59 protein-coding genes (2 of these 59 only partly in view) are annotated in these 54,582 nt (G+C 67.5%); 49 read left to right on the forward strand and 10 right to left on the reverse strand.

Annotated elements, in window-relative coordinates; genetic code table 11:
- Together lolD and EV691_RS11415 are read left to right on the forward strand one after the other, a co-directional pair.
- Positions 1 to 178, forward strand: partial view of a lipoprotein-releasing ABC transporter ATP-binding protein LolD gene (lolD, locus tag EV691_RS11410; protein WP_377802233.1) — the 3' end only. Its footprint begins 506 nt before the window's first position; the window shows 178 of its 684 coding nt (coding positions 507-684); its start codon lies beyond the left edge, outside the window; the stop codon is at positions 176 to 178.
- A gap of 2 nt (positions 179 to 180) precedes the next feature.
- Positions 181 to 1,425, forward strand: coding sequence for a lipoprotein-releasing ABC transporter permease subunit (locus EV691_RS11415; RefSeq protein ID WP_131297020.1), 1,245 nt, complete (start codon positions 181 to 183; stop codon positions 1,423 to 1,425).
- A 23-nt stretch (positions 1,426 to 1,448) separates the two neighbouring features.
- On the opposite strand, the gene EV691_RS11420 is transcribed toward EV691_RS11415, so the two are convergent.
- On the reverse strand, positions 1,449 to 1,976 hold the full coding sequence (locus EV691_RS11420) for a DUF2062 domain-containing protein (RefSeq protein WP_131297023.1): 528 nt from the start codon (positions 1,974 to 1,976) through the stop codon (positions 1,449 to 1,451).
- Positions 1,977 to 2,116: 140 nt separating this feature from the next.
- Between EV691_RS11420 and EV691_RS11425 the strand changes: the two genes are divergently transcribed.
- The 8 genes from EV691_RS11425 (at position 2,117) to murB (ending at position 8,945) form a co-directional block, all read left to right on the forward strand.
- Positions 2,117 to 4,327, forward strand: a complete 2,211-nt coding sequence (locus EV691_RS11425; RefSeq protein ID WP_131297191.1) for a DNA internalization-related competence protein ComEC/Rec2 — start codon at positions 2,117 to 2,119, stop codon at positions 4,325 to 4,327.
- Positions 4,328 to 4,399: 72 nt separating this feature from the next.
- A complete protein-coding gene (locus tag EV691_RS11430; RefSeq protein ID WP_089167532.1) occupies positions 4,400 to 5,032 on the forward strand; it encodes a MotA/TolQ/ExbB proton channel family protein in 633 nt (210 codons plus the stop codon).
- Positions 5,029 to 5,457: an ExbD/TolR family protein gene (locus EV691_RS11435; protein WP_089167533.1), complete on the forward strand. Its 429-nt coding sequence runs from the start codon at positions 5,029 to 5,031 to the stop codon at positions 5,455 to 5,457. The genes EV691_RS11430 and EV691_RS11435 overlap by 4 nt, the downstream gene beginning before the upstream one ends.
- A complete protein-coding gene (lpxK, locus tag EV691_RS11440) occupies positions 5,457 to 6,458 on the forward strand; it encodes a tetraacyldisaccharide 4'-kinase (RefSeq protein ID WP_131297026.1) in 1,002 nt (333 codons plus the stop codon). Before EV691_RS11435 ends, lpxK begins: the two co-directional genes overlap by 1 nt.
- A 60-nt stretch (positions 6,459 to 6,518) precedes the next feature.
- A complete protein-coding gene (locus EV691_RS11445) occupies positions 6,519 to 6,704 on the forward strand; it encodes a Trm112 family protein (RefSeq protein ID WP_089167535.1) in 186 nt (61 codons plus the stop codon).
- Positions 6,701 to 7,465 (forward strand): 3-deoxy-manno-octulosonate cytidylyltransferase, encoded by a 765-nt coding sequence (kdsB, locus tag EV691_RS11450; RefSeq protein WP_131297029.1) that lies wholly within the window; start codon positions 6,701 to 6,703, stop codon positions 7,463 to 7,465. Before EV691_RS11445 ends, kdsB begins: the two co-directional genes overlap by 4 nt.
- On the forward strand, positions 7,465 to 7,929 hold the full coding sequence (locus EV691_RS11455; protein ID WP_039805415.1) for a low molecular weight protein-tyrosine-phosphatase: 465 nt from the start codon (positions 7,465 to 7,467) through the stop codon (positions 7,927 to 7,929). Before kdsB ends, EV691_RS11455 begins: the two co-directional genes overlap by 1 nt.
- On the forward strand, positions 7,926 to 8,945 hold the full coding sequence (murB, locus tag EV691_RS11460; protein WP_131297034.1) for a UDP-N-acetylmuramate dehydrogenase: 1,020 nt from the start codon (positions 7,926 to 7,928) through the stop codon (positions 8,943 to 8,945). The genes EV691_RS11455 and murB overlap by 4 nt, the downstream gene beginning before the upstream one ends.
- A gap of 102 nt (positions 8,946 to 9,047) precedes the next feature.
- Here the strand turns inward: murB and rne are convergent, their stop codons facing one another.
- Positions 9,048 to 12,512 carry a ribonuclease E gene (gene rne, locus EV691_RS11465; RefSeq protein ID WP_131297039.1) on the reverse strand — a complete coding sequence of 1,155 codons (3,465 nt, stop codon included), beginning with the start codon at positions 12,510 to 12,512 and terminating at the stop codon, positions 9,048 to 9,050.
- Between the two features lie 566 nt (positions 12,513 to 13,078).
- Here rne and rluC point away from each other — a divergent pair.
- Genes rluC through EV691_RS11485 form a run of 3 tightly spaced genes read left to right on the forward strand, consistent with a single transcriptional unit; the run spans position 13,079 to position 15,685 of the window.
- Positions 13,079 to 14,032, forward strand: a complete 954-nt coding sequence (gene rluC, locus EV691_RS11475) for a 23S rRNA pseudouridine(955/2504/2580) synthase RluC (protein WP_131255076.1) — start codon at positions 13,079 to 13,081, stop codon at positions 14,030 to 14,032.
- Entirely contained in the window at positions 14,025 to 14,708 is a 684-nt protein-coding gene (locus EV691_RS11480) for an HAD-IA family hydrolase (protein WP_207390120.1), read from the forward strand. The genes rluC and EV691_RS11480 overlap by 8 nt, the downstream gene beginning before the upstream one ends.
- A gap of 2 nt (positions 14,709 to 14,710) precedes the next feature.
- On the forward strand, positions 14,711 to 15,685 hold the full coding sequence (locus tag EV691_RS11485) for a S49 family peptidase (protein ID WP_131297041.1): 975 nt from the start codon (positions 14,711 to 14,713) through the stop codon (positions 15,683 to 15,685).
- A gap of 43 nt (positions 15,686 to 15,728) precedes the next feature.
- On the opposite strand, the gene EV691_RS11490 is transcribed toward EV691_RS11485, so the two are convergent.
- Entirely contained in the window at positions 15,729 to 16,307 is a 579-nt protein-coding gene (locus tag EV691_RS11490) for a Maf family protein (RefSeq protein WP_131297044.1), read from the reverse strand.
- A gap of 105 nt (positions 16,308 to 16,412) precedes the next feature.
- On the opposite strand from EV691_RS11490, the gene EV691_RS11495 reads away from it, so the two are divergent.
- From EV691_RS11495 to EV691_RS11555, 13 genes are all read left to right on the forward strand, one after another.
- Positions 16,413 to 16,940, forward strand: coding sequence for a YceD family protein (locus tag EV691_RS11495; protein ID WP_131297049.1), 528 nt, complete (start codon positions 16,413 to 16,415; stop codon positions 16,938 to 16,940).
- Positions 16,941 to 16,953: 13 nt separating this feature from the next.
- Complete coding sequence (gene rpmF, locus EV691_RS11500) at positions 16,954 to 17,136, forward strand: 50S ribosomal protein L32 (protein ID WP_041106089.1); 183 nt, start codon at positions 16,954 to 16,956, stop codon at positions 17,134 to 17,136.
- A 3-nt stretch (positions 17,137 to 17,139) separates the two neighbouring features.
- Positions 17,140 to 18,156 carry a phosphate acyltransferase PlsX gene (gene plsX, locus EV691_RS11505; protein ID WP_131297052.1) on the forward strand — a complete coding sequence of 339 codons (1,017 nt, stop codon included), beginning with the start codon at positions 17,140 to 17,142 and terminating at the stop codon, positions 18,154 to 18,156.
- A gap of 95 nt (positions 18,157 to 18,251) precedes the next feature.
- Positions 18,252 to 19,190 carry an ACP S-malonyltransferase gene (fabD, locus tag EV691_RS11510; RefSeq protein ID WP_131297057.1) on the forward strand — a complete coding sequence of 313 codons (939 nt, stop codon included), beginning with the start codon at positions 18,252 to 18,254 and terminating at the stop codon, positions 19,188 to 19,190.
- Positions 19,191 to 19,204: 14 nt separating this feature from the next.
- Positions 19,205 to 19,948, forward strand: coding sequence for a 3-oxoacyl-ACP reductase FabG (gene fabG / locus EV691_RS11515; protein ID WP_131297061.1), 744 nt, complete (start codon positions 19,205 to 19,207; stop codon positions 19,946 to 19,948).
- Between the two features lie 187 nt (positions 19,949 to 20,135).
- Positions 20,136 to 20,372, forward strand: a complete 237-nt coding sequence (acpP, locus tag EV691_RS11520) for an acyl carrier protein (RefSeq protein WP_003283670.1) — start codon at positions 20,136 to 20,138, stop codon at positions 20,370 to 20,372.
- Positions 20,373 to 20,583: 211 nt separating this feature from the next.
- Positions 20,584 to 21,828 carry a beta-ketoacyl-ACP synthase II gene (fabF, locus tag EV691_RS11525; RefSeq protein ID WP_131297063.1) on the forward strand — a complete coding sequence of 415 codons (1,245 nt, stop codon included), beginning with the start codon at positions 20,584 to 20,586 and terminating at the stop codon, positions 21,826 to 21,828.
- Positions 21,828 to 22,643, forward strand: coding sequence for an aminodeoxychorismate lyase (pabC, locus tag EV691_RS11530; RefSeq protein WP_131297066.1), 816 nt, complete (start codon positions 21,828 to 21,830; stop codon positions 22,641 to 22,643). The genes fabF and pabC overlap by 1 nt, the downstream gene beginning before the upstream one ends.
- A 6-nt stretch (positions 22,644 to 22,649) precedes the next feature.
- Positions 22,650 to 23,726 (forward strand): endolytic transglycosylase MltG, encoded by a 1,077-nt coding sequence (gene mltG / locus EV691_RS11535; protein WP_131297193.1) that lies wholly within the window; start codon positions 22,650 to 22,652, stop codon positions 23,724 to 23,726.
- Positions 23,723 to 24,355, forward strand: a complete 633-nt coding sequence (gene tmk / locus EV691_RS11540) for a dTMP kinase (RefSeq protein ID WP_131297068.1) — start codon at positions 23,723 to 23,725, stop codon at positions 24,353 to 24,355. Before mltG ends, tmk begins: the two co-directional genes overlap by 4 nt.
- The gene (locus EV691_RS11545; protein WP_131297071.1) at positions 24,348 to 25,334 is read left to right on the forward strand and encodes a DNA polymerase III subunit delta'; all 987 of its coding nucleotides are present in this window, start codon (positions 24,348 to 24,350) and stop codon (positions 25,332 to 25,334) included. The genes tmk and EV691_RS11545 overlap by 8 nt, the downstream gene beginning before the upstream one ends.
- A gap of 34 nt (positions 25,335 to 25,368) precedes the next feature.
- Positions 25,369 to 25,725, forward strand: a complete 357-nt coding sequence (locus EV691_RS11550; protein WP_131297074.1) for a PilZ domain-containing protein — start codon at positions 25,369 to 25,371, stop codon at positions 25,723 to 25,725.
- Positions 25,726 to 25,730: 5 nt separating this feature from the next.
- On the forward strand, positions 25,731 to 26,516 hold the full coding sequence (locus EV691_RS11555) for a TatD family hydrolase (RefSeq protein ID WP_089167551.1): 786 nt from the start codon (positions 25,731 to 25,733) through the stop codon (positions 26,514 to 26,516).
- 222 nt (positions 26,517 to 26,738) lie between these two features.
- On the opposite strand, the gene EV691_RS11560 is transcribed toward EV691_RS11555, so the two are convergent.
- A complete protein-coding gene (locus tag EV691_RS11560) occupies positions 26,739 to 27,872 on the reverse strand; it encodes an aminotransferase class V-fold PLP-dependent enzyme (RefSeq protein ID WP_131297077.1) in 1,134 nt (377 codons plus the stop codon).
- Between the two features lie 85 nt (positions 27,873 to 27,957).
- Here EV691_RS11560 and EV691_RS11565 point away from each other — a divergent pair, with 85 nt between their 5' ends.
- The 5 genes from EV691_RS11565 (at position 27,958) to EV691_RS11585 (ending at position 32,619) form a co-directional block, all read left to right on the forward strand.
- The gene (locus EV691_RS11565) at positions 27,958 to 28,524 is read left to right on the forward strand and encodes a DUF1285 domain-containing protein (RefSeq protein WP_131297080.1); all 567 of its coding nucleotides are present in this window, start codon (positions 27,958 to 27,960) and stop codon (positions 28,522 to 28,524) included.
- A 388-nt stretch (positions 28,525 to 28,912) separates the two neighbouring features.
- On the forward strand, positions 28,913 to 29,851 hold the full coding sequence (locus tag EV691_RS11570) for a 3-carboxyethylcatechol 2,3-dioxygenase (protein WP_131297083.1): 939 nt from the start codon (positions 28,913 to 28,915) through the stop codon (positions 29,849 to 29,851).
- Positions 29,852 to 29,908: 57 nt separating this feature from the next.
- The gene (locus EV691_RS11575; RefSeq protein ID WP_131297086.1) at positions 29,909 to 31,102 is read left to right on the forward strand and encodes an acyl-CoA dehydrogenase family protein; all 1,194 of its coding nucleotides are present in this window, start codon (positions 29,909 to 29,911) and stop codon (positions 31,100 to 31,102) included.
- Positions 31,103 to 31,175: 73 nt separating this feature from the next.
- Entirely contained in the window at positions 31,176 to 31,727 is a 552-nt protein-coding gene (locus EV691_RS11580) for a flavin reductase family protein (RefSeq protein WP_131297090.1), read from the forward strand.
- A gap of 22 nt (positions 31,728 to 31,749) precedes the next feature.
- Positions 31,750 to 32,619, forward strand: coding sequence for an alpha/beta fold hydrolase (locus tag EV691_RS11585; RefSeq protein ID WP_131297093.1), 870 nt, complete (start codon positions 31,750 to 31,752; stop codon positions 32,617 to 32,619).
- A 67-nt stretch (positions 32,620 to 32,686) separates the two neighbouring features.
- Here the strand turns inward: EV691_RS11585 and EV691_RS11590 are convergent, their stop codons facing one another.
- Positions 32,687 to 33,508, reverse strand: coding sequence for a DNA-binding transcriptional regulator (locus EV691_RS11590; RefSeq protein ID WP_131297097.1), 822 nt, complete (start codon positions 33,506 to 33,508; stop codon positions 32,687 to 32,689).
- Positions 33,509 to 33,722: 214 nt separating this feature from the next.
- On the opposite strand from EV691_RS11590, the gene mhpD reads away from it, so the two are divergent.
- From mhpD to EV691_RS11615, 5 genes are all read left to right on the forward strand, one after another.
- Complete coding sequence (mhpD, locus tag EV691_RS11595) at positions 33,723 to 34,517, forward strand: 2-keto-4-pentenoate hydratase (RefSeq protein WP_131297101.1); 795 nt, start codon at positions 33,723 to 33,725, stop codon at positions 34,515 to 34,517.
- 37 nt (positions 34,518 to 34,554) lie between these two features.
- Positions 34,555 to 35,505 carry an acetaldehyde dehydrogenase (acetylating) gene (locus EV691_RS11600; protein ID WP_131297104.1) on the forward strand — a complete coding sequence of 317 codons (951 nt, stop codon included), beginning with the start codon at positions 34,555 to 34,557 and terminating at the stop codon, positions 35,503 to 35,505.
- An 11-nt stretch (positions 35,506 to 35,516) separates the two neighbouring features.
- Positions 35,517 to 36,536, forward strand: a complete 1,020-nt coding sequence (dmpG, locus tag EV691_RS11605) for a 4-hydroxy-2-oxovalerate aldolase (protein WP_131297109.1) — start codon at positions 35,517 to 35,519, stop codon at positions 36,534 to 36,536.
- An 84-nt stretch (positions 36,537 to 36,620) separates the two neighbouring features.
- On the forward strand, positions 36,621 to 37,868 hold the full coding sequence (mhpT, locus tag EV691_RS11610) for a 3-(3-hydroxy-phenyl)propionate transporter MhpT (RefSeq protein WP_131297111.1): 1,248 nt from the start codon (positions 36,621 to 36,623) through the stop codon (positions 37,866 to 37,868).
- A gap of 110 nt (positions 37,869 to 37,978) precedes the next feature.
- On the forward strand, positions 37,979 to 39,253 hold the full coding sequence (locus EV691_RS11615; protein ID WP_131297114.1) for an OprD family porin: 1,275 nt from the start codon (positions 37,979 to 37,981) through the stop codon (positions 39,251 to 39,253).
- A 45-nt stretch (positions 39,254 to 39,298) separates the two neighbouring features.
- On the opposite strand, the gene EV691_RS11620 is transcribed toward EV691_RS11615, so the two are convergent.
- Positions 39,299 to 40,954: an electron transfer flavoprotein-ubiquinone oxidoreductase gene (locus tag EV691_RS11620; RefSeq protein WP_131297116.1), complete on the reverse strand. Its 1,656-nt coding sequence runs from the start codon at positions 40,952 to 40,954 to the stop codon at positions 39,299 to 39,301.
- A 288-nt stretch (positions 40,955 to 41,242) separates the two neighbouring features.
- On the opposite strand from EV691_RS11620, the gene EV691_RS11630 reads away from it, so the two are divergent.
- The 5 genes from EV691_RS11630 to EV691_RS11650 all read left to right on the forward strand — a co-directional run bounded on the left by EV691_RS11630 (position 41,243) and on the right by EV691_RS11650 (position 45,004).
- The gene (locus tag EV691_RS11630) at positions 41,243 to 41,992 is read left to right on the forward strand and encodes an electron transfer flavoprotein subunit beta/FixA family protein (RefSeq protein WP_131297124.1); all 750 of its coding nucleotides are present in this window, start codon (positions 41,243 to 41,245) and stop codon (positions 41,990 to 41,992) included.
- Between the two features lies 1 nt (position 41,993).
- Positions 41,994 to 42,923, forward strand: coding sequence for an electron transfer flavoprotein subunit alpha/FixB family protein (locus tag EV691_RS11635; RefSeq protein WP_131297127.1), 930 nt, complete (start codon positions 41,994 to 41,996; stop codon positions 42,921 to 42,923).
- A 92-nt stretch (positions 42,924 to 43,015) separates the two neighbouring features.
- Positions 43,016 to 43,831: a substrate-binding periplasmic protein gene (locus tag EV691_RS11640; RefSeq protein ID WP_131297130.1), complete on the forward strand. Its 816-nt coding sequence runs from the start codon at positions 43,016 to 43,018 to the stop codon at positions 43,829 to 43,831.
- Positions 43,832 to 43,841: 10 nt separating this feature from the next.
- On the forward strand, positions 43,842 to 44,192 hold the full coding sequence (locus tag EV691_RS11645) for a DUF4398 domain-containing protein (RefSeq protein WP_131297132.1): 351 nt from the start codon (positions 43,842 to 43,844) through the stop codon (positions 44,190 to 44,192).
- A complete protein-coding gene (locus EV691_RS11650) occupies positions 44,192 to 45,004 on the forward strand; it encodes an OmpA family protein (RefSeq protein WP_131297134.1) in 813 nt (270 codons plus the stop codon). Before EV691_RS11645 ends, EV691_RS11650 begins: the two co-directional genes overlap by 1 nt.
- A 37-nt stretch (positions 45,005 to 45,041) precedes the next feature.
- On the opposite strand, the gene EV691_RS11655 is transcribed toward EV691_RS11650, so the two are convergent.
- Complete coding sequence (locus EV691_RS11655) at positions 45,042 to 45,215, reverse strand: DUF2897 family protein (RefSeq protein WP_082045468.1); 174 nt, start codon at positions 45,213 to 45,215, stop codon at positions 45,042 to 45,044.
- Positions 45,216 to 45,366: 151 nt separating this feature from the next.
- Between EV691_RS11655 and EV691_RS11660 the strand changes: the two genes are divergently transcribed.
- From EV691_RS11660 to pyrF, 4 genes are all read left to right on the forward strand, one after another.
- Complete coding sequence (locus EV691_RS11660; RefSeq protein WP_131297136.1) at positions 45,367 to 46,668, forward strand: sensor histidine kinase; 1,302 nt, start codon at positions 45,367 to 45,369, stop codon at positions 46,666 to 46,668.
- Position 46,669: 1 nt separating this feature from the next.
- Positions 46,670 to 47,584, forward strand: coding sequence for a response regulator (locus EV691_RS11665; RefSeq protein ID WP_131297138.1), 915 nt, complete (start codon positions 46,670 to 46,672; stop codon positions 47,582 to 47,584).
- A gap of 63 nt (positions 47,585 to 47,647) precedes the next feature.
- Complete coding sequence (locus tag EV691_RS11670; protein WP_131297140.1) at positions 47,648 to 48,388, forward strand: ZIP family metal transporter; 741 nt, start codon at positions 47,648 to 47,650, stop codon at positions 48,386 to 48,388.
- A 47-nt stretch (positions 48,389 to 48,435) separates the two neighbouring features.
- Positions 48,436 to 49,131 (forward strand): orotidine-5'-phosphate decarboxylase, encoded by a 696-nt coding sequence (gene pyrF / locus EV691_RS11675; RefSeq protein ID WP_131297142.1) that lies wholly within the window; start codon positions 48,436 to 48,438, stop codon positions 49,129 to 49,131.
- A 6-nt stretch (positions 49,132 to 49,137) separates the two neighbouring features.
- Here pyrF and EV691_RS11680 read toward each other — a convergent pair whose 3' ends face one another.
- Entirely contained in the window at positions 49,138 to 50,331 is a 1,194-nt protein-coding gene (locus EV691_RS11680) for a benzoate/H(+) symporter BenE family transporter (RefSeq protein ID WP_131297144.1), read from the reverse strand.
- A gap of 98 nt (positions 50,332 to 50,429) precedes the next feature.
- Between EV691_RS11680 and EV691_RS11685 the strand changes: the two genes are divergently transcribed.
- The 4 genes from EV691_RS11685 (at position 50,430) to efp (ending at position 53,550) form a co-directional block, all read left to right on the forward strand.
- A complete protein-coding gene (locus EV691_RS11685; RefSeq protein ID WP_377802234.1) occupies positions 50,430 to 51,077 on the forward strand; it encodes a hypothetical protein in 648 nt (215 codons plus the stop codon).
- Between the two features lie 112 nt (positions 51,078 to 51,189).
- Positions 51,190 to 51,663 carry a bacteriohemerythrin gene (locus EV691_RS11690; protein WP_039808003.1) on the forward strand — a complete coding sequence of 158 codons (474 nt, stop codon included), beginning with the start codon at positions 51,190 to 51,192 and terminating at the stop codon, positions 51,661 to 51,663.
- Positions 51,664 to 51,806: 143 nt separating this feature from the next.
- A complete protein-coding gene (earP, locus tag EV691_RS11695) occupies positions 51,807 to 52,940 on the forward strand; it encodes an elongation factor P maturation arginine rhamnosyltransferase EarP (RefSeq protein WP_131297146.1) in 1,134 nt (377 codons plus the stop codon).
- Positions 52,941 to 52,983: 43 nt separating this feature from the next.
- On the forward strand, positions 52,984 to 53,550 hold the full coding sequence (efp, locus tag EV691_RS11700) for an elongation factor P (RefSeq protein ID WP_039805301.1): 567 nt from the start codon (positions 52,984 to 52,986) through the stop codon (positions 53,548 to 53,550).
- Positions 53,551 to 53,622: 72 nt separating this feature from the next.
- Here efp and EV691_RS11705 read toward each other — a convergent pair whose 3' ends face one another.
- Complete coding sequence (locus EV691_RS11705; RefSeq protein ID WP_089167575.1) at positions 53,623 to 54,051, reverse strand: organic hydroperoxide resistance protein; 429 nt, start codon at positions 54,049 to 54,051, stop codon at positions 53,623 to 53,625.
- 145 nt (positions 54,052 to 54,196) lie between these two features.
- On the reverse strand, positions 54,197 to 54,582 hold the 3' portion of the coding sequence (locus EV691_RS11710) for a MarR family winged helix-turn-helix transcriptional regulator (protein ID WP_207390122.1). It continues 64 nt past the right edge of the window; the window shows 386 of its 450 coding nt (coding positions 65-450); the start codon falls outside the window, past its right edge; it ends in the stop codon at positions 54,197 to 54,199.

Genomic DNA, 54,582 nt, shown 5'->3' on the forward strand with positions numbered 1-54,582 from the left:
GCTCGACGAGCCGACCGGCAACCTCGACCAGCACACCGCCCAGAGCATTCAGGAGCTGATGCTGGAGCTCAGCACCTCCCTGCGCACGGCCTTCCTGGTGGTGACCCATGATCCCCAGCTGGCCCGGCAGATGGACCGGGTTCTGCGTCTCGAAGACGGTCGACTGGTCGCGGAGTGAGCATGTTTCGTCCCCTGGCGGTTTTCATCGGTGCCCGCTATACCCGGGCCAAGCGGCGCAACCACTACATCTCCTTCATTTCGTTGACCTCGATGATCGGCCTTGCCCTCGGCGTTCTGGCGATGATCGTGGTGCTGTCGGTGATGAACGGCTTCCAGAAGGAGATGAGCGCGCGGGTCCTCGGTATGGTGCCGCATGCCGCGATTGCCGGTGTGCAGCCACTGGACGACTGGCGCAGCCTGGCCAGGATGGCTCTGGACCATCCGCAGGTGCAGTCTGCGGCGCCGCTCACCGAGCTGGAAGGCATGCTGTCCTACAAGGGCGCGATGCAGCCGATCCAGGTTCAGGGCATCGATCCGCACGAGGAGCCGAAGGTCTCCATCGTCGCCGGACACATGGAGCAGGGTCGTCTGGCGGATCTGCTACCCGGCGAGTTCGGCGTGGTCATCGGCGAGATCACCGCGCGGCGCTTCGGTCTGCAGGTCGGTGACAAGCTGACCCTGATCGTTCCCGAGCTGAGCGATACCACGGGTGGCATCACCCCGCGCATGCAGCGTCTCACCGTGGTCGGGCTGTTCAAGGTCGGCGCCGAGCTGGACGGCTCGCTGGGGCTGATCCATGTCGCCGATGCGGCGCAGCTGATGCGCTGGCAACCCGGCCAGGTGCAGAGCGTGCGCCTGGCGCTGAAGGATCTGTATCAGGCGCCGCAGGTGGCGGCGGGGATCGTCGGCGAACTCGGCGCAGCCTATCGCGCCGTCGACTGGACGCAGACCCAGGGCAGCCTGTTCAGCGCCATGCAGATGGAAAAGACCATGATCGGCCTGTTGCTGCTGCTGATCGTCGCGGTGGCGGCGTTCAACATCGTCGCCACGCTGATCATGGTGGTCGCCGACAAGGGCGCGGATATCGCCATCCTGCGCACCCTGGGCGCCACGCCGGGACAGATCATGGCGATCTTCATGGTTCAGGGCTCGGTGATCGGCGCGCTGGGCACCCTGGCCGGGGGCGTGCTGGGGGTGGTCGCGGCCTTGAACGTCAGCGAGCTGATCGCCTGGCTGGAGTCGGTCAGCGGCCGGCAGATTCTCAGTTCGGACATCTATTTCGTCAGCTATCTGCCGTCCGATCTGCAGATGCTGGATGTGGCGCTGGTCTGTACGGCGGCCTTCATCCTGAGCTTTCTCGCCACCCTCTATCCGTCCTGGCGTGCCGCCCGCATCCAGCCTGCCGAGGCACTGCGCTACGAGTGAAGGGCCGGCGCCGCACGGCCGTTTCAGCGTTGCGGATTGTGCCGTCTTTCCTGGCGTTTCCGCCAATTATGGCGGACCCACCAGCGCCAGAACAGCATGGTCGCGAAGTAGCCGGTGATGCCAAACACGATCCCGGTAATGAGCGAGCCGACCAGAATCGGCTCCCACAGGGTGGCTATCCGTTCGCTGATCCAGGCCATGCTCAGCTCGCTGGGCAGGGCCAGCGGCGGGGTGTCCAGGACCCAGCTGCCGACCTTGTAGGTGCAGTAGAACACCGGTGGCATGGTGATGGGGTTGGTCAGCCAGACCAGGCCGATGGAGATCGGCAGGTTGGCCCGCAGCGGGATGGCCAGGCCGGCGGCGAGGAGCATCTGCATCGGGATCGGGATGAAGGCGCTGAACAGTCCGACGAGCATGGCTCGTGATACCGAGTGGCGGTTCAGGTGCCAGAGGTTGGCGTCATGGATCAAGGTGCCCAAAAAGCGCAGGGACTTGTGTTCCCTGATGCTATCCGGATGCGGCATGTAGCGCTTAAAGATGCGACGGGGCATGGCGACACTCGGCAGTTCGAAGCGCCAGTATTATGCACAGATTGATGACGGCCTGCTGCTGGTATTGTGACAGCCAATTCCGCCGATCATCCCGATGAAATGCACGAACTGCGGAGTCGTTTCGAATGTTGCGCACAGGGATGTTGGCGCTCGCGGCAGGCCTGCTCGTCCTGCGTTTTCTCCCGGCCCTGCCGCCCTGGTGGCTGTGGTCGCTGCTGCTGCTGGGCGGGTGCGGCTGCCTGGCGTTGCGTCGCTATCGGCCGGCGCTGTTTCTGCTCGGCCTGGGCTGGGCCTGCCTGTCGGCGCACTGGGCGCTGGAGGGGCGTCTGCCCGCCGAACTCGACGGCCGCACCCTGTGGCTGGAAGGGCAGGTGGTCGGCCTGCCGGAGCGGGTCGACGGCACGTTGCGCTTCCAGTTGGAGGGTGCACTGTCCCGGCGTGCCGAATTGCCCCGGCGCCTGCGCCTGGCCTGGCATGCCGGGCCGGAGGTCCGCGCCGGCGAGCGCTGGCGCCTGGCGGTTGCCCTCAAGCGCCCGCGCGGCCTGGTCAATCCGCAGGGCTTGGATGCCGAGGCCTGGCTGCTGGCCCGGCGCATCGGTGCCACTGGCACGGTGAAGGCCGGGGAGCGTCTTGGATCACCAGGCACGGCCGACGGCTGGCGCGACGGCCTGCGCCAGCGCCTGCAGCAGGTCGATGCCCATGGCCGTGAAGGCGCCATTGCCGCACTGGTGATGGGCGATGCCTCGGGGCTGAGCGCGGCGGACTGGCACCTTCTGCAGGACACCGGCACCGTGCATCTGATGGTGATCTCCGGTCAGCATGTCGCCCTGCTCGCCGGCCTGGTCTACGGACTGGTCGCCCTGCTGGCGCGTCACGGCCTGTGGCCGCGGCGCCTGTCCTGGTTGCCCTGGGCGTGCGCGCTGGCCCTGGTCGCGGCCTTGGGTTACGGCTGGCTGGCCGGTTTCGGGGTGCCGGTGCAGCGGGCCTGCGTCATGATCGCCGTGGTACTGCTCTGGCGCCTGCGCTTTCGCCACCTGGGGTTCTGGCTGCCCCTGCTGCTGGCGCTGGTCGGGGTGCTGCTGCTCGAGCCGCTGGCCAGCCTGCAGCCGGGGTTCTGGCTGTCGTTCGGCGCGGTGGCGATTCTCGCCCTGGCCTTTGGCGGTCGGCTGGGCGCCTGGTCGTGGCGACAGACCCTGTGGCGGGCCCAGTGGGCCAGCGCGCTGGGGCTGTTGCCGCTGCTGCTGGTCCTGGGGTTGCCGATCAGTCTCAGCGGCCCGCTGGCCAATCTGATCGCGGTGCCATGGGTCAGCCTTGCGGTGGTGCCGCTGGCGCTGCTCGGAACCCTGTTGCTACCCCTGCCGGTGCTGGGCGAGGGCCTGCTCTGGTTGGCCGGCGCCTTGCTGGCGGCGCTGTTCTGGCTGCTCGGCGAGATCGCCGGCGCCGTGCCGGCCTGGCTGCCCCATGATGTGCCGTTCTGGGCCTGGCTGCTGGCGACGCTCGGGACCGTGCTGATCCTGTTGCCGGCCGGGGTGCCGCTGCGCGCCCTAGGGCTGGCGCTGCTGCTGCCCCTGGCATTTCCACCCGGGGTGCGGATTCCACCCGGCCGGGCCGATGTCTGGGTGCTGGATGTCGGTCAGGGGCTCGCCGTGCTCCTGCGCACCCGCGGGCATGCCCTGCTCTATGACGCGGGGCCGCGCTTCGGCGGTTTCGACCTGGGCGAGCGGGTAGTCCTGCCTTCGCTGCGCAGTCTTGGCGTGACCCGCCTGGACGGTCTGCTGCTCAGCCATGCAGACGGCGACCATGCCGGGGGTGCCCTGGCCGTGCAGCGCGGCCTGCCGCTGGGCGAGGTCATCGCCGGCGAGGCACGGGCGCTGCCGGCGGCGCTCGCCGCCCAGCCTTGCGCCGGCCGGGACTGGCAATGGGATGGCGTGCGTTTCTCCACCTGGCGCTGGGGCGCTGCGCAGGACGGCAATCAGGCGTCTTGCGTGCTGCTGGTGGAGGCCGGCGGCGAGCGTCTGCTGCTGACCGGCGATATCGATGCCGCGGCCGAGCGGGCACTGCTCGACAGCCATCCGGAGTGGCGCGCCGACTGGCTGCTGGCGCCGCACCATGGCAGTCGCAGCTCGTCCTCGCGAGCGCTGCTCGAGGCCCTGGCGCCGCGCGCGGTGCTGATCTCCCGCAGCTGGAACAACGCCTTCGGCCACCCGCATCCGGAGGCCATCGCACGCTATCGAAACCTGCCGGCGGCGATCTACGATACCGCCCGTCAGGGCGCCCTGCAGTTCCGCTTGGGGGACTGGGGCAGGGCGCAGGGGCTGCGCGAAGAGCCCCGCTTCTGGCGGGAAAAATGAGAACGGCGGCCGTCGGCGAGCGGGTACGCCTGTGCTAGAGTTGCGGCACTTTTTTCAAGAGGATTTGCCACCGTGTGGGAGCTTGTCAAAGCGGGCGGCTGGATGATGCTGCCGATCGTTCTCTGTTCCGTCGTTGCCCTCGCCATCATTGCCGAGCGCCTTTGGACCTTGCGGCCGAGCCGGGTGACCCCGCCGCACCTGCTCGGGCAGGTCTGGCGCTGGATCCAGGACAAGCAGCTGAACAGCGACAAGCTCAAGGAGCTGCGTGCGGAGTCGCCGCTGGGACAGATTCTCGCGGCGGGCCTGGCCAATTCCAAGCATGGCCGGGAGGTCATGAAGGAATGCATCGAGGAGGCGGCGGCGCGCGTCATTCATGAGCTGGAGCGCTACCTCAACGCTCTTGGCACCATCGCCGGCATCGCGCCGCTGCTGGGTCTGCTCGGCACCGTACTGGGCATGATCGAGATCTTCAGCAGTTTCATGGGTTCCGGCATGGCCAATGCCTCGCAGCTCGCCGGCGGTATCTCCACGGCGCTGATCACCACCGCTGCTGGTCTGTTCGTGGCGATTCCCGCGCTGTTCTTCCATCGCTACCTGCAGCGGCGCATCGACGAGCTGGTGGTCGGCATGGAGCAGGAGGCGATCAAGCTGGTGGAGGTGCTGCAGGGGGATCGCGAAGTCGATCTCAACGGGGGCAAGGCGTGAAGTTCCGGCGCAAACCGCGGGAGAATGTCGAGATCAATCTGGCCTCGCTGATCGATGTCGTGTTCATCCTGCTGCTGTTCTTCGTGGTCACCACGACCTTCACCCGCGAGACCCAGCTCAAGGTCGACCTGCCCGAGGCAGTCAACGGCACGCCGCCCGAGACGGTCGAGCCGAAGCAGCTGGAGGTGCTGATCGATGCCGGCGGCAGCTACTCGCTGAACGGCCAGGCGCTGATCAGCAGCGACCTGGACAGCCTGATGCGGGCCCTGCAGAAGGAGTCGGGCGGCGACAACAGCCTGCCGCTAGTCATCAGTGCCGACGGCAAGACTCCCCATCAGGCAGTTATCACCGCCATGGATGCCGCCGGCAAGCTCGGCTTCGCCCGCCTGCGCATCACTACGGTCGAGGCCCAGGCAGCGCCCTGATGGCCGGCGCCGACCGTCTGCTCGAGGCCTGGTACCGCGGCCATCCCGCTCTGGTCCTGTTGCGCCCGCTGGAGGCGTTGTTCCGTTGCGTGGTGCGGCGTCGCCGCGAGCGCTTTCTGCGCGGCGAGGGTGATATCTACCGGGCGCCGGTGCCGGTCGTGGTGGTCGGCAACATCACCGTCGGCGGCACCGGCAAGACTCCGCTGATTCTCTGGCTGATCGAGGCCTGCCGACGCCGCGGCCTGCGGGTCGGGGTGGTCAGTCGCGGCTATGGCGCCAAACCGCCGCACCTGCCCTGGCGGGTCACCGCCGATCAGTCGGCCGAGCAGGCCGGTGATGAGCCATTGCTGATCGTCCAGCGCACGGGGGTGCCGCTGGCGATCGATCCGGAGCGCCCGCGGGCCGTGCGGGCGCTGCTCGAGGAGCAGCCTCTCGACCTCATCCTCTGCGACGACGGCCTGCAGCACTACCGGCTGGCCCGCGATTTGGAGCTGGTCCTGATCGATGCCGCCCGCGGCCTCGGCAATGGCCACTGCCTGCCGGCAGGGCCCCTGCGCGAGCCAGCCGAGCGGCTGGTCAGCGTGGATGCGGTGCTCCACAACGGTGCCGGCGAGGATCCGCCGGGCGGCTACGCCTTCCGTCTCCAGCCCAGCGCCCTGGTGCATCTGGGCACGGGCGAGCGCCGGCCGCTGGGCCACTTCCTGCCCGGAACGGTCGTGCATGCCCTGGCCGGCATCGGCAATCCCCGGCGTTTCTTCGCCACGCTCGAGGCGCTACACTGGCGTCCGATTCCGCACGCCTTCGCCGACCACGCCCGCTACCGCGCCGAACAGCTCCGTTTCTCTCCGGCGCTGCCGGTGGTGATGACGGAAAAGGATGCGGTGAAATGCCGGGCTTTCGCCCCGGCCGACTGCTGGTATCTGGCCGTCGATGCCGTGCCTTCGCCGGCCTTCGTCGACTGGTTCGACGCGGCCCTCGACCGTCTGCTGGCATCGCGCTGAGCGTTCGGCTCCTGCCGGACGCGCGCCACCGGCTTTCCATTGCCCTCCCAGGATTTCACCATGGACCCGAAACTACTCGACATTCTCGCCTGCCCGATCTGCAAGGGGCCGCTGAAGCTGGCCGACGACAAGTCCGAGCTGATCTGCAAGGCCGATGCCTTGGCCTTCCCGGTGCGCGACGGCATCCCGGTGATGCTGGAAAGCGAGGCTCGTACCCTCAACGTTGACGAGCGTCTGGATAAATGAGCAGCGCCTTTACCGTGGTGATTCCTGCCCGCTACGCCTCCAGCCGTCTTCCGGGCAAGCCACTGCAGGACATCGCCGGCAAGCCGATGATCCGGCAGGTCTGGGAGCAGGCCCGGTGCAGCGGGGCAGAGCGGGTGGTGGTGGCCACCGACGATGCGCGCATCGAGGCAGCCTGCCAGGCCTTCGGCGCCGAGGTGCTGCTGACCCGCGTCGAGCACAACTCCGGGACCGACCGGCTGGCCGAGGTGGCCGACCGGCTCGGGCTGGCCGACGAGGCCATCGTGGTCAACGTGCAGGGCGACGAGCCGCTGATTCCACCGGCGATCATCGATCAGGTGGCGGAAAACCTGGCGGCCCATCCAGAGGCAGCCATCGCCACCCTGGCCGAGCCGATCGACAGCGCCGAGGCCCTGTTCAATCCAAACGTGGTGAAGGTCGCCAGCGACGTCCACGGCCTGGCCCTGACCTTCAGCCGCGCGCCGCTGCCCTGGGCACGGGACGCCTTCGCCGCCAGCCGCCAACAGCTGCCGGCCGGCGTGCCCTACCGCCGGCACATCGGCATCTATGCCTATCGTGCGGGCTTTCTCCGCGATTTCGTCGCCTGGGGCCCATGCTGGCTGGAAAACGTCGAAAGCTTGGAGCAGCTGCGTGCGCTCTGGCATGGCGTGCGCATCCATGTGGCCGACGCCCTGGAGGTGCCGCCGGCCGGCGTGGACACCCCGGAAGACCTGGAGCGCGTGCGGCGCCTGCTGGGGGCCTGATGCGCATCCTGTTCGTCTGTCTCGGCAACATCTGCCGCTCGCCCACCGCCGAGGGAGTGTTCCGCCAGCGGGTGCGCGCGGCCGGGCTGGAAGAGCGCATTCGCATCGACTCGGCCGGCACCGGCGACTGGCATGTGGGCAAGGCGCCGGATGTCCGTACCCGCCAGGCGGCCCGCCTGCGTGGCTACGATCTGGATGCCCTGCGCGCCCGCCAGGTCTGTCGGGAGGACTTCTCCCGCTTCGACCTGATCCTCGCTATGGACTGCGCTAACCTGCAGGACCTGCAGGCCATGCGCCCGGGAAATTCCCAGGCCGAGCTGGACCTTTACCTGCGCCGCTACGCACTGGAGGAGGATGAGGTACCGGATCCCTATTACGGTGGCGAAGAGGGCTTCGAGCGGGTGCTCGATCTGCTCGAGCGCGCCAGTGACGAACTGCTCGCCGAGATCCGGAGGCGCCTGTGAGCCTGCAGCTACAGGAAAACCTTTCCCTCAAGCCATTCAACACCTTCGCTCTCGAGGCGCGGGCCCGGCTGTTCGCCGAGGCCCATGATGAAGCCGAGGTGCGTGAGGCGCTGGCATTGGCCGCCGCGCGAGGCCTGCCGCTGCTGGTGCTGGGCGGCGGCAGCAACCTGCTGCTGACCCGCGATGTCGAGGCGCTGGTGCTGCGCATGGCCGGCCGTGGCGTGCGAGTGCTGGCCGATGATGGCGAGCGGGTGCTGATCGAGGCGGAGGCGGGCGAGCCCTGGCATCCCTTCGTGCTGCATACGCTGGAACTGGGCCTGGCGGGCCTGGAAAACCTCAGTCTGATCCCCGGTACCGTGGGCGCCGCGCCGATGCAGAATATCGGCGCCTACGGCGTGGAGATCAAGGATGTGTTTGCCAGTCTGGTCGCCCTCGACCGGCAGAGCGGTGAGCGGTGCGAGTTCAGTCGCGAGGAGTGTGCCTTCGGCTACCGCGACAGCCTGTTCAAGCGTCAGGCCGGGCGCTGGCTGATCCTGCGTGTACGTTTCGCGTTGCAGCGCACGCCGCAGTTGCATCTGGACTACGGTCCGGTGCGCCAGTGGCTGGCAGAGCAGGGCGTGGTATCGCCGACGCCTCTGGACGTCAGCCGGGCGATCTGCTCCATCCGCCGGGAAAGGCTGCCCGACCCCGCCGTGTTGGGCAATGCCGGCAGCTTCTTCAAGAATCCGCTGGTCTCCGCCGAACAGGCCGAGCGCCTGCGCGTTGAATATCCGGATCTGATTGCCTATCCGCAGGGCAATGGCACGGTGAAGCTGGCAGCCGGCTGGCTGCTCGAGCGGGCCGGCTGGAAAGGGTATCGCGACGGCGATGCCGGCGTACATCGCTTGCAGGCGCTGGTGCTGGTCAATCATGGGCGGGCCACGGGCAAGCAGGTGCTGGCACTGGCCCGGCGTATTCGTGAAGACATCGAAAGGCGTTTTGGCGTCTCTCTGGAAGTCGAGCCCAGCGTGATCTGAGCGCGGGCTCGGGACAGCACTGGCAGAAATGCAAAAGGGGATGCAGTTGCATCCCCTTTTGCATGCGGGGCTGGCAAGGAGGCCGGCCCCGGGTTTCCAGCTTCAGCCGGCCGTCTGGTCCTGCTTGTCGGCCAGTTTCGCCTCGGCGGTTTCATCCTTGCTCTTGGCTTCCTGGCGTTGCGGCTCGGCAGCCTCTGCGCTTTCCTCCTGGGGTGCGCTCTTCACTTCGCTGGAGATGTCTTCCGGTTGCTCGGCGACCGGGTGGAGATCGAGCGTCTGCTGCTCTTTCCGGGCCTCGGACAATTCGTCCGCCGCCGGGGTCGGCTGCTCGGGCGATGGCTCGATCGGCTCCTCTGCCGCGGCGAAGGTCTGGATCTCCGGCTGGATCAGCTCGAACGGAGCCTCGACCGGCTCCGGGGCTGCGCTGGGCACTTCAGGCTCGGGATGAATCGGCTCGCTCGGCGCCTCGAGCGACTCTGCACTCACAAAGGGTGTCTCGCCTACAGCCTGAGGCTGCTCGAGCGGGAGTTCGACCTTTTCCTGCTCGGCGCTGATGGCAACGGGTTCAGCCTCGGGTTGCTCCTCGGCTACTGGCGTCTCCTCGGCAGCGACGGCGGCGGTTTCCGCAGCCTTCGCAGCCTCGGCGGCCTGCCTGGCCTGCGCTGCGGCCTCCTCGAGCTTGCGGCGCCGGACCTCGCGCGGATCGTTGGCGGCGCGGGCGGTGCTGCGTGGCGCTTCGGCTGGCGCCGCAGCGACCGGTGCGGGCTCCTCGGCTGGCGGCGGGGACACTTGCGCTGCCTCGCTCACGCTGGCGGCCGGCTCCTCGACGCTGGCAGGTTGCGGCTGCTCGAGTCGGGTGGCGAGATCCGCTGTCTCTGCGATGCCGGGCTCGATGACCGGGGTGGCCGTGACGGCCTCGACGGGGGCCTGGATTTCCTCGGCCGCGGCCTGCTTGGCGAGCGGGGCACTGCTGGCGGACTCTTCCATTGCGGTCTCGTCCGCCTGAGGCTGCGCGGCGATCATGGCAGCGGCCGTGGCAACTGTCGCGGCAGTTGCAGCTTCGCCTTCTTCGCCGCCCTCGATCTCGTTGCCCTGGCTGTCGCGCTGGCGTTCGCGACGATTGCTGCGGCGCCGCTGGCCGCGGGAGCGCCGGCGGGGGCGCTCCTCGCCGCTGGCCTCAAGCTCCTCCTCCTGAGTTTCCTCGTGGGGCAGGGCTTCTTCCTCGGGCACCTTCAGCTCGCTCGCCGGGCGCTCTTCCTGCGGCCGACGCTCTTCCCGCACCAGGGGCTGCTCCTCGCGCGGCAGGCGCTCGCGGCGACTTTCCCGCGGTTCGCGCTGCTCTCGCGGTTCATGGGCTTCCACAGCTTCGGCGGGCTGGCGCTCTTCGCGCAGGCTTTCCTGGGCATCGAGCGGCTCGCGCAGTTCGCGGCGGCGCTCTTCGCGCGGCGGGCGTTCGCGGCGGCTTTCCCGCGGTTCGCGGGGCTCTCGCGGCTCACGGGCTTCCACGGTTTCGGCGGACTGGCGCTCTTCGCGGGGAGCGCGTTCTTCGCGAGGCAGGCGCTCGCGGCGGGGCTCCCGCTGTTCCCGTGGCTCGCGTGCCTCCACGACTTCGATGGGCTGGCGCTCTTCGCGCGCGGGACGCTCCTCGCGGGGCGGGCGCGGCGCGCGTTCTTCGCGGGGTTCGCGAGCCTGACGCTCTTCGCGCGGCTTGCGCTCCTCGTCGCGAGCGTGGCGGCCCTCGCGGCGACGGTTCTGCTGGCGGCTGCTGCGGCGCTCCTCGCTGCTGCGCGACAGGCGTTCCTCGACCAGCCGCTCGGCGGCAACGGGCTTGGCGGTTTCCTTGCCTGCGAACAGGCTGACCAGCGATTTCACCAGACCCTTGAACAGGTTGAGTTCGAGAGCGGGGTGCGGGGCCGCTGCCGGTGCCGCTGCCGGTGCCGCCGGCGGTTCGGCCGGGACCGGTACCAAGGCGTTGCGCTGCGGCGCGGTCTTGACCGCGGCTTCCTGACGTACCAGGGTGCGGGTGGAGCTGACCAGTTGGACTTCCTCCACTTCCGCCGGGGTCATTTCGTAGCTCGACTGGGCACTCTGCACTTCCGGACTGTCGTCACGCAGACGCTGCACTTCGAAGTGCGGCGTTTCCAGATGATCGCTCGGCAGGATGACGATGCGCACGCGGGTACGCAGCTCGATCTTGGTGATGGAGTTGCGCTTCTCGTTGAGCAGGAAGGCGGCGACCGGAATCGGCACCTGGGCGCGCACCTCGGCGGTGCGGTCCTTCAGGGCCTCTTCCTCGATCAGGCGCAGGATCGCCAGGGACAGCGACTCGACGTCGCGGATGATGCCCTGGCCGTTGCAGCGCGGGCAGACGATGCCGCTGGTCTCGCCAAGGGACGGGCGCAGGCGCTGACGGGACATTTCCAGCAGGCCGAAGCGCGAGATGCGGCCGAGCTGCACGCGCGCGCGGTCGGCTTCCAGAGCTTCGCGCATCTTGTCTTCGACGGCACGCTGGTTCTTCGCCGGCGTCATGTCGATGAAGTCGATGACGATCAGACCGCCGATGTCGCGCAGACGCAGCTGGCGGGCGATCTCCTCGGCCGCCTCCAGGTTGGTCTGCAGTGCGGTTTCCTCGATGTCGCCGCCCTTGGTGGCGCGCGCCGAGTTGATGTCGATGGACACCAGGGCCTCGGTCGGGTCGATGACGATGGAGCCGCCGGACGGCAGCTTCACTTCGCGCTGGAAGGCGGTTTCGATCTGGCTCTCGATCTGGAAGCGGTTGAACAGCGGCACGCTGTCTTCGTAGAGCTTGATCTTGCTCTGGTACTGCGGCATCACCTGGCGGATGAAGCTCAGGGCCTCTTCCTGGGCTTCCACGCTGTCGATCAGCACTTCACCGATGTCCTGGCGCAGATAGTCGCGGATCGCCCGGATGATGACATTGGATTCCTGGTAGATCAGGAAGGGGGGCGAGCGGTCCAGCGAAGCTTCCTTGATCGCGGTCCACAACTGGACCAGGTAGTCGAGGTCCCACTGCAGCTCTTCGCTGGAGCGACCGAGGCCGGCGGTGCGCACGATCAGTCCCATGTCGGTGGGGACGTCGAGGCCGTTCAGGGCTTCGCGCAATTCGTTGCGCTCTTCGCCCTCGATGCGCCGGGAGATGCCGCCGGCTCGCGGATTGTTCGGCATCAGCACCAGGTAGCGACCAGCGAGGCTGATGAAGGTGGTCAGGGCAGCACCCTTGTTGCCGCGCTCCTCCTTCTCGACCTGAACGATGATTTCCTGGCCTTCGGAGAGCACTTCCTTGATGTTGATGCGGCCTTCGGGAGCCCTCTTGAAGTACTCGCGGGAAATTTCCTTGAGGGGAAGAAATCCATGGCGCTCGGCGCCAAAGTCGACAAAAGCCGCCTCAAGGCTCGGCTCAACCCGAGTGATGCGGCCTTTGTAAATGTTGGCTTTCTTCTGCTCGCGGGCACCCGATTCGATGTCCAGGTCGTAGAGACGTTGGCCATCGACCAGGGCAACACGCAACTCCTCGGGCTGAGTTGCGTTAATCAGCATTCTTTTCATGTAGTACCGTTCGGTTTCCGGGCTGCCGGAAACGGCGTTCGGCACACACGACTCTCGCGGTCGGTGACAGGGGCGTTCAGGAAAGGTTGTCGTCCGTTCCCGTGTCAAGCAACATTTGGCTGGTGGCCAGAGTCGCGACTACGTCTCCTGCTTACTGTTGTGGCAGAAAGCAATCAATCAGGAGGAGGAATCAAGCATCGGCAGCGGACGTCATGTGCGTCTGGATGAAAGCTTGCAGCTACGCAATCCGATGGTTGTGCATCTCCACCCTGCACGTATCCTTTGAAAATCGGGTGCCGTCCGCAGAATCTGCAGCGAGTTGGCGATTATTGCGACCTCCTGTGGATGGAGGTCGTCATCATGTAGCTAAGGCATTTGTTTCCGAGGCTTCGCGATGTTCGGGTGAAGTCCCGTCGGACGGCCTTACGTCCTCGATGGGTAGCATGCGGATGGGTAACTGTTTGATTTTGCGCCCATCTGCTGGCTTGGCCGTAAAAGGCGGCACCTGTGACTATAGCAGCTATTAATAAGTGCTTCAATTCTCTAAAAATTGATATGATATCGCAATGATAAATCCTTCCCATGCGAATTCTGGCGTCCAGCTGCTTGAGATCGGGCCGGAAGCGGCCGGTCAGCGAATCGACAATTTTCTCCGTACCCAGCTCAAAGGGGTTCCCAAAACCTTGATCTATCGCATCCTGCGCAAGGGCGAAGTGCGAGTGAACAAGGGGCGGATCAAGCCCGAGTACAAGCTGCAGGCTGGCGATCTGGTGCGCGTACCGCCGCTGCGTCTGGCCGAGCGTGACGAACCGGCCCCGTTGGCGCAGGGGCTGCTCGAGCGGCTCGAGGCAGCCATCGTTCATGAAGACAAGGCATTGATACTGCTGAACAAGCCGGCCGGGATCGCCGTGCATGGCGGTAGCGGCCTCAGTCACGGTGTGATCGAGGCGTTGCGCCAGTTGCGCCCGGAGGCCAAGGATCTGGAGCTGGTCCACCGGCTCGACCGGGACACCTCGGGTCTGTTGATGATTGCCAAGAAGCGCAGCATGTTGCGCCATCTGCACGAGGCGTTGCGTGGCGACGGAGTGGACAAGCGTTATCTGGCGCTGGTACGCGGATTCTGGCCCGCCGCCCGGAAGCAGGTCAGTGCCCCGCTGCAGAAGAATACCCTGCGCTCCGGCGAGCGGATGGTGGAGGTGGACGAGGAGGGACGGGAGGCGCTGACCCTCTTTCGCGTGCTGCGGCGTTTCGGCGACTTCGCCACGCTGGTGGAGGCCAAGCCGGTCACCGGTCGAACCCATCAGATCCGGGTACATGCCCGGCATGCCGGGCACCCGATCGCGGGTGATGCCAAATATGGGGACGAGGAGTTCACCCGCGAGATCAGGGCGCTCGGTGGCAAGCGTCTGTTTCTGCATGCGTACTCGCTGGTGGTGCCATTGCCGGAAGGGGGCGAGCTGCGCCTGGAGGCGCCGGTGGATGAGATGTGGGCGCAGACTCTGGAGCGTTTGAGTGACTGATTATCGGCTGTTGATCTTCGATTGGGATGGCACGCTGGTTGATTCCATCGGACGCATCGTCGAGTCCATGCGTGTCGCGGCGGCGGCTTGTGATCTCGAGCCGCTCGGCGATGCGACAATAAAAGGCATCATCGGGCTGGGCTTGCCCGAGGCAATCCGTACGCTCTATCCGGATCAGCACGATGCCGGGCTGCAGGAGCGGTTCCGTCATCTCTACAGCGAGCATTACCTGGCTCTGGAGAGCGAGCCGTCGCCGCTGTACGCTGGAGTGGCCGAGGCGCTGGAAGCATTCCGGGGGGCGGGTTACCGCCTGGCGGTGGCTACCGGCAAGACGCGTCAGGGGCTCGACCGGGTTCTGGCGGGGCATGGTTGGCAGGAGTATTTCGATGTCAGCCGCTGCGCGGACGAAACCGCCAGCAAGCCGGATCCGCGCATGCTGCACGAGATCCTCGCGCACTGTCGGGTATCGCCCGAACAGGCGCTGATGGTGGGGGATTCCTCGTTCGATCTGCAGATGGCGCGACATGCCGGGATGGATGCGGTGGCGGTGAGCTATGGGGCGCAGTCCCCTGAAACGCTGCGTTTGCACGGGCCGCATTTGGTTATCGACGAATTTGGCGAATTGTGTACGTGGCTGGGTGTTCGGTCGGCGCGGAATGTCGTTGTTGAGGGGTAAGCATGGCAGATGAATGGAAGGCGCCGCCGGAGGGTGGCGACGAGAAGAGCTGGAAGCTGCTGGAAAAGACCTTGCTGGCCACTGTGGAGGAGCGGCGACGGGCGCGTCGCTGGGGCATCTTCTTCAAGTTGCTGGGGTTTACCTATCTGCTGGTGCTCCTGGCAATGTTTTCTCCGGCGCTGAGCCTCAAGGAGGCGGCGCGTACCGGTGATCATACGGCGCTGGTCGAAGTGCGCGGCATGATCGCCGACGACGAGTCGGCCAGTGCCGACAACATCGTCGGCAGTTTGCGGGCGGCCTTCAAGGACAAGCACACCAAGGGTGTGGTGCTGCGCATCAACAGTCCGGGCGGCAGTCCTGTGCAGTCCGGCTACATCTACGATGAGATTCGCCGGCTGCGCGCCGCGCATCCCGACACCAGGCTCTATGCGGTCATTACCGATCTTGGGGCTTCGGGTGCCTACTATATCGCCAGTGCCGCCGATGCCATCTATGCGGACAAGGCCAGTCTGGTCGGCTCGATCGGGGTGACGGCGGCGAGCTTTGGTTTCGTCGAGGCAATGGGGCGGCTTGGCGTCGAGCGCAGGGTCTATACGGCTGGCGAGCACAAGGCTTTCCTCGATCCGTTCCAGCCGCAGAAGGAGGGCGAGGTGCGTTTCTGGCGGGAGGTGCTTGAGGTCACTCATCGGCAGTTCATCGACAGCGTCAAGCAGGGGCGCGGCGAGCGGCTGAGAGACAAGGATCATCCCGAGTTGTTCTCCGGCCTGGTCTGGTCCGGCGAGCAGGCCTTGCAGTTGGGGTTGGTCGATGCGCTGGGCAGCGCCAGTCACGTGGCTCGCGAGGTGGTGGGTGCGGAAAATCTGGTCGACTTCACGGTGCGGGAAACCCCCTTCGATCGTTTCGCCAAGAAGCTGGGAAGCGGCGTGGCGGAGCGTCTGGGCATGTGGATGGGCTTGCAGGCTCCGGTGTTGCGCTGAGGTGCCATGGTCCGGCCTGGCGCCGGACCTTTTGCGAGGGGGCTCAGGGAATCTGCACGCCTTCGGCCAGCAGCATGTCGACCAGGCGAATCAGTGGCAGGCCGATCAGGCTGGTGGCGTCTTCGCCTTCGGTGGAGCGGAACAGGCTCACGCCAAGCCCTTCGGATTTGAAGCTGCCGGCGCAGTCGAAGGGTTGCTCGGCTTCCAGGTAGCGCTCGATTCGGGCGGTGTCCAGGAGGCGGAAGTGTACCGTGAAGGGAATGCAGTCGATCTGCAATGCTCCACTGGATGTGTTGAGCAGGGCCAGTCCGGTCAGAAAGGTCACGCTATTGCCGCTGGCGCTTTGCAGTTGGAGGCGCGCGCGCGGAAGGTCGTGAGGCTTGCCGAGGATTTGCCCGTTCAGCACGGCGACCTGGTCCGAGCCGATGATCAAGTGGTGCGGGTGCTCTTTGGCGAGGGCGCCGGTCTTCTCGGCAGCCAGGCGTCTGACCAGGCTGTCGGCGCCCTCTCCGGGATGGGGCGTTTCGTCGATAGATGGTGCAGCCCAGGTGAAGGGCAGTCGCAGGCGGCTCAGCAGTTCACGACGATAGGGGGAGCTTGAAGCGAGCACGAGCGGCAGCATGGCGTTCTCCTGGAGGGTGGCGCGATTCTAGCGGCGCTGCCGGTCGGCGGACAGGGCGGAATTCCCTTTGACAGCGCATCGGCCCATCCCTAGAATGCCGCCCCTATGTTGAATGGGCCGATTCCACCTCACGTTGATCCGCGCAAGCTGGCTGATCGCAGCGCAACCCTCGAGGGTGAGCTGCCGCTGGCCAGTCTGCCGCGTCTTTGCGATCCACTTGCCGAAGATTCGGGAGTGGTGCATGCAAAACTCCATTTTGGCCGTGACGAGCGCAAGGCTGTGATCATCCACAGCGAGCTCGATGTCGAGGTCAAGATGGTTTGCCAGCGTTGTCTGGAGCCGGTCGCCCTGCCGATCCACAGCGAATGTCGCTATGCGGTGGTCAAGGAAGGGGCGAACACTCAGTCGTTGCCCAAGGACTATGACGTGCTGGAGGTTGGGGAGGATCCCTTGGATCTGCTGGCGCTGGTCGAGGACGAGCTACTGCTTGCCTTGCCCATCGTTCCGCTCCATGACCCTGATGTTTGCCAGCCGCCGGCCGGACTTGAAGAGTCCGAGCCGAGCGAGGACGAGGTATCGCGGTCCAACCCGTTCAGCGTACTGGCGCAGTTAAAGCGCGACCCAAACGTTTAGGAGTTAATCAGTTATGGCTGTTCAGCAGAACAAAAAATCCCGTTCCGCTCGCGATATGCGTCGCTCCCATGATGCGCTTGAGGCGAATGCCCTGTCCGTCGAGAAGAGCACCGGTGAGGTACACCTGCGCCACCACGTCTCCCCGGACGGTTTCTACCGTGGCCGCAAAGTGATCGACAAGGGCGCCGACGAGTAACTCTTGTCCGCTTCGCTCATCGCTGTCGATGCAATGAGTGGGGACTCCGGTCCCCGCTGTATTGTTCCGGCCTGTCTCGCCTGCCTGGGTGAGACCTCCTCGCTGCATCTGGTCCTCGTCGGCCAGGCTCCCCTTCTCGAAGACTTGATTGCTCGCCACCCCCGGGTCGATCGTGCGCGCCTGAGCGTCGTGCATGCCGGGGGCGTGATTGCCATGGACGAGCGTCCGGCCCATGCCTTGCGCAGCAAGGCCGATTCCTCCATGCGTGTAGCCCTGGATCTGCTGCGCGAAGGCAGGGTCCAGGCCTGCGTCAGTGCCGGCAATACGGGGGCTTTGATGGCGCTGTCCCGGCATGTCCTGAAGACGCTGCCGGGTATTGACCGGCCGGCGATGTTCGCGGCCCTTCCCACCGAGCAGGGGGTTTGCCATCTGCTCGATCTGGGGGCCAACATCGATTGCACTGCCGAGCATCTGTATCAGTTTGCCGCGATGGGCTCGATCGCTGCGGAAGCGCTCGGTGTGGAGCGCCCGCGGGTAGCGCTGTTGAATGTCGGTACCGAAGAGGTCAAGGGCAATCAGCAGGTCAAGCAGGCTGCCGTCCTGCTACAGCAGGCCAGGGAAATCAATTATGTCGGATTCATCGAGGGCGATGGTCTCTACCGTGGAGAGGCTGACGTGGTGGTCTGCGACGGTTTCGTCGGCAATATCCTGCTGAAGGCCAGCGAAGGCCTCGCCGCGATGATCGCCGGAGAGGTCAAGGCGCAATTCAGGCGCAGTCTCGCTTCGCGGCTGGTCGGAGTTCTGGCCTTGCCCTTCCTGCGCCGGCTGCAGGCTCGCCTGGCGCCAGCGCGGTATAACGGAGCCAGTTTTCTGGGGTTGCAGGGGATCGTGGTGAAAAGCCATGGTGCGGCAGGCGCCGAGGGATTTCGCAGTGCGATACTCCGTGCCCAGGCGGAAATTCGCGAAAACTTGCCACAACATCTGCATAACCGGCTGCAAACTTTGATGGCGGGGCGCTGATGTGACTGCAGCCCACGGCCTGTCATCCAACTGATTAACATGCATCCGGCATGGCCGGATGCTCCCCGAAGAAAGATCATCAGGGATCTGTTCCTATGTCTGTTTCCCCCGCATTCGTCTTTCCCGGCCAGGGTTCGCAGTCGCTCGGCATGCTGGCCGAGCAGGGTGCCCGGCACCCGCTGATTGGCGCCACCTTTGCCGAGGCGTCCGAATCCCTCGGCTACGATCTCTGGGCGCTGGTCCAGCAGGGGCCGGAAGAGCTGCTCAATCAGACCGACAAGACCCAGCCGGCGATCCTGACCGCCTCGATCGCCCTGTGGCGGCTCTGGCTGGCCGAGGGCGGGGCGACCCCCGCTTTCGTTGCCGGTCACAGCCTTGGCGAGTATTCCGCGCTGGTGGCGGCTGGCAGTTTGCCTTTTGCCGAGGCGGTGAAGCTGGTCGAGTGTCGGGGGCAATTGATGCAGCAGGCCGTACCCGCCGGCCAGGGGGGCATGGCGGCGATTCTCGGTCTGGATGATGTCGATGTGCTGGCAGCCTGCGCCGAGGCCGAGCAGGGCGAGGTGGTCAGTGCCGTGAACTTCAATGCGCCGGGACAGGTGGTGATCGCCGGTTCCGTCGCCGCGGTCGGGCGGGCCATCGAGGCTTGCAAGGCGCGTGGTGCCAAGCGTGCCATGGCCTTGCCGGTCAGCGTGCCGTCGCACTGTGCCTTGATGCGTCCGGCGGCAGAGCGCTTCGCCGAGGCAGTGGAGGCGATCGCCTGGCAGGCGCCGGGCATTCCTCTGGTGCAGAATGTCAGCGCTGCCGTGGTGAGCGATCTGGATAGTCTCAAGCGTGATCTGCTGGCGCAGCTCTACAGCCCGGTGCGCTGGGTCGAGTCGATGGTCTGCCTGGCCGGTCGGGGTGTCACCGATCTGGTCGAATGTGGACCGGGCAAGGTGCTTTCCGGATTGAACAAGCGCTGCGTCAAGGGCATCAATACCCACAACCTGGATACCCCCGAGGCCTTCGCCGCGGCTCGCGCTGCGCTGGCTTGAACAAGGAGATGACAATGAGTCTGCAAGGCAAAGTGGCACTGGTGACCGGCGCCAGCCGTGGCATCGGCCAGGCGATCGCGTTGGAGCTGGGCCGGCAGGGCGCCGTGGTGATCGGCACGGCCACTTCCTCGAACGGTGCCGAAAGCATCGCTGAAACCCTGAAAAGCAATGGCATCCAGGGTGCAGGTCTGGTGCTGGACGTATCCAGCGACGAGTCCGTCGCCACGACCCTGGAGCATATCCAACAGCACCTCGGTCAGCCGGCGATCCTGGTCAACAACGCCGGCATCACCCGCGACAACCTGATGCTGCGGATGAAGGACGAGGAGTGGCATGACGTCATCAATACCAACCTCAACAGCCTCTATCGCCTGTCCAAGGCGGTCCTCCGCGGCATGACCAAGGCCCGCTGGGGACGGATCATCAATATCGGTTCGGTGGTGGGAGCCATGGGTAACGCCGGCCAGGTCAACTATGCCGCGGCCAAGGCTGGGCTGGAAGGGTTCAGTCGTGCCCTGGCCCGTGAGGTCGGTTCGCGGGGGATCACCGTCAATGCGGTTGCCCCCGGCTTCATCGACACCGACATGACCCGCGAACTGCCCGAGGCGCAGCGCAATGCGCTGCTGGCACAGATTCCGCTGGGGCGTCTCGGTCGGGCCGAGGAAATTGCCCAGGTTGTCGCCTTCCTCGCCTCCGATGGTGCATCCTATGTCACCGGAGCTACCATTCCGGTCAACGGTGGAATGTACATGAGTTGATGTGACGAGCGCCTCGGGACAGCAGTCAAAGAGCAATCCGAAATCTCATCGAGCTGCCAAACTGAAAAAGGCAGATCGTCGGGGGCGTCCGGAAGGGCAGGGCTTCAGCTTGAAATGCTGAAATCCCTTTCTATAAACTTACTCGCATTCCATCTGCCTGGTTTGTCCATAGGAGTGAAAATAAGGTATGAGCACCATCGAAGAACGCGTCAAGAAGATCGTTGCTGAGCAACTTGGCGTCAAAGAAGAGGAAGTCACCAATAGCGCTTCCTTTGTCGAAGACCTGGGCGCCGACTCTCTTGACACCGTTGAGCTGGTGATGGCTCTCGAAGAGGAATTCGAGACCGAAATTCCGGACGAACAGGCCGAGAAAATCACCACTGTTCAGGAAGCCATCGATTACATCAATGCCCACGCACAATAAGTAATCGTCGCTCCCGACTTGGAAGAGCCGCACTGCCCAAAAGGCGTGCGGTTTTTCTTTGACGGAAGCAGCAAAAGTTTTACCTGATATTTGTCGGCCCTGCCGGTTCGGCAGGCTGACTGCGGGGTGTGTGTCCGCATAGGGGCGCTGCTCCCCTGCAGGCAGATTGCCTGCCCTGCCTTGTGCAGTCATGAAGAAAGAGGAAATTGCTTTGTCACGTAGACGCGTCGTGGTCACTGGACTGGGGATGTTGTCGCCGCTGGGTGCCGATGTGCCGAGCAGCTGGCAGGGGGTCCTGGCTGGTCGCAGTGGCATCGCTCTGCTCGAGCACATGGATCTTTCCGCCTATTCCACCCGTTTCGGCGGTGCGGTGAAAGGATTCGACGTCGAGCAATACCTGTCGCTCAAGGAGGCCCGCAAGCTCGACCTGTTCATCCAGTATGGTCTGGCGGCCAGCTTCCAGGCCGTGCGCGATTCCGGCCTGGAAATCACCGATGCCAATCGCGAACGCATCGGCGTGGCCATGGGTTCCGGCATCGGCGGTCTCACCAATATCGAGAACAACTGTAAGTCCCTGATCGAACAGGGGCCGCGGCGGATCTCGCCATTCTTCGTGCCGGGTTCGATCATCAACATGATTTCCGGCTTCCTGTCGATTCATCTGGGCATCCAGGGACCGAACTATGCCCTGGCAACGGCCTGCACCACCGGCACCCACTGCATCGGCATGGCCGCGCGCAACATCGCCTACGGCGAGGCCGATGCGATGGTCGCCGGCGGCGCCGAGATGGCGGCCTGCGGTCTGGGCATCGGCGGCTTCGGTGCGGCCCGGGCACTGTCCACCCGCAACGACGATCCGGCGCGTGCCAGCCGTCCCTGGGACAAGGGACGCGACGGCTTCGTGCTCTCCGACGGCGCCGGCGCGCTGGTGCTGGAAGAGCTGGAGCACGCCAAGGCGCGGGGCGCGACCATCTATGCCGAGCTGGTCGGCTTCGGCATGAGCGGCGATGCCTTCCACATGACGTCGCCGCCGGAAAATGGCGCCGGCGCGGCTCGCTGCATGCAGAACGCCCTGCGCGACGCCGGCCTGAACGTCGATCAGGTGCAGTACATCAATGCCCATGGCACCTCGACGCCGACTGGCGATCTGGCCGAGGTGGCCGCGCTCAAGTCGGTGTTCGGCGACAGCGCCTACCGCCTGTCGGTCAGCTCGACCAAATCCATGACCGGCCATCTGCTGGGCGCTGCCGGTGCGGTCGAGGCGATCTTCAGTGTGTTGGCGATCCGCGATCAGGTCGCCCCGCCGACCATCAACCTGAACGAGCCTGACGTGGGCTGCGACCTGGATTTCGTGGCCCACGAGGCCAGGAGTCTGCCGATCGGCGTGGTGCTGTCCAATTCCTTCGGTTTCGGCGGCACCAACGGTTCGCTGGTGTTCCGCCGATTCGCTGGCTGATGCCCTGCTGGGTCGATGGCCAGCCCGGCGAGTCGCTGCCCGTGGTCGACCGTGGGCTGGCCTATGGCGATGGTCTGTTCGAGACCATTGCCGTGCGCCGTGGCCGACCGCTACTGCTGGAGCGGCATCTGGCGCGTCTGGCCGACGGCTGCGGCCGGCTGGCCATCCCCGGCGACCTGGCGCTGATCCGCAGCGAGCTGCTGGCCTTCTCGGCCGAGCTGGGGGAGGGCGTGGCCAAGCTGCTGCTGACCCGCGGCGACGGCCGGCGTGGTTACGCCGTCTCCCAGCCGCTGCAGCCGCGGCGCATCCTCTTGGGCAGCCCGCCACCGCAGTATCCGTCGGCCCATGCCGAGCAGGGCGTGCGTCTCCATCCTTGTCGCACCCGCCTGGCCGAGCAGCCACTGCTGGCCGGGCTCAAGCATCTCAATCGCCTGGAGCAGGTGCTCGCCCGCGCCGAGTGGCAGGATGCCGAGCATGCCGAGGGGCTGATGCGCGACCTGTCCGGCCGGGTGATCGAGGGGGTTTTCAGCAATCTGTTCCTGGTCAGGGATGGCAGCCTGCTGACTGCCGACCTGTGCCGCTGTGGCGTCGCCGGGGTGATGCGTGCGGAAATCCTCGACCTGGCGGAGCGTATGGGCATCCCTGTGCAGGTGCGTGACATCGCCCTTGCCGAGTTGCTGGCGGCGGACGAGGTTTTTCTCTGCAACAGCCTCTATGGCATCTGGCCTGTGCGCGGGTTCGAAGGGCATGGCTGGCCGGTCGGCACGCTCACCCGTAAACTGCAGGCCCCGATCCGCAAGCTACTGGATTCCTGATACGTGATGCGAAAATGGCTGCTGCTGCTGGAAAGCGGCCTGCTGGTGGGCGGACTGGCCCTGGCGTTCGCCGTCTGGCAGCAGAAGGCCGCGCTCGAACAGCCCCTGATACTCACCGAGGAGCGTCTGCTGGAGGTTCCGAGCGGCGCCACGCCTGGTGGTCTGCTCAACCGTCTGCAGGGCGATGGTCTGCTGCGCGGGAGCTTCTGGCTGCGCCTGTACTGGCGCTTCAATCTGTCGGAGCAGGGCCTGCGCAGCGGCGAGTATCGCCTGGAGCCGGGCATGACCGCCGTCGAACTGCTTGACCTCTGGCAGCGCGGCGAGGTGGTGCAGTACAACCTCACGCTGGTCGAGGGCTGGAGTTTCCGCCAGGTGCGGGCCGCCCTGGCCCGGGCAGACAAGCTGGATCAGTCCCTGGCGGGGGTTTCCGACGCCGAGCTGATGACCCAGCTCGGCCTGTCGGACGCTCATCCCGAAGGACGCTTCTTTCCCGACACCTACCGTTATGTGCGCGGCATGAGCGATTTCGAGCTGCTCAAGCAGGCCCATGCGCGCCTGCAGCAGGTGCTCGCCGAGGAGTGGGCCGAACGCTCGCCGAACCTGCCCTATGCAACTCCCTACGAGGCGCTGATCATGGCCTCGATCATCGAGAAGGAAACCGGCGTGCCCCACGAGCGCCAGCAGATCGCCGGGGTGTTCGTGCGTCGGCTGGAGCAGGGCATGCTGCTGCAGACCGATCCAACGGTCATCTATGGCCTGGGCGAGCGCTACAACGGCAAGCTCGGGCGTGCCGATCTGCTCGCGGCGACGCCCTACAACACCTACCTCCGGCCCGGGTTGCCGCCGACCCCGATCGCCCTGCCGGGGCGCGAGGCGATCCATGCGGCACTGCATCCGGCAGATGGCCGCGAGCTGTATTTCGTCGCCCGTGGCGACGGCAGCCACGTCTTTTCCGAAACCCTCGAGGCCCACAATCAGGCGGTTCGCGAATACCAGCTCAAGCGGCGCGCCGACTATCGCTCCAGCCCATCGCCCGAGGCGCTGGAGCGCTCCGTGCAACAGGACAGTGAGGAGAACCCGTGAGCGGCCTGTTCATCACCCTCGAAGGCCCGGAAGGGGCCGGCAAGACCACCAATCGCGACTACCTCGCCGCGGGCCTGCGCGCGGCCGGCCGCGAGGTGGTGCTGACCCGCGAGCCGGGCGGAACGCCGCTGGCCGAGCGCATCCGCGAACTGCTGCTGGCGCCCAGCAGCGAGCCGATGGCGGTGGACACCGAGTTGCTGCTGGTCTTCGCCGCCCGCGCCCAGCATCTGGCCGAAGTGATCCGTCCGGCGCTGGCGCACGGCGCCATGGTGCTCTGCGACCGCTTCACCGATGCCTCCTACGCCTACCAGGGCGGCGGCCGCGGGGTGCCCGAGGCGCGCATCGCGACCCTGGAAAACTTCGTGCAGGGCGACCTGCGTCCCGATCTGACCCTGGTCTTCGACCTGCCGGTCGAGGTGGGGCTGGCCCGCGCCGCCGCCCGCGGACGCCTGGACCGTTTCGAGCTGGAGGGCCGTGCCTTCTTCGAGGCGGTGCGCCAGGCCTACCTGCGCCGGGCGGCGGGCGATCCGGCGCGCTACCGGGTGGTGGACGCCGGGCGGCCCTTGGCGGAGGTCCAGCGCAGCCTGGATGACCTGCTCCCGCAGCTGCTGGAGCCGCGCGGTGTCTGAGGCCTATCCCTGGCAGCAGGAGCTGTGGCAGCGGCTGGCCGGGCGCAGCCGGCACGCCCATGCCTATCTGCTGCAGGGGCCGGCCGGTATCGGCAAGCGGGCGCTGGCCGAGCGCCTGACTGCCCGCCTGCTGTGCCAGAGCCCGGCCGGCCTGGAGGTCTGCGGCCAGTGCAAGTCCTGTCGCCTGCTGCAGGCCGGCAGCCATCCGGACCATTTCCTGCTGGAGCCGGAAGAGGCGGACAAGGCGATCCGCGTCGACCAGGTGCGCGAGCTGGTGGAGTTCGTCGGGCAGACGGCGCAGCTCGGCGGACGCAAGGTCGTCCTGCTGGAGCCGGCCGAGGCGATGAACCCGAATGCCGCCAATGCCCTGCTGAAAAGCCTCGAGGAGCCGTCCGGGGAGAGCGTGCTGCTGCTGGTCAGCCACCAGCCGAGCCGGCTGCTGCCGACCATCAGGAGCCGCTGCGTGCAGCAGGCCTGCCCGCTGCCGGGGGCCGCCGACAGCCTGGCCTGGCTGCGCGGGGCCTTGCCGGAGCAGAGCGACGCGGAGCTGGGCGAGCTGCTCGTCCTGGCCGGTGGCTCGCCGCTTTCCGCCCTGCGCCTGCATGGCGAGGGGGTGCGCGAGCAGCGCGCGCGGGTGGTCGAAGGGGTGAAGCAGCTGCTCAAGCAGCAGGCCGGCGCCAGCCAGCTGGCCGAGGCCTGGAACGGCGTGCCGCTGCTGCTGCTGTTCGACTGGTTCTGCGACTGGAGCCTCTTGATCCTGCGCTATCAACTGACCGGCGATGAACGGGGACTGGGCCTGGACGACATGGCCAGGGTCGTCCGCTATCTGGCGGAGAAGAGCGCACAGCCCCGGGTGCTGGCCGTGCAGGACTGGCTGCTGGCGCAGCGCCAGAAGGTGCTCGCCAAGGCCAATCTCAACCGTGCCCTGCTTCTCGAGGCGCTGCTCGTGCAGTGGGCAAGCCTGCCCGGGCCGGGCTAGAATCGGCGCCTGAGTCAGCCGCCGGGAAATCTGCATGAGCATGCCATCTGGTCTGGGGTCGCGTAATGGCATCCTGTCCCTGTCGATCAAGGACAAGTCGGTCCTCTACGCCTCCTACATGCCCTTCCTGAAGAACGGCGGCCTGTTCATCCCCACCAACAAGAGCTACAAGCTCGGCGACGAGATCTTCCTGCTGCTCAGCCTGATGGACGAGCCGGAAAAGCTCCCGGTGGCCGGCAAGGTCGTCTGGATCACCCCGCCCGGCGCCCAGGGCAACCGCGCCGCCGGTGTCGGCGTGCAGTTCGCCGAAGGCGACAACGCGGCCCGCAACAAGATCGAAACCTATCTGGCCGGTGCCCTGAAGTCGGACCGCCCCACCCACACGATGTAACCCTCATGCTGGTCGATTCCCACTGTCATCTCGATCGTCTCGATCTTGCCGCCCACGGCGGTTCCCTGGAGGCCGCGCTGGACGCCGCCCGCGCCCGGGGCGTCGGGCATTTCCTGTGCATCGGCGTGAGCGCCGACAACGCGGCCGCGGTGCAGGCGCTGGCCGAGCATCATGCCGACGTGGACTGCTCGGTCGGGGTGCACCCGCTGGACGTCGAGCCCGATGCCGTGCCCGCCCTCGACTGGCTGCTCGGCGAGCTCGCCCATCCGCGGGTGGTCGCCATCGGCGAGACCGGGCTGGACTACCACTACCAGCCGGAGGCCGCCGCCCTGCAGCAGCAGGCCTTCCGCCTGCATCTGGAGGCGGCGCGCCTCACCGGCAAGCCGCTCGTCGTGCATACCCGCGCGGCGCGGGCCGATACCCTGGATCTGCTGCGCGAGGCGGCGCTGCCGCAGGCCGGCGTACTGCACTGCTTCACCGAAGACTGGGAAATGGCCCGGGCGGCGCTGGATCTCGGCTTCTACATCTCGCTGTCCGGCATCGTCACCTTCCGCAATGCCGAGGCCCTGCGCGAGGTGGCCCGGCGGGTGCCGGCGGACCGTCTGCTGGTGGAAACCGACGCCCCCTGGCTGGCTCCCGTCCCCCATCGCGGCAAGCCCAACCTGCCGCAATACGTCCGCGAGGTGGCGGAGTTTCTCGCCGAGCTGCGCGGCGTCCCCTTCGAGACCCTGGCCGAGCAGACCACCGGCAACTTCCGCCGGCTGTTCCCGCTGGCCCGGGTCGGGCGCTGAGTTTTCTGCCGCGCAAAAAAAACCCGGAGTCTGGGGGAGGAAACCGGGTCAAAAGCATTTAGGAGTAAGCGAAGGCAGGCGTTCCACGCATGCCCTCGGCTGGCCTGGCATCGGGGGAAATGCCATGTCAGTAGGGAAAGTATCGCCCCGGATCGGCGTCAGTCCAGTACGGGCTGTTCATTTTTTAAACGCTTTTGGAATACCTGCGCCGTTGCTGAGTACCTAGCCAGCTGCCAGCTGGCGCAGGACCGCGAGGGTTTCGTCGAGCACCCGGGTCGGCGTGTAGAAGTGCGGCGACAGGCGGATTCCGCCGCCGCGCTGGGCGCAGACGATCTGCTCGTGCTTGAGGCGCTCGAACAGCTGCTGGTTGTCCCAGGCATCCAGCGAGAAGGTCAGGATGCCGGCGCGCCGCCCGGGATCGCTCGGGCTGTGCAGGTGCAGGCCGGGAATCTGCCGGAGGCCCTCCTCGAGCCAGGCCATCCGCTCGTGCAGCCCCTGGGCGACGTTGAGCATGCCCACCTGCTCGAGCAGCGACAGGCTGCTCTCCAGCGCCACGGCGCCGAGCATGTTCGGACTGCCGCACTCGAAGCGCCGGGCGGTGCGTGCCGGCTCCCACTCCAGGCGGTCGTAGTCGCCGGCGTTCTCCAGCATGTGCCAGCCGTACTCGTGCAGCTTGAGCTGCTCGCGCAGGTCGCTGCGGCAGTAGAACACCCCGAGCCCCTCCGGGCCGAGCATCCACTTGTGCCCGTCGGCCATGGCGAAGGCGCAGTCGCAGGCGCGCACGTCGAAGGGCAGGGCGCCGAGCTGCTGGATGGCGTCGACGCAGAGCAGCACGCCGCGCTGCCGGCAGCCTTGGCCGAGGCGTTCGAGGTCCAGGCGCAGGCCGCTGGCGTACTGCACGGCGCTGATCGACAGCAGGCGCGTGCGGGGACTGCAGGCGGCCAAGAGGTCGGCCTCCGGATCGGCACCCTTGAGGCTGACCGCCACCACCTCGACGCCCAGCGGCCTGAGCGCTTCCCAGACGATGCGGTTGGAGGGGAATTCCTCGTCGCTGATGACGATCTGCTCGCCGGCCTGCCAGTCCAGGCCGAAGGCGACGAAGGACAGCGCCTCCGAGGTGTTCTTGACCAGCGCGATGTCTGCCGTGCTGGGCGCGTTGAGCAGGCGCATCAGGCGCTCGCGCAGGCGCCGTTCGATGCCCAGCCACTGGGGATAGTCGCGCGCGCCGATGTGCACGTTCTGCTCGGCGAAGGCGCTCACTGCCTTGCCGGCGCGCTTCGGCCAGGGGGCGACGGCCGCATGGTTGAGGTAGCGCAGCCCGGCCAGCTGCGGAAATTCGTCGTGGATGGCATGCATGGGCTTGCTCCTTGCGGTCTTGCAATCGTGGTGTCAGGCATCATATTCGACTTCGAGTCACTGTCCGCCCGTCCGAGGAGGGGTCATGAGCGATCCAGGCAAGGCCGACGACCTGTTGGCGCAGATTCCCGAAGGCGGCCGCCGGGGGCCGCCCCCCGTGCACCTGTGGAACCCGCCGTTCTGCGGCGACATCGACATGCGCATCGCCCGCGACGGCAACTGGTTCTACATGGGCACCCCGATCGGGCGCAAGGCTCTGGTGCGGCTGTTCTCCGGCATCCTGCGCCGTGACGGCGACGACTACTTCCTGGTGACCCCGGTGGAGAAGGTCGGCATCCGGGTCGACGACGCACCCTTCGTCGCGGTTTCCCTGCAGGTCGAGGGTAGCGGCGAGGCCCAGGTGCTGCGCTTCGCCACTCAGGTCGGCGACGAGGTCGAGGCCGGCGCCGAGCATCCGCTGCGGGTCGCGCTCGACCCTGATACCCAGGAGCCGGCGCCCTACCTGCATGTGCGCGCCAACCTGGAGGCGCTGGTCCACCGCAACGTCTTCTACCAACTGGTCGAGCTGGCCGAGCCGCGGCGGATCGACGGCCGCGACTGGCTGGGCGTGTGGAGCCACGGCACCTTCTTCCCCCTCGGTCCGCAGGACTGAGTCGCGCCGGGGCTGCGCCGCGGCCCTGCTTCCGGCGGCCCGCCCGCTCCGGTGTCTTCCGATCGCCCCTCGGTGTTCTTCATCCCATCGCCTTCAGCGCTCGTTCGAAGGCCTCGGAGTGCTTCTCCGAGCCGCCAGAAATATAAAAAATCCTTTTAAAACAAATAGGTGCACATAGTGCACGACAGGGCAGATAGCCTTTGGGGCTGTCGCTTGCCCGCTCCTAGAATGGCCAGGCCCGAAACGAACAAAAAACAGCCAAGAGGCGAACCCCACCTGGCAACCCGCTGAATGACGGCGCCCGAACGGGGCGATACCGGCGATTCGCTGCGGATTCCGGCCATGCGGCCGGCAGGAGGCTGTTCGCCCCAAGGCTCCAGGAGGCTTGATGACCATCAAACTGAAATGCCTGTCGCATACGCCCTTGCGCGGCCTGAACGATCCGGGGGCCGACGTCGTCGCCGAAGTCGACGCGGCTCTCGCCAAGGCACGCGCCGAGGTCGAGGCCTTCGACCCCGAGCTGATCGTGATCTTCGCACCCGACCATTACAACGGCCTGTTCTACGACCTGATGCCGCCGTTCGTGATTGCCACCGCCGCCGAATCGGTCGCCGACTACCAGACCCTGCCGGGTCCGCTGTCGATTCCCCGGGAGCTGGCGCTCGACATGGCGCGCTTCATCCTCGACAGCGACGTCGACATCGCCCTGTCGCATCGCCTGCAGGTGGATCACGGCTGCACCCAGACCCTCGAGGAGCTGACCGGCAGCCTGACCCGCTACCCGGTGATCCCGATCATCATCAACTCGGTGGCACCGCCCTTCGCGCCCTATCGGCGCATCCGCAAGCTGGGCGAGGCGGTCGGCCGCTTCGCCGCCACGCTGAACAAGCGCGTGCTGATCCTCGGCACCGGCGGCCTGTCCCACGAACCGCCGGTGCCGCTGCTGTCGGGCGCTCCCGAGGAAATCGCCGAGTTCCTGATCGCCGGGCGCAACCCGACCCCGGAGGCGCGCGCCGCCCGCCAGGCGCGCACCATCGCCGCCGGCCAGATCTACGGCAGCGCGGACTGCCCGCTGACGCCGCTGAACACCGACTGGGACCTAGCCTTCATCGACCTGCTGGTGCAGGGCCGCCTCGACGAGGTCGACGACTTCAGGGTCGAGGAGATTTCCAGGGCCGCCGGCCGTTCGACCCACGAGATCCGTACCTGGGTCGCCGCCTTCGCCGCGCTGGCGGCCACCGGCGCCTACCGCGCCCGACAGGACTACTACCGGCCGATCAACGAATGGATCGCCGGCTATGGCGTGGTGAGCGCCGAGCAACGCTGAGCCCTTTTCCGGGCAGCAGCCCTCCACAACAACAATGCGTCACCCGCGGAGAGAACAATGAGCCATATCGATACCTCCATTCCCAGCGAAGCCGAAATCGTCGCGCGCGCCGAGGCCATGATCCCCTGGCTGCGCGAGAAGGCCGACGCCACCGAGAAGGCGCGCATGGTGTCGCGCGAGACCATCCAGGCCTTCCAGGAAGCCGGCTTCTTCAAGATCCTGCAGCCCAGGCGCTGGGGCGGCTACGAAATGAACCCCAACGTGCTGAACAGGGTGCTGATGGAGCTGGCCCGCGGCTGTCCGTCCAGCGCCTGGAACGTGATGGTGCTGGGCGTGCACCCCTTCGAGGTCGGCCTGCTCGACCCGCGCTGCGGCGACGAGCTGTGGGGCGAGGACAACAGTCGCCTGGTGTCTTCTTCCTATGCGCCGTTCGGCACCGTCAGCGCGGTCGACGGCGGCTACCTGCTCAACGGTGAATGGCTGACCTCCAGCGGTTGCGACCATGCCGCCGGTGGCGCCTTCCTCGGCGGCCGCGTCGCCGAGAACGGCGAAACGGTGTTCCGCTCCTTCTGGGTCCAGTCTAGTGACTTCGAGATCGTCGACGACTGGCATGTGGTCGGCCTGGCCGGCACCGGCAGCAAGAAGCTGATCGTCAGGGAGGTCTTCGTGCCGGCCTACCGCAGCCACGTGATCGGCGCCTACGACCAGGACTCCCATGGACAGGTGAACGACCTGTACAAGATGCCGTTCTTCTACGTGTTCTACGCCGCCGTGTCCTCGGTGATCATCGGCATGGCGCGCGGCATGGTCGATCTCTACATCGAGCACATGGTGCCGCGGCAGAACCTCAACCAGGCCGTCGGCGCCGCGGTCAACGACCCCTTCATCAGGGGCAGGCTGGGCGAGGCGTCGGCGAAGATTCTCGCCTGTGCCAGCCGGGTGCTGCACAACACCGAGGAAGCCTGGGGTTACGCTTCGCAGGGCAGGCTGGTGCCGCTGGACGTGCGCGTGCGCCACTTCGCCACCAACCAGTTCACCGGCGGCGAGTGCTTCGAGGCGGCGCACATGATCTTCAAGAAGACCTCGACCCGCGGCGTCTGGCTGAACAACCCGATGCAGCGCCAGCTGCGCGACATCCTGGTCGGCGCCAACCACATCACCCAGAACCAGGACAACATCGGCGACTTGCTGGGCGGCCAGTTGCTCGGCAATCCGCTGCCGGCCGTCAATCCCTTCGGCGTCAAGGCCTGAGTCGAACCGCCGGCGAGGCCTGGCGCATCCGCCGGGCCTTTCCCCATCAGCCCGCTGTGCGAGAGCGAATGTCATGAACAAAGAGATCAACCAACTGCTCGACTGGACTCCGAACACCGAACTAGCCGGACTGCCGCTGGTCAGCGCCGATGACCACCGCTACGGCATGCGCAACCTGGCCGCTGCCGTCACCCTCATCACCACCCGCGACGGCGACGTCTGCCTCGGCCTCACCGCCACCGCGGTCTGCTCGGTGACCGTCGATCCGCCGCGCCTGGTGGTGTTCGTCAACAAGAAGGTCGCCGCCTGCGAGGCGATCCTCAACAGCGGCGCGCTGTGTATCAACGTGCTGTCCGGCGATCAGGAGCACGAGGCCAAGGTGTTCGCCGGCATGGTCGAGGGCGTGCATGGCGAGGCGCGCTTCGAGCATGGCCAGTGGCACGAGCTGATCACCGGCATGCCGGCCCTGGAGGGCGCGCTGGCCAACTTCGACTGCCGGGTGGTCAAGGTCTTCGACGAGAGCACCCACCACGCCTTCCTCTGCGAGGTGCTGGCCACCCGCGGCCAGCAGGGCGGCGAGCCGCTCCTGTACCTGAACGGCGCTTTCCGCCGTCTCGCCCCCTGAACCGAACCGAGGTAAACGCGACATGACGGCAACTACCCAGGCCCTGACCGAAGCCTCCACCAGCCAGTTCGTCCGCATTAGGGAAGGCGATCTCGACCTGCAACTGCACTACAACGACTGTGGCGCGGGCGCCGAGACCGTGGTGATGCTGCACGGCTCCGGCCCCGGCGCCAGCGGCTGGGCCAACTTCAACCGCAACCTCGAGCCGCTGGTCGCCGCCGGCTACCGGGTGATCCTCATGGACTGCCCGGGCTGGAGCAAGAGCGATCCCATCGTCTGCAGCGGCTCGCGCTCGGACCTCAACGCCCGCGCGCTGAAGGGCCTGCTCGACGCCATCGGCATCGACCGCGCGCACCTTATCGGCAACTCCATGGGTGGGCACAGCGCGGTGGCCTTCGCCCTGGCCAACCCCGAGCGGGTCGGCAAGCTGGTACTGATGGGCGGTGGCACCGGCGGCGCCAGCCCCTTCGCGCCGATGCCGACCGAGGGCATCAAGCTGCTGCAGGGGCTGTACCGCGAGCCGACCATCGACAACCTGAAGAAGATGATGAGCGTCTTCGTCTACGACACCAGCGAGCTGACCGAGGAGCTGTTCCAGACCCGCCTCGACAACATGCTGAGCCGCCGCGACCACCTGGAGAACTTCGTCGCGAGCCTGGCGGCCAACCCCAGGCAGTTCCCCGACTTCGCTCCGCGCCTTGCCGAGATCACCGCGCAGACCCTGATCGTCTGGGGCAGCAACGACCGCTTCGTGCCGATGGACACCGGCCTGCGCCTGCTCGCCGGCCTGCCCAACGCCGAACTGCACGTGTTCAACCGCTGCGGCCACTGGGCACAGTGGGAGCACGCCGACAAGTTCAACCGCATGGTGCTGGACTTCCTGACCCACTGAGCGGGTGGCTCGACCCTCCGTAGGAGCCAGCAAGCTGGCTCCTACGGACTGTCCGTACCGGCCGGGCTCAGTTGCCGGCCAGCACCGGTCCGGCCTGCTCGCGTTCGCGGATGCCCTGTTCGACGGTGGCCGCGAAGCGCTGCAGGGCCGGCAGGTAGCGCTTCGCCGCCTGCTCGATGGTCATCGCCTTGGCCACGTAGACCAGGTTGATGCAGCCGTAGACCCGCTGTTCCCCACAGATCGGCACGGCGATGGCGGCAATCCTCTCCTCGCTGTTCCAGCTGCCGTAGTTCTCGCCGTAGCCGCGATGGCGCGTGCGCCGCAGCAGGTTGTCCAGGCCGGACCGGTCGCGTGCCAGGCGCCCCTGCTCGTCGTCGCGGCTGGCCAGGAGTTCGACGATGCGCTCGCGTTCGGCGTCCGGACAGAAGGCCAGATAGGCGAGGCCGGTGGCGGTGAGCAGCATCGGCAGGCGGCGGCCGACCATCGAGCGATGGAACGACAGCCGGCTGAAGCGGTGGGTGGTTTCGCGCACCACCATGGCGTCCACGTCCAGGGTGCACAGGTCGGTCGGCCAGACCACCTCCTGCAGCAGCTCGGCCAGGAGCGGTGCGGCCAGCGCGGAAATCCACTGCTCGTCGCGAAAGCCCTCGCTCAGTTCGCGCACCTTCATGCCCAGGCGGAAGCTGTCGTCCGATTCGCTGCGCCGCACGTAGCCCTCGTCCTGCAGGGTCTCCAGCAGGCGCCGCACCGTGGTGCGGTGCAGCCCGGTCAGCTCGGCCAGCTTCGCCGGACTGGCGCCGCCGTCCACCCGGTTGAGGGCGTTGAGGATCTGCAGGCCGCGGGTCAGGCCGCGCACGGTCTTGTATTCGGTATCGCGCTCGCTGCTCATGTCTGCTGAAAACTCTTTTAAAAACAATCGAGTGCACTTAGTGCACAGTGGTCCTGTTTTTCATTGTAGGGGTTTTGGCGGCGTTCCTATACTCGCCCCCGATGGCGGAAAGCCCCCTGCGGGAAACAACAATGAGCCCAAGCGTATACCCGCCAGCCTACGAAACGGCGTCGCCGGCTTCGGCTCGATCAGCCCGCACCCTGCGAGGTACTCCATGAGCGTGACCCAACAGACCCTGGAACAACTGGCCGCCGCCCTGCGCGGGGCCGAGGCGAGCGGGGTGGCCGTCGAGCCGCTGCGCGGACTGATCGGCGAGGACAACGGCACGGCCGCCTACGCCATCCAGCGCCTCAACGTCGCCCAGGCCGTGGCCGCCGGCCGCCGCGTGGTCGGCCATAAGATCGGCCTGACCAATCCAAAGGTGCAGAAGCAGCTCGGCGTCGGCCAGCCGGACTTCGGCACCCTGTTCGCCGACATGGGCTACGGCGACAACGAGGTGGTGCCGTTCGGCCGCGTGCTGCAGCCGAAGATCGAGGCGGAGATCGCCCTGATCCTGGAAAAGGACCTGCCGCGCGCCGACACCACCTTCGCCGAACTGGTCGAGGCCACCGGCTGGGTGCTGCCGGCGCTGGAAATCGTCGGTAGCCGCGTGCAGGACTGGAACATCCGCTTCGTCGACACCGTGGCCGACAACGCCTCCAGCGGCTGCTTCGTGCTCGGCGGGCCGGCGCGCCGGCTGGCCGACGTCGACCTGCGCCAGGCGGCGATGCGCATGACCCGCAACGGCGAGGAAGTCTCCAGCGGCAGCGGCGCCGAATGCCTCGGCCATCCGCTGAATGCCGCGGTGTGGCTGGCGCGCACCACGGCCCGCCTGGGCGAGCCGCTCAAGGCCGGCGACCTGATCCTCACCGGCGCCCTCGGGCCGATGGTCGGCGTGGCCGCCGGCGACCGTTTCGAGGCCGAGATCGACGGCATCGGTCAGGTCGGTGTCAGCTTCGACGCTGCATGAGCCCGTCCCCGTCCCGACTGCAGCAGAGAAAACAATCATGAAAAAACTCAAAGTCGCCATCGTCGGCTCCGGCAACATCGGCACCGACCTGATGATCAAGATCCTCCGCCACGGCCAGCATCTGGAAATGGGCGCGATGGTCGGCATCGACCCGGCCTCCGACGGCCTGGCCCGCGCCGCGCGCCTCGGCGTGGCCACCACCCATGAGGGCGTCGAAGGCCTGACCCGCCTGCCGGTGTTCGCCGACATCGACTTCGTCTTCGATGCCACCTCGGCTGGCGCCCACGTGAAGAACGACGTGTTCCTCCGTGGCCTCAAGCCCGGTCTGCGCATGATCGACCTGACCCCGGCAGCCATCGGTCCCTACTGCGTGCCGGTGGTGAATCTGGAGCAGAACCTCCACGAGACCAACGTCAACATGGTCACCTGCGGCGGCCAGGCGACCATCCCGATGGTCGCCGCGGTGTCCCGCGTGGCCAGGGTTCACTACGCCGAGATCGTCGCCTCGATCAGCAGCAAGTCGGCCGGCCCGGGCACCCGCGCCAACATCGACGAGTTCACCGAGACCACCTCGAAGGCCATCGAGGTGATCGGCGGGGCGCAGAAGGGCAAGGCGATCATCGTGCTGAATCCGGCCGAGCCGCCCTTGATCATGCGCGACACCGTCTACGTGCTGTCGGATCTCGCCGACCAGGCGCAGGTGGAGGCCTCCATCGCGGAGATGGCCCAGGCGGTGCAGTCCTACGTGCCGGGCTACCGCCTCAAGCAGCGGGTGCAGTTCGACGTGATCCCCGACGCCGCGCCGCTGAACATCCCCGGCCTGGGGCACCTGTCCGGGCTGAAGACCTCGGTGTTCCTCGAGGTCGAGGGCGCCGCCCACTACCTGCCGGCCTACGCCGGCAACCTCGACATCATGACCTCCGCCGCGCTGGCCACCGCCGAGCGCATGGCGCAATCCATGTTGTCCCAGCCGATGCTGAACGCGTAAGGAGACCCGCCATGACCTTCAATCCCGGCAAGAAGCTGTACATCTCCGACGTGACCCTGCGCGACGGCAGCCACGCGATCCGCCACCAGTATTCGATCGCCAGCGTGCAGGCCATCGCCCGCGCGCTGGACCAGGCGAAAGTCGACTCCATCGAGGTCGCCCACGGCGACGGCCTGCAGGGCTCGAGCTTCAACTACGGCTTCGGCGCGCATACCGACCTCGAATGGATCGAGGCGGTGGCCGAGGTGGTGACCCACGCCCGGATCGCCACCCTGCTGCTGCCCGGCATCGGCACCGTCCATGACCTCGACAACGCCTATAAGGCGGGCGCGCGCATCGTCCGGGTGGCCACCCACTGCACCGAGGCCGACGTGTCGAAGCAGCACATCGAGCACGCGCGAAAGCTTGGCATGGACACCGTGGGCTTCCTGATGATGAGCCACATGACCAGCCCGCAGAACCTCGCCGTCGAGGCGAAGAAGATGGAAAGCTACGGCGCCACCTGCATCTACGTGGTCGACTCCGGCGGGGCGATGGGCATGCAGGACATCCGCGAGCGCTTCCGCGCGGTCAAGGATCTGCTCGACCCTTCGACCCAGACCGGCATCCACGCCCACCACAACCTGTCGCTCGGGGTGGCCAACTCCATCGTCGCGGTGGAGGAGGGCTGCGACCGCATCGACGCCAGCCTCGCCGGCATGGGTGCCGGCGCCGGCAACGCGCCCTTGGAAGTGTTCATCGCCGCGGCCGAGCGCCTCGGCTGGAACCACGGCACCGACCTCTACACCCTGATGGACGCCGCCGACGAGATCGTCCGCCCGCTGCAGGACCGCCCGGTGCGGGTCGACCGCGAGACCCTGGCGCTGGGTTATGCCGGCGTCTACTCGAGCTTCCTGCGCCATGCCGAGGTGGCGGCGCAGAAATACGGCCTGAGCACCGTGGACATCCTCGTCGAGCTGGGCCGGCGGCGGATGGTCGGCGGTCAGGAAGACATGATCGTCGACGTGGCGCTGGATCTGCTCAAGCGCTGACCCCGAAAAGCCGAGATTGCGCCGGCAGCCTCCGGGCCGCCGGCCGGTTGCGTACGTCCCCCACAAACCATAGGTACAACAATAATGACGACCTACACCTCGCAACACCTGGCGTCCGCAGACGCGGAACAGGACGCCCGGCGAACCTGGCTGACCATCGCCCTGTGCTTTTCCGTCGCGGTGCTGGAGGGCATCGACTTCCAGGCGCCGGGCATCGCCGCGCCGGGCATGGCCGCGGCCTTCGGTCTGGACAGGCTGCACATGGGCTGGGTGTTCAGCGCCGGCATCCTCGGCCTGTTGCCCGGCGCCCTGGTCGGCGGCTGGCTGGCCGACCGCATCGGCCGCAAGTGGGTACTGATCGGTTCGGTGGCGCTGTTCGGCCTGTTCTCCATCGCCACCGCCCATGCCTGGGAGCTCTACAGCCTGCTGGCGGCGCGCCTGCTGACCGGAGTCGGTCTCGGCGCGGCGCTGCCCAACCTGATCGCGCTGTGCTCGGAAGCGGCCGGCGAGCGCCTGCGCGGCACCGCGGTGAGCCTGATGTACTGCGGCGTGCCGCTGGGTGCGGCGCTGGCGGCCGCCATCGGTATCGCCGGCTTTTCCGCCGACTGGACACTGGTCTACTACGTCGGCGGCGTGCTGCCGCTGCTGGTGCTGCCGCTGCTGGCCTTCTGGCTGCCGGAGTCGGCGGCCTTCCGCGCCCGCCAGCAGTCGGCAACCCTGGCCGCTCCTGTCCCGGTCGTCGAGGGCCTGTTCCGCAACGGCAGTGCGCTGCCCACCCTGCTGCTGTGGGGCGCCTATTTCTTCACCCTGATGGTCGTCTACATGCTGATCAGCTGGCTGCCGAGCCTGCTGGTGGGGCAGGGCTTCACCGGCAGGGAGGCCAGTTGGGTGATGTTCTCCCTGCAGATCGGTGCGGCGGTCGGCACCCTGATGCTCGGCGTGCTGATGGAGCGTCTGCGGCCGCTGGCGATGGCCGGGCTGATCTATCTCGGCCTGCTCGCCGCACTGGCGGCGCTCGGGCTGTCCGAGGCGTTCGCCAGCATGCTGCTGGCCGGCTTCGCCGCCGGCATGTTCGCCACCGGCGGGCAGGGCGTGCTCTATGCCCTGGCGCCGCTGTTCTACCGCACTGAAGTGCGCGCCACCGGCGTCGGCAGCGCGGTGGCGGTCGGCCGCCTGGGCGCCATGAGCGGCCCGCTGGTGGCTGGCAAGATGCTGGCGCTGGGCTTCGGCAGCGCCGGGGTGATGTTGGCCTCGGCACCGGGCCTGGTGCTGGCCGGCGTGGCGGTGTTCTACCTGCTTGGCCGGCGTCGCGGGCAGGGCGCGCCGGCCTGAGTCGATCGGCGCGGTCCGGCGGGGCCGCGCTGCATTTCCCCATTCCGCTGCTTCGCCGCCGTCCCGCTGCGGGGCGCTGGCAGACCACAAGAACAATAAAGGTAACCGACATGCTCGACACAAGACGGGGCGCGGCCGGCGCAGCCCTGCTGCTGCTCGCCCAGGGAACGGCACTGGGCGCTGGCTTCATCGAGGACAGCCAGGGCAGCCTGACCCTGCGCAACTTCTACTTCGACCGCGACTACAAGGGCGAAAGCAACGTATCCGCGCGCCGCGAGTGGGCGCAGGGTTTCATCCTCAACATCAAGTCCGGCTTCACCGAAGGCCCGGTCGGCTTCGGCCTCGACCTGCAGGGCATGCTCGGCGTCCAGCTCGACTCCTCGCGCGATAGGGTCGGCACCGGCCTGCTGCCGGTCCAGCGCGGTAGCGGCGAGGCCGCGCAGGAGTATTCCGAGCTGGGCATCACCGGCAAGGTCCGCTACTCGAAGACCGAACTGCATGTCGGCACCGTGATGCCGCGCCTGCCGATCTTGATCAGCAGCCCGGCCCGGCTGCTCTGGCAGACCTTCCGCGGCGGCCACCTGCGCTCCCAGGACATCCCCGGCCTGAGCTTCCAGGGCGGCTACCTGAACCGCATGAACCAGCGCGACTCCACCGACTACCAGAAGATCACCATCGCCGCGCCCAACGGCCGCTTCGACGGCACCGCCGAGTCCGACGAGTTCATCTTCCTCGGCGGCGACTACGCGCTGACGAAAGAGCTGACCCTGAGCTACTACCACGCCCGTCTCGACGAGATCTACCAGCAGAACTACCTGGGCGCGATCCACCAGTTCAAGCTCGGGCCGGGCGAGTTCAAGATCGACTTCCGCTACTTCCTCAGCGACGAGGAGGGCGACGGCAAGGCCGGCTCGGTCGACAACCAGTACGTCGGCCTGAACTTCGGCTACAAGCTGGGCGGGCACCGGCTGACGGTGGGCGGCGCGCTGTCCAGCGGCGACTCGGCGATGCCCTACATCGCCGGCTCGGAGCCGCACCTGATCTCCGAGTACGCGATCAGCTCGGAATTCCTCAATGCCGACGAGCACTTCTGGCACGTGCGCTACGAATACGACTTCGCCGCGGCCGGGCTGCCCGGGCTGATCGGGGTGGCGCGCTTCATGAAGGGCACCAACGCCGAGCTGCCGGAGCGCCTCGGTGGGCAGGACCGGGAGGAGACCGAGCGCTACCTGGAGCTGTCCTACGTGGTGCAGTCGGGGCCGTTGAAGAACGTGGCGCTGCGCCTGCGCAACTCGCGCTACCAGAACAGCTTCGCGCCCAATGCGACGATGCGCGACGACAACGAGACGCGGGTCAACGTCGATTACACATGGAAGCTCTGGTAGGGGGAGAAACGTTCGAGGCTCCCGAAGGAGCCTCGATGGTTTCGCTTACATGTTGGGATAGTTCGGCCCGCCAGCGCCTTCCGGGGCCACCCAGGTGATGTTCTGGGCCGGGTCCTTGATGTCGCAGGTCTTGCAGTGCACGCAGTTCTGCGCGTTGATCTGGAAGCGCGGGCTGCCGTCGTCCTGGTTCACCACCTCGTAGACGCCGGCCGGGCAGTAGCGCTGCGCCGGCTCGTCGTACAGCGGCAGGTTGCGGGTGATCGGGATGCTCGGGTCGGTCAGCCGCAGGTGGCAGGGCTGGTCTTCCTCGTGGTTGGTGTTGGAGAGGAACACCGAGCTGAGCTTGTCGAAGCTGAGCTTGCCGTCCGGCTTGGGATACTCGATCCGCTTCGCCTCGGAGGCCAGCTTCAGGCAGGCGTGGTCCGGCTTGTCGTCGTGCAGGGTGAACGGGATCTTGCCGCCGAACAGGTTCTGGTCGATGAAGTTGAAGGCCCCGCCGGCCAGCGCGCCGAACTTGTGGATGGCGGCGCCGAAGTTGCGGCTGCGGAACAGCTCCTCGTACAGCCAGCTGGACTTGAACGACTCGACGTAGCCGTTCAGCTCGTCGCCGCCCTGGCTGCCGCCGGCGAGGGCGGCAAGGACGGCGTCGGCGGCCAGCATGCCGGACTTCATCGCGGTGTGGCTGCCCTTGATCTTGGCGAAGTTCAGGGTGCCCAGGTCGCAGCCGATCAGCGCGCCGCCGGGGAAGACCATCTTCGGCAGCGAGTTCAGACCGCCCTTGCAGATGGCGCGGGCGCCGTAGGACACCCGCTTGCCGCCTTGCAGGTACTGGGCGATCACCGGGTGGTGCTTGTAGCGCTGGAACTCGTCGAAGGGCGACAGGAAGGGGTTGCTGTAGGACAGGTCGACGATCAGGCCGACCACCACCTGGCCGTTCTCCAGATGATAGAGGAAGGAGCCGCCCGGGTTCTCGTCGTCCAGCGGCCAGCCGGCGGTGTGCACCACCAGGCCCTGCTCGTGGCGGGTCGGTTCGACGTCCCAGATTTCCTTGATGCCGATGCCGTAGTGCTGGGCATCGGCCTCTTCGTCCAGCTGGAAGCGGGCGATCAGCTGCTTGCCGATGTGGCCGCGGCAGCCCTCGGCGAACAGGGTGTACTTGCCGCGCAACTCCATGCCGGGAGTGTAGTAGCCGTCCTTCGGCTTGCCTTCGCGGTCGACGCCCAGGTCGCCGGTGACGATGCCGCGCACCACGCCGCTCTCGTCGATCAGCGCCTCCTGGGCGGCGAAGCCCGGGTAGATCTCGACGCCCATGGCTTCGGCCTGCTGCGCCAGCCAGCGGCACAGGTTGCCCAGGGAGATGATGTAGTTGCCCTCGTTGTGCATGGTCTTGGGCACGAGGGCATTCGGCAGCCTGGTGGCCTTCTCGGCGCTCTTGAACAGGTAGATGTCGTCGCGTTTGACCGGGGTGTTCAGCGGGGCGCCCAGCTCCTTCCAGTTCGGGAAGAGTTCGTTCAGGGCGCGCGGCTCGAAGACGGCACCGGAGAGGATGTGGGCGCCGACTTCGGAACCCTTCTCGACCACGCACACGCTGATCTCCTGACCAGCCTCGGCGGCCTGCTGCTTCAGCCGACAGGCGGCGGACAGACCGGCCGGACCGGCGCCGACGATGACGACGTCGAATTCCATGTATTCGCGTTCCACAGATATCTCCTGCTCGGGGCTCTCTTCGCGTGTTCCCGGATGGGGGTCGGCCATTATATATCCGAGCCCTCGGGGCGGACCAATGCAAAGACGGCGGCGAACTGCCCCGCAGGCGGCTGCCGGAGCCCCGGAAAGCCAGGCCGCTCTCGGTTGACCGGGCGGTGCCCTGCGGTCAAGATACGGCCCGTTTCATGCTCGCCGCAGGGGGCTGACGTCGGCTCCGGCCGTCAACCACAGGCCATTGCTTGCCTTGGCGACATTCCATCTACCGGAGAGAACGAGGAATCCATGAAGGTTCTTGTAGCTGTCAAACGAGTGGTCGACTACAACGTCAAGGTCCGCGTCAAGGCCGATGGCTCCGGCGTCGACCTGGCCAACGTCAAGATGTCGATGAACCCCTTCTGCGAGATCGCCGTGGAAGAAGCGGTGCGCCTGAAGGAGCGCGGCATCGCCACGGAGATCGTCGCCGTGTCCGTCGGCCCGGCCCAGGCTCAGGAGCAGCTGCGCACCGCCCTGGCCCTCGGCGCCGACCGCGCCCTCCTGATCGAGACCGACGAGGAACTCGGTTCCCTGGCGGTGGCCAAGCTGCTCAAGGCGGTGGTCGACAAGGAGCAGCCGCAGCTGGTCATCACCGGCAAGCAGGCCATCGACAGCGACAACAACCAGACCGGGCAGATGCTCGCCGCGCTGACCGGCTACGCCCAGGGCACCTTCGCCTCCAAGCTCGAGCTGTCCGGCGACAAACTCAAGGTCGTCCGCGAGATCGACGGCGGCCTGCAGACCCTGGAGCTGGCCCTGCCGGCCATCGTCACCACCGACCTGCGCCTGAACGAGCCGCGCTACGCTTCCTTGCCGAACATCATGAAGGCCAAGAAGAAGCCGCTGGAGACGGTCACGCCCGCGGATCTGGGCGTATCCGTCGCCTCCACCCTGAAGACCCTCAAGGTCGAGGCGCCGGCCGAGCGGCAGGCCGGCATCAAGGTGGGCTCGGTGGCCGAGCTGGTGGAGAAGCTGAAGAACGAGGCGAAGGTGATCTGAGATGGCAATCCTGGTAATCGCTGAACACGACAACGCGGTACTGGCGGCCGCGACCCTGAACACCGTCGCGGCTGCACAGCAGATCGGCGGCGACCTCCATGTGCTGGTGGCCGGCAGCGGCTGCAGTGCCGTCGCCGAGAGCGCCGCGAAGATCGCCGGGGTGGCCAAGGTGCTGGTCGCCGACGACGCGGCCTACGCCCACCTGCTGGCGGAGAACGTCGCGCCGCTGATCGCCGGTCTGGCCAAGGGGTACAGCCACGTGCTGGCGCCGGCCTCGACCAACGGCAAGAACTACCTGCCGCGCGTCGCCGCACTGCTCGACGTCGAGCAGATCTCCGAGATCGTCGCGGTGGAAAGCGCCGACACCTTCAAGCGGCCGATCTACGCCGGCAACGCCATCGCCACCGTGCAGTCCAGCGCGCCGATCAAGGTGATCAGCGTGCGCGCCACCGCCTTCGACGCGGCGGCGGGCGAGGGCGGCAGCGCGTCCATCGAGGCGCTGGCCGGTGCGGGCGAGGCGGGCACCTCGAGCTTCGTCGGCGAGGAGCTGGCCAAGTCGGACCGTCCGGAGCTGACCTCGGCGCGGGTGGTGATCTCCGGCGGGCGCGGCCTGCAAAGCGGGGAGAACTTCGGGCTGCTGTACGCGCTGGCGGACAAGCTGGGGGCGGCGGTGGGCGCCTCGCGCGCCGCGGTGGATGCGGGTTTTGCGCCGAACGACATGCAGGTCGGGCAGACCGGCAAGATCGTCGCGCCGGACCTGTACATCGCGGTGGGCATCTCCGGGGCGATCCAGCACCTGGCGGGGATGAAGGACTCGAAGGTGATCGTGGCGATCAACAAGGACGCCGAGGCGCCGATCTTCCAGGTGGCCGACTACGGCCTGGTGGCGGATCTGTTCGAAGTCGTGCCGGAGCTGGAAAAGCAGCTCTGACCGCTCGCCGGCCGGACCCGAAGCCCGCTCACCGAGCGGGCTTCTTGCAACTGGGGCCGGCAACTCTCCAACCACGCCCCTGCGGAAATTCCATGCAGAACCGTTTCCTTGCCGCGCTGCTGGCGCTGGCCGGCCTGCTGTCGCCCATGGCGGTCGCGGCCGGCACCTGCGAGCGGCTGGTCGCCACCGGCGACCCCGACCAGCCGCCCTATCTCTGGCGCGATCCGCAGAATCCCGGGCAACTGATCGGCGCCAGCGCCGACCTGCTCGAGCTGCTGGCCAAGGCGCTGGAGCTCAGGATCGACCTGATCCGCTCCCGTTCCCGGGAGCGTGCCGAGGCGAACGTGGCGAGCGGCCGCATCGACCTGCTGGTCGGCAGCTTCCCCAGCGCCGCCCGCCTGGAGTCGCTGGACTTCATCGAGCCGGCGCTCTTCGTGCAGTCCGCGGTGGTCTGGGTGCACAGGGACCGGGTCTTCCCCTATGAAGGCTGGAGCGACCTGTACACTCACCAGGGCGCGGCCTTGGCCGATGGCCGCTTGGCCCGCGAGTTCGAGCCGCTGTCCGGCACCTCCCTGCCGCTCGAGGAACTGCCGACCCTGGCCGAAGCCCTGAAGAAGCTGCAGCGGGGCGAGGTCGCCTATCTGCTCGGGGAGCCGTATGCCGTCCGGGCCGCCGCCGAGGCGCTGGGTATGCAGGCGGAGATCCAGCCGCTGCTGCCGCCGCTGGTCAGCGAAGGACTGTATCTGGCCGTGGGACGCGACTCCGCCTGCAACGAGCCGGCGCTGCGTGCCCGGCTGGCGGCCCGGCTGGCCGAGCTGAACGCCGCCGGGCTGGTGGAAAGCCTGTTGCAACGCAATGCCGCGCGCTGGAAGGCGCAGGGCTTGCCGTCTTCACCCGCTGCCAAGTAGGAATCCATTCGTGAATAGCGCACGTTTTTCCGTTGCCCTGCTTTTCCTCGTCGTGGCCGGCTGCGCCAGTGATCCCGCGCCGCACGAGCAGCTGCGCCTGAGCGAGCAGGCGCTGGTGCAGGCCCGCGCCGTCGGCGCCGACGCGGAGCAGACCGAGCTGGCCCTGGCGCAGGGCAAGTTCGAGCAGGTCGGGGCCGCGCTGGCCGCCGGCCATCACAAGCAGGCGCGCATGCTGGCCGAACAGGCCGAGCTGGATGCGCGTCTGGCCGAGGCACAGCTGCTGACCCGCAAGAGCAACAAGCAGGTGAGCGAAGTCGAGCAGCAGATCGGCGTGCTGCGCCAGCAACTGGGGGAACTCTGATGAAGGGGCCGCATGCTTTCCCGTTCGGCCTGCTGGCCCTGGCGCTGCTGGGCGGTTGCGCCACCACCTCGCCGGAGACGCGGCGAACCCTGGACGAGGCGCACGCCGAGCTGCTGGCCATCCGCACCGATCCGGCGGTGCGGCTCAGCGCCGAGAAGGACCTGGCGCGGGCCGAGGAGTCGCTGGGGCGGGCCGAGCGCTTCTCCAGCTATCTGGGCAGCGAGGAGGATGTCCTCCACTATGCCTATCTGAGCCGGCGCTATGGCCAGATCGCCCGCGAGCATGGCGCGCAGCGCCAGGCCGCCGAGCGCGTCGCCCAGCTGGAGAAGGAGCGCGATCGCCTGCAGCTGGCCCTGAGCGAGGCCCGCCTGCTGAATGCCGAACAACAGGGGCAATGGCTCGAGGAACAGCTGCTCGGCCAGGCCGCCACCGAAACCGAGCGCGGTCTGGTGATGACCCTGGGCGATGTGCTGTTCGATAGCGGGCAGGTGGAGCTGCGCTCGGCGGCGACGCGCACCGTGCTGCAGGTGGCCAGGTTCCTGCGCCTCAACCAGCGCCGCGTGGTGCGCATCGAGGGCTATACCGACACCCAGGGCGACGACCGGCTCAACCTCGAACTGTCCCGCGGTCGCGCCCAGTCGGTCCGCGACATGCTCGTGGATCTGGGCGTCGACGGCAAACGCATCCAGGTCGCCGGCTACGGCGAGGCCTACCCGGTCGCCGAGAACGCCTCCAACCAAGGCCGCGCGCGCAACCGCCGGGTGGAGATCGTGTTCTCCGATGAAGAGGGCAAGCTGGGCGCGGGGCGCTGATTGCCGTGCCCGCCGCCCGGCGGGCGCGATCCGCTGCCTACCTTTCCTTTTCCCGCTGCTCCCTGGCATCCAGCTCGGCGTTGCGCTGGCGGATGCGCTCGAGCTGCTCCTTGGTCAGGGGCAGCTTCTTCGCCGCGTCGCGCAGCGCCAGCAGGCTGCCGATCACCGAGCCAAACACCAGAATCAGTATCAGCCAGACGTACCAGGGCATATCGTGTTCCCTCGCAGGCCCCCTGCGGGTTGCAGGGGGTATCAGATTGCGTGGTGGCGGGGCGGGCTGTGCGGCATGAGCGTGACGACTGTCACATGATGGCAACTTGATACTGCTTGAATGGCGCCTTCCGCAAACACGGAGCGTGCCGATGTCCTCCAGCGCCCTTGCCCCTCTGCTCAGGCCCGTCGCAGCGCTGCCCGCCACCATGAGCATAAGCGATGTGGCGGACCGCCTGCTCACGGCCGAGCACAAGGCCTTTCTTTCCCTGCCGGTGGTCGACGACGCTGGCCGGCCGCTCGGGCTGGTCAGCCGTTACAGGCTGCAGGACATCTTCATGCAGCGTTTCGGCCGCGATCTCTGGGGACGCCGCCCGGTCGTCGACGTGATGAACCCGGAGCCCCTGATCGTCAGCCTGGAGACCGGCCTGGAAGAGGCTGCCCGGCAGATCACCGGTCAGCTGCAGTATCCGATCACCGAGGACTTCGTGCTGGTCGACGGGGCGGGCCGCTACCAGGGCCTGGGCACGGTGCTCGACCTGCTGAAGGCCATGGAGGTCCGCGTCGCCCAGCGCAACCGCGTGCTGCGCCGGGCGCTGACCGAGCTGCGCGAGTCGCAGACCCAGCTGGTGCAGGCGGAGAAGATGGCCTCGCTCGGGCAGATGGTCGCCGGCGTCGCCCACGAGCTGAACACCCCGCTGGGTTACGTGAAGAACAACGTGGAACTGCTGCGCGAATTGATCGAGCCGCTGTTCGGGCTGGCTGAGGCGCAGGCCGCGCTGGGCGACTGCCTGGGCGCCGCCGATGCCGACGAGGAGGCCCTGGCCCGTGCCCTGGAGAACGCCACCCGGGCCCGCGAGCGGGCCGCCCCGGAGCTGCTCGCCGGCGACCTCGGGCAGCTGTTCTCCGACACCCGCTACGGCCTCGAACAGATCGGCGAGCTGGTGGTCGGCCTGAAGGACTTCGCCCGCCTGGACCGCGCCATGAGCGAGGAGGTCGATCTCAACGATTGCGTGCGCAGCACCCTGGTCATCGCCCGCAACGGTATCAAGGACAAGGTCGAGGTGCTGACCCGGCTCGGCGAGCTGCCGCGCATCGCCTGCGCGCCCTCGCAGATCAACCAGGTGCTGCTCAACCTGCTCAACAACGCCGCCCAGGCGATGGAGCGCCTCGGCCGCATCCTGATCAAGACCTGGGCCGAGCCGGATGCGCTGTGCCTGTCGGTGCAGGACGACGGCTGCGGCATGCCGCCGGAGGTCCTCAAGCGCATCTTCGATCCCTTCTACACCACCAAGCCGGTCGGCCAGGGTACCGGCCTCGGCCTGTCGATCAGCTTCAAGATCATCCAGGACCATGGCGGCAGCATCCAGGTCGCCTCCGAAGTCGGACGGGGCACGCGCTTCCTGATCCGCCTGCCCCTCACCCAAGCCGCCAGCCTGCAACGGAGCGCCTGACATGACGCCGCCCATCCGCATTCTTTTCATCGACGACGAGGAGCGCATCCTGCGCAGCCTCGCCATGCAGTTCCGCCGGCACTACGAGGTGCTCACCGAGAGCGATCCGCAGCGCGCCCTAGAGCGCCTGCAGGACGAGCCGGTACACATCGTCGTCTGCGACCAGCGCATGCCGAAGATGAACGGCGCGGAACTGCTCACCCGGGCGCGGGAGATCGCCCCGCAGACCCTGCGCATCCTGCTTACCGGCTATTCGGACCTGGACGCGGCGATCGAGGCGCTGAACGGCGGCGGCATCTTCCGCTACCTGACCAAGCCCTGGGACCCGCAGGAAATGGCCGCGACCCTGCGCCAGGCCGCGGAGATCGCCGCGCGCCAGGGGCCGCTCACCAGCCGGCCGGCGCAGCCTTGCCCGGCCGCCGCGCTCAACGTGCTGCTGCTCGACGAGGCGGCCGATACCCTGGCCTGCGTCGAGGCATTCTGCGCGGCCGGCGGCCACCGCCTGCTGCGCGCGTACAGCCTCGACGAGGCGCTGGCGCAGTTGAACGCCGAGCCGGTCGACGTGCTGGTCAGCGACCTCAGGCTGGCCGGCGAGGACACCGCGCCGCTGCTCAAGAGCCTGGCCCAGGCCCATCCGCGGCTGCTCAGCCTGGTGGTCACGCCGTTCTGCGACACCCAGGCGCTGCTCAGGCTGATCAACGAGGCGCAGATCTTCCGCTACCTGCCCAAGCCGGTCCGCCGCGGGCTGTTCGACAAGGGCCTGCAGGCCGCCGCCGAGCAGGTGGCCCAGTGGCGGGCGCAGCCTTCGGCCGCGCCGGCGCGCCTGGCCGAGGCGCCGAAGGAGGCCCGCGAGCGGGAGAAGGTCGGCAGCCTGCTGGGGCTGCTGGCTCGCCTGCGCCAGCGCCTGAGCGCCTGACGAGGGCGCTGGCGGCCCGCAGGGGGAAATGGGTAGCCTTGCCCCGCCAAGGGAGGGGAAGGCATGCCGGAATCGCTGATACTGCAGGCGGGACTGTGGGGCTGGCTGGCGGCGAGCACGTTGTTGCTCGGCGCCTGGCTGGGCTTCGGGGCACCGCTGCCGGACAGGTTCGTCGCCGCGGTGATGGCCTTCGGCAGCGGTGTGCTGATCGCCGCCCTGTGCTTCGAGCAATTGCCCCAGGCCGAACGGCTCGGCGGACTCTGGCCGACCCTGGCCGGTCTGCTGGCCGGCGGCGTGGCCTTCGTCCTGGCCAACGAGGGACTCGACCGCCTGGAGGCGCAGCATCGCGCCAGGAACGCCGGCGAGGGTTCGCTGGTCGGCCTGCTGATCGCCGCCGGGGCCTTTCTCGACGGCATTCCCGAATCCCTGGCGCTGGGGCTCGGGCTGCTCGGCGACGGCCGGCCGAGCCTGGTGCTGCTGGTCGCCGTGCTGCTCGCCAACCTGCCAGAAGGGCTGGCCAGCGCGGCCAGCCTGCGCGCCGAGGGGCGCAGCGGACGCCAGGTGTTCGCCCTGTGGGGCGCCATCGTTGTCCTCTCGGGCCTCGCCGCGATGCTCGCCCCGGCCTTTCTCGCCGGCCTGTCGCCGGGCTGGCTGGCGTTCGCCCTGGGCTTTTCCGCCGGCGCGGTGCTCTGCATGCTGGTGGACACCCTGATTCCCGAGGCCTTCAAGGCCACCCACGCGCTGACCGGACTGATCACCCTGGCCGGCTTCATGCTCGCCTTCGCCGTGGAACATTTGTCCTAGGGCGTCCGCTACAATGCCCGCCTAGCGATTTGCCTGGAGCCCGCACCATGTCCTGCCTGACCCCGATCATCGTCGCCCTCGACTTCCCCAGCCGCGAGGCCGCCCTGGCCCTGGCCGCCCGGCTGGACCCCGCGCAGTGCCGGGTGAAGGTCGGCAAAGAGCTGTTCACCCGCTGCGGCCCGGGGATCGTCGAGACCCTGCAGGGGCAGGGCTTCGAGGTGTTCCTCGACCTGAAATTCCACGACATCCCGAACACCACGGCGATGGCGGTAAAGGCCGCTGCCGAGCTGGGCGTGTGGATGGTCAACGTGCACTGCTCCGGCGGCCTGCGCATGATGCGCGCCTGCCGCGAGACCCTGGACGGCATCGCTGGCCGCCGGCCGCTGCTGATCGGCGTGACCGTGCTGACCAGCATGGAGCGCGAGGACCTGGCCGGGATCGGCCTGGATGTCGAGCCGCAGCAGCAGGTCCTGCGCCTGGCCGCGCTGGCCGAGCAGGCCGGGCTGGACGGGCTGGTCTGTTCGGCCCAGGAGGCGCCGGCGCTGAAGGCCGCCCAGCCGCGGCTGCAGCTGGTGACCCCGGGCATCCGCCCGGCCGGTAGCGCCCAGGACGATCAGCGGCGCATCCTTACCCCGCGCCAGGCGCTGGAGGCCGGCTCCGACTACCTGGTGATCGGCCGGCCGATCAGCCAGGCCGCCGACCCGGCCCAGGCGCTGGCGGCGCTGGTCGCCGAGCTGCGCTGACGGCGTTCAGGCCGGCCTGCGCCATTCGAGGATCGCCAGCGTCAGCACGCCGCCGAGCAGGCCCCAGAAGGCCGCGCCGATCGACAGCAGGGTCATCCCCGAGGCGCTGATCATGAAGGTGACCAGCGCCGCCTCGCGTTCGCGGGGCCCGGCCATGGCGCTGCTCAGGCCGCCGCCGATCGAGCCGAACAGCGCCAGGGCGGCGATCGACAGCACCAGTTCGCCCGGCAGGGCGGCGAACAGCGCGGCGAGGGTGGCGGCGAAGGTGCCGGCGACGGCGTAGAACAGTCCGCACCAGAGCGCTGCGGTGTAGCGCCGCTGCGGGTCCTCGTGGGCGGCGCGGCCGGTGCAGATCGCCGCGCTGATGGCCGCCAGGTTGAGGCCGTGGGCGCCGAAGGGCGCCAGCAGCAGCGAGGCGAGGCCGGTCGTGGCGATCAGCGGCGAGGCCGGCACCTGGTAGCCGTCGGCGCGCAGCACCACGAGGCCGGGGATGTTCTGCGAGGCCATGGCCACCACGAACAGCGGAATGCCGATGCTCACCATGGCCTCCAGGGAGAAGCCCGGCGTGGTCCACAGTGGTTGCGCCGGCTGGATCGCGACGCCGCGGAAATCCAGCAGGCCGAGCAGGGCGGCGAGCAGGCTGCCGATCAGCAGCGCGGCGAGGACCGCATAGCGCGGGTTCAGGCGCTTGGCCAGCAGGTAGCCGAAGAACATCGCGCCGACCAGCAGGGGGCGCCGCTCGGCGGCGAGGAAGATCTCGCTGCCGATGTCGAACAGGATGCCGGCGAGCAGGGCGGCGGCGAGCGGGGCGGGCAGGCGGCGCATCAGGCGTTCGCAGCCGCCGCTCAGGCCGACCGCGGCGAGCAGTGCGGCGCACAGCAGGTAGGCGCCGATCGCCTCGGCGTAGCCGACGCCGGGCAGGCTGCCGACCAGCAGGGCCGCGCCGGGTGTCGACCAGGCGACCACGATGGGCGCACGATAGCGCAGCGACAGGCCGATGGTGCAGACCGCCATGCCGATCGACAGCGCCCAGATCCACGAGGCGATCTGCGCGCCGCTCAGGCCGGCGGCCTGGCCGGCCTGGAACATCAGCACCAGGGAACTGGTATAGGCGGTGAGCATGGCGACGAAACCGGCGACGATCGCCGAGGGGGACGAATCGGCCAGCGGGCGAAGGGCTGCCCTCGGGGCTGCGGTCACTATCGAGGCTCCTTGCAAGGCAGGGTTGTCGGTGGGGTTCGGGGATTGTGGATACCGCCTGGGCCGGGCATCCGTCCTGGCGGCGGAGGAGTCGGCCCGTGCGCGATGATCCGGCCGGCCTGCGCGACGATAACCCCTATGCGCCGCCCCGGGGAGCCCTGCTGGATGCGCCGGGGGCGCCGCCGATGCCCGGCTGGTCGTCCGCCCAGCTGCGGGTGCTCGGCTGGCTCGCCCTGGCCACGGTGCTCGGCACCCTGGTGATCGTGCTGCTGTCCTTCAGCGGCCTCACCCGGGTGCGCGGGGTGGCTGCGTATGCCAACTGGCTCGGCCTGATCTTGGTGCTGCTCGGCAATTACCTGCTGCTGCGCCTGAAGAGCTTCGCCGAGGCGCGTTTCGCCGCCCGCGGCCTGGGCTGGCCGGTGTGGCTGAGTGTCGCACTGGGGTTGCTGCTGGAGGCCGCCGCACTGCTCTTCGAGTCCGCTCCGCTCGCGGCCTGGCAGGCCTGGCTGTATGCCGCCGCGCTGATCGGCTATGGCGGTCTGCTGGTCTGGCTCGGCGTGCGTCTGCTCGCCGCACCGGGGGCCTTCAAGGCCTTGCGCGGCATGGGCTGGCTGGCGATCGCCGGCGGACTCATGCTGGCCTCCCTGGTGCTCGCGGCGCAGGCCGTGCTGCCCCTGCTGGGTGCCCATCTGGCGCTGGCGCTGGTGTTCTTCAGGGGGGCTTCGGAGCTGTACGGACGCCCGTGATGCCCGCCGCGGCGGTTTGCCGGGGATTGATCTGGCTCAACGCCATCATGATTGCCTCCCTCTACCCTGCGCGCCATCGGCATCCATGCCGCTCGAGATGGGGAGTACCGAAGTGGCTTATCTGACCTGGCGCAACGATCTGAACACCGGCATCGAGGTGATCGACGCGCAGCACCGGCAAATCGTCGAGATGATCAACCAGCTGCACGAAACCCAGGGTCAGGACCGGGCGGCGGTCGGGGTGGTGATCGAGGCGCTGGTTGACTACACGGTGTCGCATTTCGCCTTCGAGGAGTCGCTGATGGAGGACGCCGGCTACCAGTTCAGCCGCGCCCACAAGCGCATCCATGACCTCTTCATCAAGCGGGTGTCCGACTACCGCGGGCGCTACGCGGCCGGCGAGGACGTCGCCGAGGAGTTGCAGGAACTGCTGTCGCGCTGGCTGTTCAGCCACATCAAGGAAGAGGACGCCAGCTATGTCGGTGCGGTCCGCGCACAGATGCAGAGCCTGGCCAGTGACCGCAGCTCCGGCGGCTGGCTGTCGCGCTCGATGAAACGCTTCTTCGGCAGGAGCGAGGCCGCCTGACGGCCTGGTTACGCCACTTCCCGCTCGCCCACTGCTGTTCCCCCTTCGCGCCGGCCGCCCCGGTGCGGCCCTCCGCTTGACCCATCCCCCTCGGCCCACTGGCATAATCCGTTCCCCCTTGTGTTCCGGAGAGAGGAGCGGACATGCAGGCCTCCTGGGAGATCTTCTGCAGCGTCGTCGACAACTACGGCGACGCCGGCGTGACCTGGCGTCTGGCCCGCCAGCTGGCGGCCGAGCACGGCCTGCGGGTCAGGCTGTGGATCGACGATCCGGCGGCGCTGGTGCGCCTCTGTCCCGAGGTGGACGCCAGTGCCTCCCGGCAGTGGCAGGCGGGGGTGGAGATATGCCGCTGGCCGGCGGACTGGCAGCCGGTCGAACCCGCCGACGTGGTCATCGAGGCCTTCGCCTGCCAGCTGCCCGAGGCGCACGTCGTGGCCATGGCGAACTGCGGGCGCCGGGTGCTGTGGCTGAACCTGGAGTATCTCAGCGCCGAGGATTGGGTCGGCGGCTGCCACGGCCTGCCGTCCCTGCAACCGGAAGGCCTGCAGAAGTTCTTCTTCTTTCCCGGCTTTGCCGAAAATACCGGCGGGCTGCTCCGCGAGCATGGCCTGATCGAGCGGCGCCGGGCCTTCCAGGCCGATGCCGCGGCGCGCGCGGGGTTTCTCCAGTCGCTCGGCGTGCAGGCACGCCCCGGCGAGCGGCTGGTCTCGCTGTTCGCCTATGAGAATGCGGCCTTGCCGGGCTGGCTGGACGCTCTGGTACAGCACACCAGTCCCACGCTGCTGCTGGTGCCGGAGGGGCGCATCCTCGGCGATCTGCAGCGCTGGCTGGACATGCCGGCGCTGGCCGTCGGTGCCCAGGCGCAGCGCGGCGCCCTGCGCATCCAGGTGCTGCCCTTCGTCCGCCAGGACGATTACGACCGCCTGCTCTGGTGCTGCGACTTCAACGTGGTGCGCGGCGAGGACTCCTTCCTGCGCGCCCAGTGGGCCGGGCGGCCGCTGCTCTGGCAGATCTACCCGCAGGCGGAGGGGGCGCACTGGGACAAGCTGGAGGCCTTCCTCGCCCTGTACCTCGAGGGCTTGTCGCCGAGTGCCGCGGACGCCCTGCAGGCGCTGTGGCGAGCCTGGAACGCCGGCGAGGAGATGGGCGCGGCCTGGACGGCGCTGCAGGACGAGTGGCCGGAACTGTGCGCCCATGCCGAGCGCTGGTGCGCGCGGCAGGCCGCGAGGCCTGATCTGGCCGCGGCACTGGTGCAATTTTATACAGATTGGCTATGATACGCGGCCTGCTTTTCGTTATTCATCCAAACGGATACACCGCATGAAAACCGCTCAAGAATTCCGTGCTGGCCAGGTCGCCAACATCAACGGCTCGCCCTGGGTCATCCAGAAGGCCGAGTTCAACAAGTCCGGCCGCAACGCCGCCGTGGTCAAGATGAAGCTGAAGAACCTGCTCACCGGCGCCGGCACCGAAACCGTGTACCGCGCGGATGACAAGCTCGAGCCGATCATCCTGGATCGCAAGGAAGTGACCTACTCCTACTTCGCCGACCCGCTGTACGTGTTCATGGACGGCGAGTTCAACCAGTACGAGATCGAGAAGGCTGACCTGGAAGGCGTCATGGCCTTCATCGAAGACGGCATGACCGATGTCTGCGAAGCCGTGTTCTATGGCGAGAAGGTGATCTCCGTCGAACTGCCGACCACCATCGTGCGCCAGATCTCCTACACCGAGCCGGCCGTGCGCGGCGACACCTCGGGCAAGGTGATGAAGACCGCCCGTCTGAACAACGGTGCCGAGCTGCAGGTTTCCGCCTTCTGCGAAATCGGCGACTTCATCGAGATCGACACCCGCACCGGCGAGTACAAGTCCCGCGTCAAGGCCTGATCTCCCCGCTGCACCCCAAAAGCCCGGCCCTGCGCCGGGCTTTTTCGTTTCCGGCATCCGCCTGCCGCAGGCTCAGACGGCGACGTTCAGGCGCACCTCGATGTTGCCGCGGGTGGCGTTGGAGTAGGGGCAGACCTGGTGGGCGGCGGCGACCAGCTCCTCGGCCACGGCGCGCTCCAGGCCCGGCAGGTGGATGTCGAGTTCCACTTCCAGGCCGAAGCCGCCGGGGATCTGACCGATGCCGACCTTGCCGGTGATCGAGGCGTCGGCGGGAATCTGCCGCTGGCTCTGGCTGGCGACGAACTTCAGCGCGCCGATGAAGCAGGCCGAGTAGCCGGCCGCGAAGAGCTGCTCCGGGTTGGTGGCCTCGCCACCCTGGCCGCCCAGTTCCCGCGGGGTGGTCAGCTTCACGTCGAGGACGCCGTCCGAGGAGACGGCACGGCCGTCACGGCCGCCGGTAGCGGTTGCGGTGGCGGTATAGAGGGCTTGGATGCGTTGCATGGCGGTATCTCCAGTCGATTTGCTCGATAAAATTTTGCGCGCTAACTAAGTGCGTGAGGTGAAAGTTAGAGCGTATTTATCTTGTGCGCAAGTTAATTTTTGGAAGATTTCGAGATAACGATCAGGACGATCTGGAATAAGCCGGTCAGAGGGCCTTTTGCAGACTGTTGCGCAGGCTGACCAGTTCTTCCTTGAGAGCGGCGAGCGAGGCGGGTGTTTGCTCGCTGGCGGCGACGATGCAGGAGGGAATCTTCCTGGCCTTGTCGTGCAGGGCCCGGCCGCGTTCGCTGAGATGGAGTTCCACCACGCGCTCGTCCTTGCTGCTGCGGGTGCGCTTCAGCAGCCCTTCGGCTTCCAGGCGCTTGAGCAGGGGGGTGAGCGAGCCGGGATCGCTGAGCAGGCGCGCGCTGATCTCGCCGACGGTGATGCCGTCGCGCTCCCAGAGCACCAGCATGGCCAGGTATTGCGGGTAGGTCAGGCCAAGCTCCTGCAGCAGCGGCTTGTAGACCTTGGTCATCAGCAGCGAGGTGG

The organism is Azotobacter chroococcum, from assembly GCF_004339665.1.
GTDB lineage: Bacteria > Pseudomonadota > Gammaproteobacteria > Pseudomonadales > Pseudomonadaceae > Azotobacter > Azotobacter chroococcum.

Bases quoted from the DNA above. Each gene is read 5' to 3' on its own strand.
- EV691_RS11415 (WP_131297020.1), top strand. From the start codon at position 181: ATGTTTCGTCCCCTGGCGGTTTTCATCGGTGCCCGCTATACCCGGGCC.
- EV691_RS11420 (WP_131297023.1), bottom strand. From the start codon at position 1,976: ATGCCCCGTCGCATCTTTAAGCGCTACATGCCGCATCCGGATAGCATC.
- EV691_RS11425 (WP_131297191.1), top strand. From the start codon at position 2,117: ATGTTGGCGCTCGCGGCAGGCCTGCTCGTCCTGCGTTTTCTCCCGGCC.
- lpxK (WP_131297026.1), top strand. From the start codon at position 5,457: ATGGCCGGCGCCGACCGTCTGCTCGAGGCCTGGTACCGCGGCCATCCC.
- EV691_RS11445 (WP_089167535.1), top strand. From the start codon at position 6,519: ATGGACCCGAAACTACTCGACATTCTCGCCTGCCCGATCTGCAAGGGG.
- kdsB (WP_131297029.1), top strand. From the start codon at position 6,701: ATGAGCAGCGCCTTTACCGTGGTGATTCCTGCCCGCTACGCCTCCAGC.
- EV691_RS11455 (WP_039805415.1), top strand. From the start codon at position 7,465: ATGCGCATCCTGTTCGTCTGTCTCGGCAACATCTGCCGCTCGCCCACC.
- rne (WP_131297039.1), bottom strand. From the start codon at position 12,512: ATGAAAAGAATGCTGATTAACGCAACTCAGCCCGAGGAGTTGCGTGTT.
- rluC (WP_131255076.1), top strand. From the start codon at position 13,079: ATGATAAATCCTTCCCATGCGAATTCTGGCGTCCAGCTGCTTGAGATC.
- EV691_RS11485 (WP_131297041.1), top strand. From the start codon at position 14,711: ATGGCAGATGAATGGAAGGCGCCGCCGGAGGGTGGCGACGAGAAGAGC.
- EV691_RS11490 (WP_131297044.1), bottom strand. From the start codon at position 16,307: ATGCTGCCGCTCGTGCTCGCTTCAAGCTCCCCCTATCGTCGTGAACTG.
- EV691_RS11495 (WP_131297049.1), top strand. From the start codon at position 16,413: ATGTTGAATGGGCCGATTCCACCTCACGTTGATCCGCGCAAGCTGGCT.
- rpmF (WP_041106089.1), top strand. From the start codon at position 16,954: ATGGCTGTTCAGCAGAACAAAAAATCCCGTTCCGCTCGCGATATGCGT.
- fabD (WP_131297057.1), top strand. From the start codon at position 18,252: ATGTCTGTTTCCCCCGCATTCGTCTTTCCCGGCCAGGGTTCGCAGTCG.
- fabG (WP_131297061.1), top strand. From the start codon at position 19,205: ATGAGTCTGCAAGGCAAAGTGGCACTGGTGACCGGCGCCAGCCGTGGC.
- acpP (WP_003283670.1), top strand. From the start codon at position 20,136: ATGAGCACCATCGAAGAACGCGTCAAGAAGATCGTTGCTGAGCAACTT.
- pabC (WP_131297066.1), top strand. From the start codon at position 21,828: ATGCCCTGCTGGGTCGATGGCCAGCCCGGCGAGTCGCTGCCCGTGGTC.
- mltG (WP_131297193.1), top strand. From the start codon at position 22,650: ATGCGAAAATGGCTGCTGCTGCTGGAAAGCGGCCTGCTGGTGGGCGGA.
- EV691_RS11550 (WP_131297074.1), top strand. From the start codon at position 25,369: ATGAGCATGCCATCTGGTCTGGGGTCGCGTAATGGCATCCTGTCCCTG.
- EV691_RS11555 (WP_089167551.1), top strand. From the start codon at position 25,731: ATGCTGGTCGATTCCCACTGTCATCTCGATCGTCTCGATCTTGCCGCC.
- EV691_RS11560 (WP_131297077.1), bottom strand. From the start codon at position 27,872: ATGCATGCCATCCACGACGAATTTCCGCAGCTGGCCGGGCTGCGCTAC.
- EV691_RS11565 (WP_131297080.1), top strand. From the start codon at position 27,958: ATGAGCGATCCAGGCAAGGCCGACGACCTGTTGGCGCAGATTCCCGAA.
- EV691_RS11570 (WP_131297083.1), top strand. From the start codon at position 28,913: ATGACCATCAAACTGAAATGCCTGTCGCATACGCCCTTGCGCGGCCTG.
- EV691_RS11575 (WP_131297086.1), top strand. From the start codon at position 29,909: ATGAGCCATATCGATACCTCCATTCCCAGCGAAGCCGAAATCGTCGCG.
- EV691_RS11580 (WP_131297090.1), top strand. From the start codon at position 31,176: ATGAACAAAGAGATCAACCAACTGCTCGACTGGACTCCGAACACCGAA.
- EV691_RS11585 (WP_131297093.1), top strand. From the start codon at position 31,750: ATGACGGCAACTACCCAGGCCCTGACCGAAGCCTCCACCAGCCAGTTC.
- EV691_RS11590 (WP_131297097.1), bottom strand. From the start codon at position 33,508: ATGAGCAGCGAGCGCGATACCGAATACAAGACCGTGCGCGGCCTGACC.
- mhpD (WP_131297101.1), top strand. From the start codon at position 33,723: ATGAGCGTGACCCAACAGACCCTGGAACAACTGGCCGCCGCCCTGCGC.
- EV691_RS11600 (WP_131297104.1), top strand. From the start codon at position 34,555: ATGAAAAAACTCAAAGTCGCCATCGTCGGCTCCGGCAACATCGGCACC.
- dmpG (WP_131297109.1), top strand. From the start codon at position 35,517: ATGACCTTCAATCCCGGCAAGAAGCTGTACATCTCCGACGTGACCCTG.
- mhpT (WP_131297111.1), top strand. From the start codon at position 36,621: ATGACGACCTACACCTCGCAACACCTGGCGTCCGCAGACGCGGAACAG.
- EV691_RS11615 (WP_131297114.1), top strand. From the start codon at position 37,979: ATGCTCGACACAAGACGGGGCGCGGCCGGCGCAGCCCTGCTGCTGCTC.
- EV691_RS11630 (WP_131297124.1), top strand. From the start codon at position 41,243: ATGAAGGTTCTTGTAGCTGTCAAACGAGTGGTCGACTACAACGTCAAG.
- EV691_RS11635 (WP_131297127.1), top strand. From the start codon at position 41,994: ATGGCAATCCTGGTAATCGCTGAACACGACAACGCGGTACTGGCGGCC.
- EV691_RS11640 (WP_131297130.1), top strand. From the start codon at position 43,016: ATGCAGAACCGTTTCCTTGCCGCGCTGCTGGCGCTGGCCGGCCTGCTG.
- EV691_RS11650 (WP_131297134.1), top strand. From the start codon at position 44,192: ATGAAGGGGCCGCATGCTTTCCCGTTCGGCCTGCTGGCCCTGGCGCTG.
- EV691_RS11655 (WP_082045468.1), bottom strand. From the start codon at position 45,215: ATGCCCTGGTACGTCTGGCTGATACTGATTCTGGTGTTTGGCTCGGTG.
- EV691_RS11660 (WP_131297136.1), top strand. From the start codon at position 45,367: ATGTCCTCCAGCGCCCTTGCCCCTCTGCTCAGGCCCGTCGCAGCGCTG.
- EV691_RS11665 (WP_131297138.1), top strand. From the start codon at position 46,670: ATGACGCCGCCCATCCGCATTCTTTTCATCGACGACGAGGAGCGCATC.
- EV691_RS11670 (WP_131297140.1), top strand. From the start codon at position 47,648: ATGCCGGAATCGCTGATACTGCAGGCGGGACTGTGGGGCTGGCTGGCG.
- pyrF (WP_131297142.1), top strand. From the start codon at position 48,436: ATGTCCTGCCTGACCCCGATCATCGTCGCCCTCGACTTCCCCAGCCGC.
- earP (WP_131297146.1), top strand. From the start codon at position 51,807: ATGCAGGCCTCCTGGGAGATCTTCTGCAGCGTCGTCGACAACTACGGC.
- efp (WP_039805301.1), top strand. From the start codon at position 52,984: ATGAAAACCGCTCAAGAATTCCGTGCTGGCCAGGTCGCCAACATCAAC.
- EV691_RS11705 (WP_089167575.1), bottom strand. From the start codon at position 54,051: ATGCAACGCATCCAAGCCCTCTATACCGCCACCGCAACCGCTACCGGC.